The 57,407-nt window shown below is 63.1% G+C and carries 49 protein-coding genes and 3 tRNA genes (2 of these 52 only partly in view); 36 read left to right on the forward strand and 16 right to left on the reverse strand.

What is annotated here, in order from left to right; genetic code table 11:
• On the reverse strand, nt 1–746 hold the 5' portion of the coding sequence (gene hutG / locus ABRP28_RS18305; RefSeq protein WP_350000953.1) for a formimidoylglutamase. Its footprint begins 238 nt before the window's first position; the window shows 746 of its 984 coding nt (coding positions 1–746); its start codon is at nt 744–746; its stop codon lies beyond the left edge, outside the window.
• Between the two features lie 181 nt (nt 747–927).
• On the opposite strand from hutG, the gene ABRP28_RS18310 reads away from it, so the two are divergent.
• A complete protein-coding gene (locus ABRP28_RS18310) occupies nt 928–2,232 on the forward strand; it encodes a cation:proton antiporter (protein WP_350000951.1) in 1,305 nt (434 codons plus the stop codon).
• Between the two features lie 39 nt (nt 2,233–2,271).
• On the opposite strand, the gene ABRP28_RS18315 is transcribed toward ABRP28_RS18310, so the two are convergent.
• A complete protein-coding gene (locus ABRP28_RS18315; protein ID WP_066273499.1) occupies nt 2,272–3,711 on the reverse strand; it encodes an NCS2 family permease in 1,440 nt (479 codons plus the stop codon).
• A 111-nt stretch (nt 3,712–3,822) separates the two neighbouring features.
• Here ABRP28_RS18315 and ABRP28_RS18320 point away from each other — a divergent pair, with 111 nt between their 5' ends.
• On the forward strand, nt 3,823–4,491 hold the full coding sequence (locus tag ABRP28_RS18320) for a copper resistance CopC family protein (protein WP_350000948.1): 669 nt from the start codon (nt 3,823–3,825) through the stop codon (nt 4,489–4,491).
• Nucleotides 4,492–4,531: 40 nt separating this feature from the next.
• On the opposite strand, the gene ABRP28_RS18325 is transcribed toward ABRP28_RS18320, so the two are convergent.
• Nucleotides 4,532–5,158 (reverse strand): FAD-dependent monooxygenase, encoded by a 627-nt coding sequence (locus ABRP28_RS18325; RefSeq protein WP_350001576.1) that lies wholly within the window; start codon nt 5,156–5,158, stop codon nt 4,532–4,534.
• A gap of 423 nt (nt 5,159–5,581) precedes the next feature.
• Between ABRP28_RS18325 and ABRP28_RS18330 the strand changes: the two genes are divergently transcribed.
• The 5 genes from ABRP28_RS18330 to ABRP28_RS18350 all read left to right on the forward strand — a co-directional run bounded on the left by ABRP28_RS18330 (nt 5,582) and on the right by ABRP28_RS18350 (nt 12,641).
• Entirely contained in the window at nt 5,582–6,613 is a 1,032-nt protein-coding gene (locus tag ABRP28_RS18330) for a universal stress protein (RefSeq protein ID WP_350000947.1), read from the forward strand.
• Nucleotides 6,614–6,640: 27 nt separating this feature from the next.
• Nucleotides 6,641–9,421 (forward strand): PEP/pyruvate-binding domain-containing protein, encoded by a 2,781-nt coding sequence (locus ABRP28_RS18335; RefSeq protein WP_350000945.1) that lies wholly within the window; start codon nt 6,641–6,643, stop codon nt 9,419–9,421.
• Nucleotides 9,422–9,518: 97 nt separating this feature from the next.
• The gene (locus ABRP28_RS18340) at nt 9,519–10,772 is read left to right on the forward strand and encodes a hypothetical protein (RefSeq protein ID WP_350000944.1); all 1,254 of its coding nucleotides are present in this window, start codon (nt 9,519–9,521) and stop codon (nt 10,770–10,772) included.
• Entirely contained in the window at nt 10,769–11,779 is a 1,011-nt protein-coding gene (locus ABRP28_RS18345) for an ABC transporter ATP-binding protein (RefSeq protein WP_350000942.1), read from the forward strand. Before ABRP28_RS18340 ends, ABRP28_RS18345 begins: the two co-directional genes overlap by 4 nt.
• Nucleotides 11,780–11,801: 22 nt before the next feature.
• Nucleotides 11,802–12,641, forward strand: coding sequence for an ABC transporter permease (locus tag ABRP28_RS18350; protein WP_350000941.1), 840 nt, complete (start codon nt 11,802–11,804; stop codon nt 12,639–12,641).
• Nucleotides 12,642–12,673: 32 nt separating this feature from the next.
• Here ABRP28_RS18350 and ABRP28_RS18355 read toward each other — a convergent pair whose 3' ends face one another.
• The 4 genes from ABRP28_RS18355 to ABRP28_RS18370 form a co-directional block, all read right to left on the reverse strand.
• A complete protein-coding gene (locus ABRP28_RS18355) occupies nt 12,674–13,594 on the reverse strand; it encodes a cation diffusion facilitator family transporter (RefSeq protein WP_350000939.1) in 921 nt (306 codons plus the stop codon).
• Between the two features lie 10 nt (nt 13,595–13,604).
• Nucleotides 13,605–14,033 (reverse strand): metallopeptidase family protein, encoded by a 429-nt coding sequence (locus ABRP28_RS18360; RefSeq protein ID WP_350000937.1) that lies wholly within the window; start codon nt 14,031–14,033, stop codon nt 13,605–13,607.
• A gap of 9 nt (nt 14,034–14,042) precedes the next feature.
• Complete coding sequence (locus tag ABRP28_RS18365) at nt 14,043–15,026, reverse strand: DMT family transporter (RefSeq protein ID WP_350000936.1); 984 nt, start codon at nt 15,024–15,026, stop codon at nt 14,043–14,045.
• 149 nt (nt 15,027–15,175) lie between these two features.
• A complete protein-coding gene (locus ABRP28_RS18370) occupies nt 15,176–16,219 on the reverse strand; it encodes a PHP domain-containing protein (RefSeq protein ID WP_350000934.1) in 1,044 nt (347 codons plus the stop codon).
• A gap of 165 nt (nt 16,220–16,384) precedes the next feature.
• Between ABRP28_RS18370 and ABRP28_RS18375 the strand changes: the two genes are divergently transcribed.
• From ABRP28_RS18375 to ABRP28_RS18420, 10 genes are all read left to right on the forward strand, one after another.
• A tRNA-Glu gene (locus ABRP28_RS18375) sits at nt 16,385–16,457 on the forward strand.
• A gap of 91 nt (nt 16,458–16,548) precedes the next feature.
• Nucleotides 16,549–16,622 (forward strand) — tRNA-Asp (locus ABRP28_RS18380).
• 48 nt (nt 16,623–16,670) lie between these two features.
• Nucleotides 16,671–16,746 (forward strand) — tRNA-Phe (locus ABRP28_RS18385).
• A 327-nt stretch (nt 16,747–17,073) separates the two neighbouring features.
• Nucleotides 17,074–17,397 carry a hypothetical protein gene (locus ABRP28_RS18390; RefSeq protein WP_350000932.1) on the forward strand — a complete coding sequence of 108 codons (324 nt, stop codon included), beginning with the start codon at nt 17,074–17,076 and terminating at the stop codon, nt 17,395–17,397.
• A gap of 485 nt (nt 17,398–17,882) precedes the next feature.
• Entirely contained in the window at nt 17,883–18,734 is an 852-nt protein-coding gene (locus tag ABRP28_RS18395; RefSeq protein ID WP_374152886.1) for a site-specific DNA-methyltransferase, read from the forward strand.
• Nucleotides 18,735–19,245: 511 nt separating this feature from the next.
• A complete protein-coding gene (locus ABRP28_RS18400; RefSeq protein ID WP_374152887.1) occupies nt 19,246–20,643 on the forward strand; it encodes an AAA family ATPase in 1,398 nt (465 codons plus the stop codon).
• Between the two features lie 18 nt (nt 20,644–20,661).
• On the forward strand, nt 20,662–22,659 hold the full coding sequence (locus ABRP28_RS18405; RefSeq protein WP_350000927.1) for a hypothetical protein: 1,998 nt from the start codon (nt 20,662–20,664) through the stop codon (nt 22,657–22,659).
• A 203-nt stretch (nt 22,660–22,862) separates the two neighbouring features.
• Entirely contained in the window at nt 22,863–24,713 is a 1,851-nt protein-coding gene (locus tag ABRP28_RS18410; RefSeq protein ID WP_374152888.1) for an AAA family ATPase, read from the forward strand.
• Nucleotides 24,714–24,802: 89 nt separating this feature from the next.
• On the forward strand, nt 24,803–27,085 hold the full coding sequence (locus ABRP28_RS18415; protein ID WP_350000924.1) for a restriction endonuclease: 2,283 nt from the start codon (nt 24,803–24,805) through the stop codon (nt 27,083–27,085).
• A gap of 980 nt (nt 27,086–28,065) precedes the next feature.
• Nucleotides 28,066–28,656, forward strand: a complete 591-nt coding sequence (locus tag ABRP28_RS18420; protein WP_350000923.1) for a hypothetical protein — start codon at nt 28,066–28,068, stop codon at nt 28,654–28,656.
• Between the two features lie 316 nt (nt 28,657–28,972).
• Here ABRP28_RS18420 and ABRP28_RS18425 read toward each other — a convergent pair whose 3' ends face one another.
• The 3 genes from ABRP28_RS18425 to ABRP28_RS18435 all read right to left on the reverse strand — a co-directional run bounded on the left by ABRP28_RS18425 (nt 28,973) and on the right by ABRP28_RS18435 (nt 31,702).
• On the reverse strand, nt 28,973–29,887 hold the full coding sequence (locus ABRP28_RS18425; protein ID WP_374152889.1) for a hypothetical protein: 915 nt from the start codon (nt 29,885–29,887) through the stop codon (nt 28,973–28,975).
• Between the two features lie 479 nt (nt 29,888–30,366).
• A complete protein-coding gene (locus ABRP28_RS18430; RefSeq protein WP_350000921.1) occupies nt 30,367–31,242 on the reverse strand; it encodes a hypothetical protein in 876 nt (291 codons plus the stop codon).
• A 148-nt stretch (nt 31,243–31,390) separates the two neighbouring features.
• A complete protein-coding gene (locus tag ABRP28_RS18435) occupies nt 31,391–31,702 on the reverse strand; it encodes a helix-turn-helix transcriptional regulator (protein WP_350000920.1) in 312 nt (103 codons plus the stop codon).
• Nucleotides 31,703–31,890: 188 nt separating this feature from the next.
• On the opposite strand from ABRP28_RS18435, the gene ABRP28_RS18440 reads away from it, so the two are divergent.
• The gene (locus ABRP28_RS18440) at nt 31,891–32,751 is read left to right on the forward strand and encodes an LAGLIDADG family homing endonuclease (protein WP_350000919.1); all 861 of its coding nucleotides are present in this window, start codon (nt 31,891–31,893) and stop codon (nt 32,749–32,751) included.
• Between the two features lie 19 nt (nt 32,752–32,770).
• On the opposite strand, the gene ABRP28_RS18445 is transcribed toward ABRP28_RS18440, so the two are convergent.
• Complete coding sequence (locus ABRP28_RS18445) at nt 32,771–33,505, reverse strand: HNH endonuclease signature motif containing protein (protein WP_374152890.1); 735 nt, start codon at nt 33,503–33,505, stop codon at nt 32,771–32,773.
• Nucleotides 33,506–34,229: 724 nt separating this feature from the next.
• Complete coding sequence (locus tag ABRP28_RS18450; protein WP_350000918.1) at nt 34,230–34,454, reverse strand: helix-turn-helix domain-containing protein; 225 nt, start codon at nt 34,452–34,454, stop codon at nt 34,230–34,232.
• A 115-nt stretch (nt 34,455–34,569) separates the two neighbouring features.
• Here ABRP28_RS18450 and ABRP28_RS18455 point away from each other — a divergent pair, with 115 nt between their 5' ends.
• The 9 genes from ABRP28_RS18455 (at nt 34,570) to ABRP28_RS18495 (ending at nt 43,570) form a co-directional block, all read left to right on the forward strand.
• Nucleotides 34,570–35,370 (forward strand): hypothetical protein, encoded by an 801-nt coding sequence (locus ABRP28_RS18455; RefSeq protein WP_374152891.1) that lies wholly within the window; start codon nt 34,570–34,572, stop codon nt 35,368–35,370.
• 2 nt (nt 35,371–35,372) lie between these two features.
• Entirely contained in the window at nt 35,373–36,866 is a 1,494-nt protein-coding gene (locus ABRP28_RS18460; RefSeq protein ID WP_350000916.1) for a hypothetical protein, read from the forward strand.
• 407 nt (nt 36,867–37,273) lie between these two features.
• Nucleotides 37,274–39,136, forward strand: coding sequence for a BCCT family transporter (locus tag ABRP28_RS18465; protein ID WP_350000915.1), 1,863 nt, complete (start codon nt 37,274–37,276; stop codon nt 39,134–39,136).
• Nucleotides 39,137–39,600: 464 nt separating this feature from the next.
• Nucleotides 39,601–41,196: a glycoside hydrolase family 68 protein gene (locus ABRP28_RS18470; RefSeq protein WP_350000914.1), complete on the forward strand. Its 1,596-nt coding sequence runs from the start codon at nt 39,601–39,603 to the stop codon at nt 41,194–41,196.
• A 122-nt stretch (nt 41,197–41,318) separates the two neighbouring features.
• Nucleotides 41,319–41,792, forward strand: coding sequence for an Asp23/Gls24 family envelope stress response protein (locus ABRP28_RS18475; protein ID WP_350000913.1), 474 nt, complete (start codon nt 41,319–41,321; stop codon nt 41,790–41,792).
• On the forward strand, nt 41,789–41,980 hold the full coding sequence (locus ABRP28_RS18480; protein ID WP_231456966.1) for a DUF2273 domain-containing protein: 192 nt from the start codon (nt 41,789–41,791) through the stop codon (nt 41,978–41,980). Before ABRP28_RS18475 ends, ABRP28_RS18480 begins: the two co-directional genes overlap by 4 nt.
• A complete protein-coding gene (locus ABRP28_RS18485) occupies nt 41,977–42,357 on the forward strand; it encodes a hypothetical protein (protein ID WP_350000911.1) in 381 nt (126 codons plus the stop codon). Before ABRP28_RS18480 ends, ABRP28_RS18485 begins: the two co-directional genes overlap by 4 nt.
• The gene (locus ABRP28_RS18490) at nt 42,354–42,962 is read left to right on the forward strand and encodes a DUF6286 domain-containing protein (protein ID WP_350000910.1); all 609 of its coding nucleotides are present in this window, start codon (nt 42,354–42,356) and stop codon (nt 42,960–42,962) included. Before ABRP28_RS18485 ends, ABRP28_RS18490 begins: the two co-directional genes overlap by 4 nt.
• The gene (locus ABRP28_RS18495; protein WP_350000908.1) at nt 42,959–43,570 is read left to right on the forward strand and encodes a hypothetical protein; all 612 of its coding nucleotides are present in this window, start codon (nt 42,959–42,961) and stop codon (nt 43,568–43,570) included. Before ABRP28_RS18490 ends, ABRP28_RS18495 begins: the two co-directional genes overlap by 4 nt.
• A 7-nt stretch (nt 43,571–43,577) precedes the next feature.
• On the opposite strand, the gene ABRP28_RS18500 is transcribed toward ABRP28_RS18495, so the two are convergent.
• Nucleotides 43,578–45,380, reverse strand: coding sequence for a glycoside hydrolase family 13 protein (locus tag ABRP28_RS18500; protein WP_350000906.1), 1,803 nt, complete (start codon nt 45,378–45,380; stop codon nt 43,578–43,580).
• 141 nt (nt 45,381–45,521) lie between these two features.
• Here ABRP28_RS18500 and ABRP28_RS18505 point away from each other — a divergent pair, with 141 nt between their 5' ends.
• The 5 genes from ABRP28_RS18505 to ABRP28_RS18525 all read left to right on the forward strand — a co-directional run bounded on the left by ABRP28_RS18505 (nt 45,522) and on the right by ABRP28_RS18525 (nt 50,178).
• Complete coding sequence (locus ABRP28_RS18505; protein WP_350000905.1) at nt 45,522–46,808, forward strand: ABC transporter substrate-binding protein; 1,287 nt, start codon at nt 45,522–45,524, stop codon at nt 46,806–46,808.
• A 7-nt stretch (nt 46,809–46,815) separates the two neighbouring features.
• Nucleotides 46,816–47,853 (forward strand): sugar ABC transporter permease, encoded by a 1,038-nt coding sequence (locus ABRP28_RS18510; RefSeq protein WP_350000903.1) that lies wholly within the window; start codon nt 46,816–46,818, stop codon nt 47,851–47,853.
• Nucleotides 47,850–48,746, forward strand: a complete 897-nt coding sequence (locus ABRP28_RS18515; RefSeq protein WP_350000902.1) for a carbohydrate ABC transporter permease — start codon at nt 47,850–47,852, stop codon at nt 48,744–48,746. The genes ABRP28_RS18510 and ABRP28_RS18515 overlap by 4 nt, the downstream gene beginning before the upstream one ends.
• Nucleotides 48,743–48,991, forward strand: coding sequence for a hypothetical protein (locus ABRP28_RS18520; RefSeq protein WP_350000898.1), 249 nt, complete (start codon nt 48,743–48,745; stop codon nt 48,989–48,991). The genes ABRP28_RS18515 and ABRP28_RS18520 overlap by 4 nt, the downstream gene beginning before the upstream one ends.
• A 134-nt stretch (nt 48,992–49,125) precedes the next feature.
• Nucleotides 49,126–50,178 carry a LacI family DNA-binding transcriptional regulator gene (locus ABRP28_RS18525; RefSeq protein ID WP_350000896.1) on the forward strand — a complete coding sequence of 351 codons (1,053 nt, stop codon included), beginning with the start codon at nt 49,126–49,128 and terminating at the stop codon, nt 50,176–50,178.
• 24 nt (nt 50,179–50,202) lie between these two features.
• Here the strand turns inward: ABRP28_RS18525 and ABRP28_RS18530 are convergent, their stop codons facing one another.
• Nucleotides 50,203–51,099, reverse strand: coding sequence for a hypothetical protein (locus ABRP28_RS18530; protein WP_350000894.1), 897 nt, complete (start codon nt 51,097–51,099; stop codon nt 50,203–50,205).
• A 34-nt stretch (nt 51,100–51,133) separates the two neighbouring features.
• Nucleotides 51,134–51,940, reverse strand: a complete 807-nt coding sequence (locus ABRP28_RS18535) for an exodeoxyribonuclease III (protein WP_231456955.1) — start codon at nt 51,938–51,940, stop codon at nt 51,134–51,136.
• A gap of 255 nt (nt 51,941–52,195) precedes the next feature.
• Here ABRP28_RS18535 and ABRP28_RS18540 point away from each other — a divergent pair, with 255 nt between their 5' ends.
• The 4 genes from ABRP28_RS18540 to ABRP28_RS18555 are packed head-to-tail and all read left to right on the forward strand — an operon-like array spanning nt 52,196 to nt 56,575.
• Nucleotides 52,196–53,695 carry a CoA-acylating methylmalonate-semialdehyde dehydrogenase gene (locus tag ABRP28_RS18540; protein ID WP_350000891.1) on the forward strand — a complete coding sequence of 500 codons (1,500 nt, stop codon included), beginning with the start codon at nt 52,196–52,198 and terminating at the stop codon, nt 53,693–53,695.
• Nucleotides 53,695–54,810: an enoyl-CoA hydratase/isomerase family protein gene (locus tag ABRP28_RS18545; protein WP_350000889.1), complete on the forward strand. Its 1,116-nt coding sequence runs from the start codon at nt 53,695–53,697 to the stop codon at nt 54,808–54,810. The genes ABRP28_RS18540 and ABRP28_RS18545 overlap by 1 nt, the downstream gene beginning before the upstream one ends.
• A 2-nt stretch (nt 54,811–54,812) precedes the next feature.
• On the forward strand, nt 54,813–55,802 hold the full coding sequence (gene mmsB, locus ABRP28_RS18550; protein WP_350000888.1) for a 3-hydroxyisobutyrate dehydrogenase: 990 nt from the start codon (nt 54,813–54,815) through the stop codon (nt 55,800–55,802).
• Nucleotides 55,799–56,575 carry an enoyl-CoA hydratase gene (locus tag ABRP28_RS18555; RefSeq protein WP_350000886.1) on the forward strand — a complete coding sequence of 259 codons (777 nt, stop codon included), beginning with the start codon at nt 55,799–55,801 and terminating at the stop codon, nt 56,573–56,575. The genes mmsB and ABRP28_RS18555 overlap by 4 nt, the downstream gene beginning before the upstream one ends.
• Here ABRP28_RS18555 and ABRP28_RS18560 read toward each other — a convergent pair.
• Nucleotides 56,562–57,407 carry the 3' portion of an NAD(P)/FAD-dependent oxidoreductase gene (locus tag ABRP28_RS18560; protein WP_350000884.1) on the reverse strand. It continues 132 nt past the right edge of the window, so the window shows 846 of its 978 coding nt (coding positions 133–978); its start codon lies beyond the right edge, outside the window — the gene reads right to left on this strand; the stop codon is at nt 56,562–56,564. The two genes, ABRP28_RS18555 and ABRP28_RS18560, sit on opposite strands and share 14 nt — an antisense overlap.

Genomic DNA, 57,407 nt, shown 5'->3' on the forward strand with positions numbered 1-57,407 from the left:
CCGTCAAGGAACCCGGCCACGAAGGCGCGGACACGGTCGGCCTCGCAGTCCTCGTCCAGCAGGTAGCGCACGCCGAGCGCCCGCGCCGTGTCAAAAAGTGCCCGCGTGTTGTTGGGTTCGGAAATTCCGACGACGGCGTAGCGGAAGTCGCGCCCGGCGGCCGCTTCCGCAAGGGCAATCTGCAGGAACGGCGTGCCGGACGTGGCCAACGGTTCCTTCCGCAGGTCGAAGTGGGCGTCAAGGTTCAGGATGCCCAGCCGCTTCCCGCCCCGGACCGCCTCGGAGGCGGCCACCCCCAGGTAGCTCGCGAAGGCGGTTTCATGGCCGCCGCCCAGCACCGCGGTCAGGTGTCCGGCGTCGAGCAGTGCCGCCACGGCCCGGCCGGCGCGTTCCTGGCCGGACTCAAGGTCACCGTCTGACACCACCACATCCCCGGCGTCGTGCACGGCCCGGTCCAGATGGAACGCAAGGGGGCCCATCGCCTTGCGGATCGCCGCGGGTGCGGCCGCCGCACCGGTGCGGCCCTTGTTCCGGCGCACCCCCTCATCGCTGGCGAAGCCCAGCAGGGCCGCGGGCTTGGAATCCCCACCCGCACCCCCCATCAGGCCCTCCGCGCCGGTACCTGCTGTCCCGCCGTCGTACGCAGCAACTGCCTGCCACCAGCGGCGGTGTGCGGCGTCGTCGCCGTCGTACCTCCCCTTCCAGGGCTGGGGCGGGAGGTCAACGGCAGGGATCGGAAGGGCCATGCTCCAAGCTCACTGCATGCGGGCGGCGAAAACCAGCAGCACCGCCGCCGCCCTGTCTGGAATTCAAGATCGTCATCGACTGCGGGCGGCAGGGGCTATTGTGGAGCAATCCCTTCCCCCGGGGGACCCCATCACCTTTTGCGCCGGACGGCGCATCAGATTTAGGCCGGAGAACAGTCCCGTGTTTGAAGCCCCCAGCATCCTCTTTGCTGCCGCCGGCGCGGCCGTGTTTACCGCAGCTGTCCTCCCGAAGCTCCTGCGCAACATGCCGTTCTCCATGCCCATGGTTTTCCTTGGCGCCGGCATGGCGGCGTTCGCCCTGATTCCAACGCTTCCGGACCCGGACCCCATGGCGCACAGCGACTTTGTGGTGCACCTGACGGAGATCTGCGTCATCATCTCGCTGATGGGCGCCGGGCTTGCCCTGGACCGTCCCGTGGGCCGCAAGCGCTGGGCCACCACCTGGCGGCTCCTGGGAATCGCCATGCCGCTGTGCATCGTCGCCCTGACCCTGCTGGGCCTGTGGTTCCTGGGCCTGGGCCTCGGCGCTGCCCTGCTGGTGGCCTCCAGCCTGGCACCCACGGACCCGGTCCTGGCCTCCGAAGTGCAGGTGGGCGAGCCAGCGGACGAGGAAGAGGGCGCGGACAAGGAAGATGAGGTCCGCTTTGGCCTCACGTCCGAAGCCGGCCTCAACGACGGGCTGGCGTTCCCCTTTGTCTACCTGGCCATCGCCATCAGCATCGTGGGTTCATCCCCGGGGGCCTGGTTCCCGGAATGGTTTGGGGTGGACGTCCTGTGGCGGCTGGCCATCGGGCTGCTGCTGGGGTTCCTCACCGGCAAGCTCCTGGCGCGGCTGTTCTTCTCTGCCCGCGTGGACAGCCTCCGGCTGTCCAACCACTCGGAAGGCTTCGTGGCCCTCGCCGCAACGTTCCTCGCGTACGGCGCCACCGAGATGATCGAGGGCTACGGTTTCATCGCCGTGTTTGTCTGCGCCGTGACCATCCGTGCCGCTGAGCACACCCACGGCTACCACCGGGTGCTGCACTCCTATGTGGAGCAGCTGGAACGGCTCATGACAGTGGTGATCCTGGTCCTGCTGGGCGGCGCGATTGCCCGGGGGCTGCTCGCCGGGATCGGCTGGGCCGAGGTGCTGGTGGCGCTGGCCTTCCTGGTGCTGGTGAGGCCGTTGGCAGGCTGGGTGGGGCTGCTGGGCGGCAAGACCGGTCCCCGCGAACGGATCGCCCTCTCGTTCTTCGGGATCCGGGGGATCGGCTCGCTGTACTACCTCTCCTATGCGCTGGGCAAAGGCGAGTTCGGCGGCCAGGCGGAGGAGCTGTGGGCTTTTGTGGGGCTGGTGGTGGCGCTGTCCATCGTGATCCATGGCGCCACCACCTCGCCGCTCATGAACCGCCTGGACAAGCTCCGGGAAAAGAAAGCCCGCGCGTTGACCGGTGATGAAGGCCTGGCGCCGAACACTCCCGTGTAAGGCGCCAGGCCTGGGTTTTTCTGCAGCCGGGGCCGCGGGCTACATTCCGAGTGCCGCCTCAATGGGACCTACGGCGAAGAACAGCAGGAACGCACCGGCAACGGCCCACATGAGCGGGTGGATCTCCTTGACCCTGCCCTGGACGGTGCGGATCAGGACAAAGGCGATGAAGCCGGCGCCCAGGCCGTTGGCGATGGAATACGTGAACGGCATTAGGGTGAAGGTCAGGAAGGCCGGGATGGCAATGCCCCAGTCCTGCCAGTCGATCCTGCCCACCTGGGACACCATCATGAAGCCCACCACCACCAGGGCCGGGGCCACCGCTTCGAAGGGCACCAGGTTGATGAGCGGGGTGAAGAACATGGCCACCAGGAACAGCAGCCCGGTGACGATCGAGGCCACGCCCGTGCGGGCACCTTCGCCGATTCCGGCGCCGGCTTCCACGTAGATCTGGTTGGAGGAAACCGAAGCGCCGCCGCCCACGATCGCGCCGAGGGCATCCACCTGCAGCACGCGGTCGACGTCCGGGATGTTGCCGTGTTCATCGACTGTTCCGGCCTCGTTGGCCAGGCCCACCATGGTCCCCATGGCATCGAAGAAGATGCTCAGGAGGATGACGAAGGCCAGCAGGGTGGCGGCAACGAAGCCCAGGTGCTCGAAGGCGCCGAACGGGTTTGCCTTGCCAATCAGGGAAAGGTCCGGGGCGGCCCAGCCGGTGAAGGTCGGCGCCACCAGGGACCAGCCCTGGGGGTTGGAGGTCTTGCCGTCGAAGCTCGGTCCGATGTGCAGGGTCATCTCCAGGAGCACCGAGATGATGGTGGAGGTGATGATGCCGATCAGGATGGCGCCCTTGACCTTGCGCACCACCAGGGCGATGGTCAGGATCAGGCCGAAGATGAACACGGCGGTGGGCCAGCCCAGGAGCTTACCGTCGTAGCCGAGTCCAACGGGCACGGTGGTGCCGGCGACATCCGGGATGCGGCGGACGAAGCCGGCGTTGACCAGGCCGATCAGCGCGATGAACAGGCCGATGCCCACCACGATGGCGGTCTTGAGCCCGTCCGGAACGGCCTTGAACACCGCGGTGCGGAAACCGGTGAGGACCAGGATCAGCATGGTGACGCCGGAGAGCACCACCAGGCCCATCATGTCCGGCCAGGTCAGTCCCGGGTTGGTGGCCACGGTGACGGCCACGAACGCGTTGACGCCCAGGCCGGTGGCAAGCGCGAAGGGGTGCTTTGCCCAGGCTCCCATCAGGATGGTCAGGATGCCTGCCACGAAGGCGGTCACGGCGGCAACGGCGGTGAACCCCAGGGTGGTGCCGCTGGAGTCCGGACCGGAGAGGATCAGGGGGTTCAGCACCACGATGTAGCTCATGGCGAAGAACGTGGCGAAGCCGCCGCGGATCTCGCGGGAAAGGTTGGAACCGCGCTCGGTGATCTTGAAGTACCGGTCCAGGGCAGAGCCTTGCTTAAGCATTAGTCCTCCGGGGAAGTCTGTGGGGATACCTGCATCCTATGGGGGCGGCGGCTGGGCGGCAGGCATTTTCGCCTAGTCTGTAAGGAAGCCAACACAAGGAGCAGCCACAGCATGCGTCCCATCCGCCAGATCCTGACCCTGGGGCCCGGGCTCCTCGTTTTCGCCGCCGCGGTGCTGGGCCTCGCCGGTCCCGCCGCCGCGCATGATGCCGCGGAATCCAGCAGCCCCGCCGCCGGCGCGTCGGTGCCCGCCCCGCCCGAACAGGTTTCTGTGACCTTCAACAACAACCCGCTGGGCATCGGCGCCGCGTTCTCCGTAAAGGACACCGCCGGCACCGAGTGGGCGGAGGGACCCGTGGACATCGTGGACAACGTGGCATCCCAGAAGCTGAAGGCCGGAGGCCCGGCGGGGGAGTACACGGTGGCCTGGCGCGTGGTCAGCGCCGACTCGCACCCCATTGAGGGGACGTTCGCCTTTACGGCCGCCTCGGCCGGGCAGGGTGCCGTGCAGGCTACAAGTCCAGCGCCGGCTACAAGTCCAGCGGCCGCAGGGAGTCCGACGGCGGCGGGTACAACCGCCGCCCCCGGCGCCGGCACAGGCACCGCTCCCACCATGGGGACGGCCCAGCCTGGCACCACGGGCGAGCCTGAACAGGTGGGATCCGGGGAGCCGTTCCAGTGGAGCATTGTTATTTTTGCCGTCGTGGCGGTGGGGCTGCTGGCCACCCTTGCCATCCTGGCCCGGCGCCGGCTCGCGGCGGGCTCGGACGACGAACGGTGACGGGTGCCGGCGGGACCGCCGGCAGGGACGCTGGGCGGCGCTAGCAGGACAGGGCCGCAAAGCTCCCGGTGGCGGGATAAGCCACGCTCTCCGGGTGCACCCTGGCGGAGATCGCCTGGCCGACTGTCTTGGCCTGCCGCAGGACTTCCTTGGGTGAGGGCGTGATGAGCTCGCCCACGCCCACCAGGTAGATTCCGATGGCCCGCATGGCTGCGGTGAGGTTCCGGCCCACAGCCATGCCGAAGTCATTGACCATGCGCCGGAGCTGGCTGTGGGCGCAACGGGTCAGGACAATGTGGTCCGCCACCAGGATTCCGGTGGGCGTGTGCACTTCCCACTGCGGGGCCGAAGCAAGCGGGGAGCCGCCGTTCACCATGGTCAGCTGGATGGCGCGGGTGGTGTTGCGGACGTCGACGTCGTGGCTGGCGGCATAGTTCCGCAGGTGCCGCAGGATTTCGTTGCGTTCGCGAAGGTTGACGGAGTCCGCCGCATCGCACCGCTGAAGGGAAGCTGTGTTGGCCGGTTGTGCAGCGCCCAGGAGGTCCAGTCCGTCCACCACTATCGAATCCACGCCACGGCGGCACAGCTCGGCAGCCACGGCGAGGCCGGACAGGCCCGTGCCAATAATGACTGTGGTGGTCTGTTCGGTCCCGGCATTCCCAGGCATGCTTGACACTACAGTTTCCCTCCTTCGAAGTTTTGGCAGGTGCGGGCGTCCTCGCCCGCGCGCGTCCCGTTACCCCCAAAGTCCGGCCGCAGTGCGTGGCCGGGCAGCTCTGACGGAAAGAGGCAGTAGGCGTCCCGGACCAACAATGTCCTGAAGACTACAGAAGATTCGCGGCCAGGGATAGCCCAATCCCGAAACAATTTCAGCCGGGTGAAGGCGCTTTCCCGGAGACTGCCCACCGCCTGTGGACAAGCGCCGTTTCCCCGGACCGAAGAGGCTTGCTAAGGCAGTGCCTACGGAGAATAGTGAGAACCGGAAGCAAGCCTTTCTTCCCAGCTCAGGCAGGGGTTCGGGTGCACGGGGAACGGCCCGCTTCTGGCAGAATAGCCGCAACATCAGGCAGTATCGCGAGGAGGCGGCCCCATGGGCGCACAAGAGTTGCATCCGGACCCGCAGGACGGCGGCAGTCCTGCCGCTCCCGAGGGAATCGTTGTCGGCGTGGACGGTTCAGACCACGGCCAGTGCGCACTGGTGTGGGCGGCGCGCGAGGCCCAGCGCCGGCGTCGTCCGCTGCATATCGTCACCGCCTATTCCGTCCCCATCTTTGCGGCTTCGGGCCTGGACGGCGGCTACGCCACTGTGGACGACTCCGTCATTCGCGAAGGCGCGGAGGCGATCGCCAAGCAGGCCCTGGAGAAGGTGGCCACCTACGACATCGACGCCACCGCGTCCGTGGAGAACGGCGACGCCTCCGGCGTGCTGCTGGAGATGTCCCAGACTGCCGAGCTCCTGGTGTTCGGTACCCGCGGCCGCGGCGGCTTTGTGGGCCGGCTACTCGGTTCGGTGAGCAGTGCACTGCCGGCCCACGCCAAATGCCCCACCGTGACGGTGCCGCTGGTCTGCTCCGACCGGCTTGGCGAGACAACCGAGGACCGGCACATCAAGGCGGAGCAGGCCAAGGCGGGCCACCAGCGTGTGGATAACGTTGTGGTGGTGGGCGTGGACGGTTCGGAGCAGGCAAGGGTGGCCGTGCTGGAGGCCGCAGCCCAGGCCGAGCGGCTGGGTGCCACCCTGCGCGTGGTCTGCGCCGTGCCGCAGTACAGCGGTTCCCTGGCGTGGGTTCCTGCCCCCATGGACCGCAAGGCGCTGTTCGCCGACATCCAGGTGACCCTTGACGCGGGAATGGCATGGCTTCGCAGCCACTACCCGAACCTCCCCACCGAATCCGAGTTGAGAGACGGCTCGCCTGTGGACGTCCTGGTGGACGCCAGCCGCCACGTGGAGCTTGTGGTGGTGGGTACCCGCGGCCGCGGCGGCTTCACCGGGATGCTCCTGGGATCAACGTCGGACGGGGTCCTCCACCACGCCAAGGGCCCCGTCATGGTGGTACCTGACCGGGAGGACCCGCGGCTGGCGGACCGGGCCCGGTTTGGGCCCGTACTCGGGGCAGCCTGACCGCACCCAGCCGCAGGGAGCGTCACCATGGCCGCTGACCGTCCGGAAAGCACAGGAAACGGCAGGCAGGACTCCCGCCCACCGGACGGGAACTCCGCCCCCGCCCTGATTCTGCGCCTCAACCAGATCGACGGCAGCATGCTGCCCCTCGTGGGAGGCAAGGCGGCCAACCTCGGTGAACTGATGGCTGCGGGACTGCCGGTGCCCGATGGGTTCTGCCTGATCACGGCGGCCTATTGGGAGGCTGCCGGGACGGTCCGGGATGGTGTGCTTGCGGACCTCGGCCGTCTCCAGGCGGGACTGCAGCCCTCCGATCCGGGCAGGGCCGCCCAGCTCGCCATCATGGCCGGAAGGGCACGCGAGGCCATCAGCGCCCTTCCGGTTCCGCCGCGGACCGCAGCCGCCGTGGAGCAGGCGTACGCGGCCCTGGGCGGGGGCGCCGTGGCGGTGAGGTCCTCCGCCACCGCCGAAGACCTTCCGTTCGCGAGTTTCGCGGGCCAGCAGGACACCTACCTGAACGTCGTGGGCAGCGGCGCCGTCCTGGACGCCGTCCGCAACTGTTGGGCCTCCCTGTGGACGGACCGCGCAGTCGCTTACCGCGCGGCGCTGGGGATCGCGCCCCACGAAGTAGCCCTCGCCGTCGTGGTCCAGCGGATGGTTGACGCCGAAGCGGCGGGGGTGATGTTTACGGCCAATCCACTGACCGGCAGGCGTCGGGAAGCAGTCATCGATGCGGCGCCGGGGCTCGGTGAGGCCGTGGTGTCCGGAGCCGTCAATCCGGACCACTTTGTGGTGGACACGGAAAAAGGACGGGTCTTGGAGCGAAAGCTGGGAGACAAACGCATCGTGGTCCGCCCGCGGCCGGGCGGCGGAACGGAAAGGCTGGATGTGCCCGGCCAGGTTGACGGTTCCAGCCTTACGGATGAGCAGGCCGTTGGGCTTGGAGCCTTGGGGATGCAGGCCGAACGGCACTTCGGCTCGCCACAGGATACCGAGTGGGCCATCGACGCCGGGGGTGCCCCCTGGCTGACGCAGTCCAGGCCTATCACCACGCTGTATCCGGTTCCGCAGCGCCGGTCTGCAGGTCCAGGGCCCCGGTTGTACATGTGCTTCAGCCTGGCCCAGGGCCTCACCCGCCCGCTGACCCCCATGGGGCTGGCGGCGCTGCGGCTCGTTGCTTCCTCGGTGGCGAAAGCCGCCGGGTTCGGTGTTCCGGAGCCCCGGCAGGGCCCGCCGCCGTACGCGGAGGCCGGCCAGCGCATCTACGTTGACCTCACCACGCCGGTCCGGAGCAGTGTGGGGCGCCGCATCCTTCCCCGGGTGTTCGACATTATGGAGGCCCGGTCCGCCGCGGTGGTCCGCCAGGTTTTTGAGGATCCGGAGTTTTCGGTGACGCGCAGGACGCCGTTCGGGTTCCTGCGGCATGTCCTGCCGGCAGCGGTGCGGGCCCGGGTGCCGGAGACAGCGCTCCGGGCACTGTTCCGGCCCCGGGCGGCGCTCCGCCGCTTGGACTCCTTCACCCGGCGCTATGCCGAAGACCTGGAGCCTGGGGGAGGAGCGGGTCCCCTTGAACGGCTCGACCACGCCGAGCGGCTGCTGGGAGGCAGGCTCTTCGCGATTGTGCCCGCCGTACTGCCCCTCCCCGCAGTGGCATTCGCGATGCTTTGGCTGGCGGGACGGCTGCTCGGAGGGCAGGACCGCCGGAAGGACGTGGAGAAAGTGCTCCGCGGCCTGTCCGGCAACGTGACCACCGAGATGGACCTTGAGTTGTGGCGCCTCGCCTCGGCAGCAAAGGATGACAGGGACTCGCGAACGGCACTCGAGACCCGGGAACCGTCCGCGCTCGCAGCGGAGTTCAGGAACGGCACCCTGCCCCCTGCCCTGCACTCAGGGCTGGTGCGGTTCCTCGAACGCTACGGTCAGCGGGCTGTGGCCGAAATCGACGTGGGCATGCCCCGGTGGTCCGATGATCCCACGTACATCCTGGGCGTCCTGGCCAACTACCTGCGCCTCACGGATCCCGCCATGGCGCCGGACGTCCAGTTCAGCCGGGCCCAGGCTGAGGCGGAGGCGGCGGTGCAGGACCTGGTGGCGGAAGCACGCCGCCGGGGCCCGGTCCGTGCGTTCCTGGTGCGTGCAGCCCTCCGCCGGACCAGGCTGTACGCCGGCCTGCGGGAACTGCCCAAATACCAGCTGGTCCTGGGACTGGCGGAAGTCCGGAAGCAGGTGGCCCTGGTGGGAGCCGGGCTTGCGGCCGACGGCAGGCTGGACAGCCCGGAGGACATCTTCTTCCTCGACTTCGCAGAGGCAAGGCAGGCGCTCCAGTTCCCGGACCCACAAGGGCCCGGGCTCCGGGAACTGCGCGAACTCGTCGTGGAGCGGCGCAGCGCTTACGCCCGAGAGCTCGGCCGGCGCCACATTCCCAGGGCCCTGCTCTCGGACGGCACCGAACCCGAGGTGCTGTATGCCACCGCAAGTGGTGCGGCCGGCAGTGCCGCGCTGTCCGGCAGCCCGGCATCAGCGGGATCAGCCACCGCCCTGGCCCGCGTCATCCTTGACCCTGTCGGTGCCCACCTCGAACCGGGGGAGATCCTGGTGGCCCCGTCCACCGATCCGGGCTGGACTCCCTTGTTCCTGACAGCCGGCGGCCTGGTGATGGAGATGGGCGGGCCCAACTCGCACGGCGCCGTGGTTGCCCGGGAGTACGGCATCCCGGCCGTGGTGGGGGTCCCGGAGGCAACGGTCCGGATTGCCACGGGACAAAGAATAACGGTCGACGGCGGCGCTGGAACCATAGTGCCCGGGTAGGCCTCCGCTGCCCCGGACGGTTCCGCAGGCAGGTGTGGGGAGCCGCACCGAGGCGTACCCTTGAGCTATGGACTCCCATCAAGGAGACGGCCGGACAATGAACGATCCGAATAAGGGCGGGCCCCACAGAACGGGGGCTGCGACTCAGCGCCGGAACCGCGCGTGGCTGCGGTGGGTTCCTGCCGTTGCCGCCCCGGCAGTGATCGCCGCCGGCGTGCTGGTGGGATCCATCCCTGCACGCGCCGGAGACGCCCTGGCGGACAAGACCCCGGCCGATGTTCTTGCCCTGCTGGCCGGCCACAAGACCCACACGTTCTCGGGCACTGTTGAGCAGGCCTCCGAACTGGGGTTGCCGGAACTGCCGGCAACGGGTCCTGGTTCCGGTCCCGCATCGGATGACCCCGCCGCATCCGCCATCGAGATGCTCACCGGTGAGCACACGGCGAGGATTTTCATGGACGGCAAGTCCAAGGTCCGCATTCAGGTGGTGGACAGGTTCGCCGAGCGGGACGTCATCCGGCGGGACAACGATGTCTGGTTCTACTCGTCCAAGGACAACTCAACAGCGCACCTGACGCTCCCGGCCCACGCCCGCGACCTCCCGCTGGAGGGCCCGGCACTGCATGGCACCAGCCCTGAAAGCACCAGCCCCGACGGCACCGGTCCTGATAGCAGCATGGTTCCGCCCACGCCCCAGGACCTCGCCGCGAAGTTCCTCGCCGCGGCAGACAGCTCAACTGCTGTGTCTGTTGGCCCGGACGTCCAGGTTGCCGGGCGCGCCGCCTATAACCTGGTGCTCGAGCCGCGTACCGGCAACACGCTGGTGGGCATGATCTCCATCGCCGTCGATGGGGAAACGGGCATGCCCCTCTCCGTGGAGGTGACGGCACGCGGGGCAGGAGAGCCTGCCTTCAGGACGCGCTTCACCAGCCTGTCGCTTGATGCGCCGGATGCCGCACTCTTCAATTTCGTGCCGCCGCCTGGCAGCGCGGTTGAAGAGCTGCAGTTCCAGCATCCATCACATCAGGCCACGGGCCAAGGGTCTTCCGGCTACCCGGAGGCGGACACCGACCCGGACCAGCGTGCGGCCGGCATCAAGGACAAGGCCGGCTCCTACCTGGCCGGAAGCGGCTGGGAAACCGTCGTGGAACTGCCGGCGGAAACCGGAGCCGGGGCAAAGCTCAGCACCGCGCTGGCGCAGAATCCGCTGCTGGGCCAGGCCGCCGTCGTCGTTCCTGGCGGACGGCTGCTCTCCAGCGCACTCTTCAACGTCCTGCTGACCGACGACGGCCGTGTCTTTGCGGGGATGGTCCCCGCGGACAGGCTGCAAGCCGCATCCTCCGCCCCGTGACGGAACCCGCGGGGGTTCCGGGACAACGGACGTACGGCCTGACCATCGAAACGCAGGGCCTGACCAAGCGCTTCGGGCAGCAGGTGGCCGTGGACAGCCTGGACCTCGCGGTGCCGTCCGGGGCAGTTTTCGGGTTCCTGGGCCCCAACGGCTCGGGGAAGACCACCACCATCCGGATGCTGCTGGGCCTCGCGGCCGCCTCAGCCGGGACCGTCAGGCTGCTGGGCCGGGACATGCCCGGCAGCTTCCAGGATGTCCTGCCACGGGTGGGGGCGCTCGTGGAGGGGCCTGCCTTTTATCCATTCCTTTCGGGGACTGCGAACCTCCAGCGGCTCGACTCCGCCGGCCGGCACGCGGATCCCGCCACGCGCCGGGAACGGGTGGGCCTGGCACTGGAACGGGTAGGGCTTGGCCACGCCGCCGGCAAGCGCGTCCACGCGTACTCGCTCGGCATGAAGCAACGGCTGGGCATCGCCAACGCCCTCCTGTCCCCCCGCGAACTGCTGGTGCTGGACGAACCCACAAACGGCCTGGACCCGCAGGGCACCCGTGAAGTGCGGAACCTGGTCCGGTCCCTGGCGGCAGACGGGACCACCATCTTTGTTTCCAGCCACTTGCTCGCCGAGGTTGAACAGATCTGCACGCACGCGGCCGTCATGAGCGCCGGCCGGCTGGTGGCGCAAGGCCCGCTCGCCGAACTGCGGCGGTCCGGGAGCTCGCGCCTGCGCCTGCTCACCCCGGACCCCGGCCCGGCGTCGGCGGTCCTGGCAACGCTGGGGCTGTCGCCGGAAGCAGGAGCCCACCAACCGGACGGGGAAGTGGTGGTGGCGGCACTGGCGAAGCCGGGATTGCCACCGGAGGCCGCTGCCCCGCATCCCGCCCCGGAAGACATCGTGGCGGAGCTCGTCAAGGCAGGGGTCCGCGTCCGCGGTTTCGCGGTGGAACGGGAGAGCCTCGAAGACCGGTTTGTTGAACTGACGGGGGAGGGGTTCGACGTTGCCCAGTAGCGTGAAGCCGAAGGCGGAGGGCATGGCGGCCGTGGCAGGGCCGCGGGGAGCCGGGATGTCCCTCCTGCTGTCCGAGATCGCGGTCCTGTTCCGGCGGCGCCGGACCTGGGCGCTGCTGCTCGCGCTGGCCGCCATTCCGGTGCTGATTGCGGTGGCTGTGAGGGTCTCCTCGGCGGTTCCGCCTGGGCGCGGCCCGGCCTTCCTGGACCGGATCACGCAGAACGGCCTGTTCGTCGCGTTCACCGCAATGCTGGTCTCCGTCCCGCTGTTCCTGCCGCTGACGGTGGGCGTGGTGGCGGGTGACACCATCGCGGGCGAGGCCAACCTGGGAACGCTCCGGTACCTGCTGGTGGCGCCGGCGGGCCGGGTCCGGCTGCTCCTGGTGAAATACGCAGGCGCCCTGGCGTTCTGCCTGGCCGCACCGCTCACTGTTGCCATCGCCGGGGCCGCCATCGGTGCAGCCCTTTTCCCCGTGGGCCCGGTGACCCTGCTGTCAGGGGATGTTATCCAGCCGCCGGAGGCCGTGCTCCGGCTCCTCCTGATCTCGGCGTACCTGGCCGTCTCCCTGGCCGGGCTGTCCGCCATAGGGCTATTCCTCTCCACCTTGACCGTGGTGCCGGTGGGCGCCATGGCTGCCACGGTGGTGCTCTCGGTGGTTTCCCAGGTCCTCGACCAGCTGCCGCAGCTTGAGTGGCTTCACCCGTGGCTGTTCAGCCACTACTGGCTGGGCTTCGGCGACCTGCTCCGCCAGCCCGTGCTGTGGGACTCGTTCGCCAGCAATGCGCTGCTGCAGGCGGGATACGTTGCCATGTTCGGTGCCTTGGCTTACGGGCGTTTCGTCACCAAGGACGTTTTGAGCTAAGCAGGGCCAGGAACCCCGGCCCGAACGCGTCCTCAGGCGTGCTGGTGGGCCTCATGTTCAGAGTGGCTCGCGGGCTCCAGCTGGAATGTGCAGTGGTCCGTATCGAAGTGCGAACCCAGGCACGTGATCAGCTTGTCCAGCAACTGGTCGGCGCCGCGGGCGTTGAGCACGCCGTCCTTCACCACCACGTGCGCGGAGAAGACGGGGACACCGGAGGTGATGGTCCAGATGTGGATGTCATGCACGTCCGTGACGCCCTCCACGGAGAGGATGTGCTCCCGGATCATCTGCACTTCCACGCCCTTGGGGGTGGCCTCCAGCAGCACATCCACCACGTCGCGGAGCAGGCTCCACGCCCGGGGCAGGATCATCAGGGCGATCAGGACGGAGGCGATGGTGTCCGCCGCCTGGAAGCCGGTCACCATGATCACCACGGCCGCGGCAATGACGGCGAAGGAACCGAGGAGGTCGCCCAGGACCTCCAGGTAGGCGCCCCGCACGTTCAGGCTCTCCTGGTGTGCTCCGCGCAGGATCACCAGGGAGGCCACGTTTGCGGCGGCGCCGAGGACGGCGGCGAACAGCATGATGTCCGTCTGGACTTCAGGCGCCGCACCGATCCGGCGGATTGCCTCGCTGAAGATGACCACGGAGATCACAATCAGGATCAGGGCATTTGCCAGCGCTGCCAGTACCTCGGCGCGCTGGTACCCGTAGGTTCTTTGGTCGCTGGCGGGCCGGCCCGCAATCCACGCAGCCAGCAGGGCGATCGTTACGCCCGCTGCGTCGGAGAGCATGTGGCCAGCGTCGGCGAGCAGGGACAGCGAGCCGGAGAGGACCGCGCCGGCAACCTGGACCAGGACCACGGCCAGAGTGATGGCAAGGACGGCAACAAGCCGCTTCCGGTGCCGGCCTGTTGCTGTGATGCCGTGGGTGTGGCTGTGGTCGTGTCCCATGCCTACAAGGCTAGCCCCAGCCGAGCTCGTGCAGCCGGTCGTCATCAATGCCGAAGTGGTGGGCTATCTCATGCACCACCGTCACGGCCACTTCGTGGATGACGTCCTCCCGGGATGCGCAGATGTCCAGGATGGGCTCCCGGAAGATCGTGATCCTGTCCGGCAGGGACCCGGCGTCCCACCAGGAGTCCCGCTCGGTCAGGGGCACGCCCTCGTAGAGTCCCAGCAGGACGGTGTCCGCATCCTCCCCGGGCTTCGGCACATAGTCGTCCTCGATGAACACCGCCACGTTGTCCATGGCGCGGGCCAGCTTGTCCGGGATGCTGTCCAGGGCGTCCTGGACGGCAGCCTCGAATTCGTCCTCGGACATGGTGAAGCGAAGGGGCTCGCTGGGGCCGGCAGGAACAATTGGCAGGCCCGGCGGCAGGCTGGCTGGCATACTCCGACTCTAGCGGGAACCGGCCGCCCCGGCTCCCCGCGGATTCCGGCTCCTGCGCCGGGTCAGTGCCACTCCCACCAGGCAAACCAGGCCGCCAGCCAGGCCGAGGAATGCGGGGACCTCACCCAGCAGCAGCAAGGAGATCAGGATGGTGGTCCCGGGAACCAGGTACGTGGTGGCGGCCAGCTTCCCGGCGTCCACCAGCGAAAGCGCGTACGCCCAGGTGGTGAATGCGATCGCCGTGGGGAAGATCCCCAGGTAGACGAGTCCCCACGTTGCCTGCGGCGGGGCGGCCTGCACTTCGCTGGCCAGCTGACCCGCAAAGGGCAGGCAGCAGAGCGCACCCACCAGGATCCCGAACCAGGTGGCCTGCGCGGCCGGAAATTTGCGCAGCACAGGCTTCTGGACGATGACGCTCACGGCGGCGAGCACGGCGGCAAGGAGGCACAGCAGCACGCCCGCCACGTCCGTCGTCGGCCGTTCCCCCGGCCCGGAAGACTGGGCTGATCCGAAGGCGATCAGCGCCACGCCGGCAAAGGCAACCAGGCTGCCGATGATGAGCCACCGCGGGAAGCCCTCCTTGAGGAAGATGCCGGCCATGATGGCCACCAGGATGGGGTTGACGTTGATCAGCAGGGCGCTGGTGCCCGCGTCAAGCACGTGTTCGGCGGCGTTCAGCGCCACGTTGTACCCGCCGAACCACATCACCCCGTAGGCCAGGATCGGCCACCATTCCCGGCCCCTTGGCAGGAGCCGGGTCTTCAGCAGCTGCGGCAGGACCAGCAGGGAGAGCACGACGGCGGCGATCGCCAGCCTGCCCAGCGTCAGGGAGCCGGGGGAGAAGTGGGGGCCGATCGCCCGGATCCCCACGAAGGCCGACGCCCAGAGGACCACGGTGACCACCATCGCTGCCACGCCAAGGGCCCTGACCGGGGTTGCAGCGGTCTGGGCTGGTGCGGGGGCTGTCGGCTTGGCCGGGCTGGTTGGAGGCATGCAGCAAATCTATCCGGGGGCAAGGGCAGCTGACTGGCGGATATCGGCCACGTCTGCGCAAGTTCCTGCCAAAAAGTTCCAGGGGACGTTCCCGGGTGCCGTCCCGGGCCGCGACGCGGGACGTAGTGGCAGCCCGTGCCCCGGCAGGTTCAGCGCGGCGCCGCCCATTCCAGCAGGCGTTCCAGGGGCCAGGTGGTGATGATCCGGTCGGCGGGAACGGCGTTCTTCTCCGCGCGCTCGGCGCCGTACTGCAGGAAGTCGAGCTGGCCGGGTGCATGCGCGTCGCTGTCGATCGAGAACAGGCAGCCGGCGTCGAGGGCGAGCTGGATCAGCGCATCGGGCGGGTCCTGGCGTTCGGGCCGGGAATTGATCTCCACCGCCACGTTGTGTTCGGCGCAGGCGGCGAACACCTCCTTGGCATCGAAGTCCGACGGCGGCCGCGTACCGCGGGACCCCTCCACCAGGCGCCCGGTGCAGTGGCCCAGGACGTTGGTGTGCGGGTCCTGGATACCGCCGAGCATGCGGCGGGTCATGGTCCTGCTGTCAGCGCGAAGCTTCGAATGGACGCTGGCCACCACAATGTCCAGGCGGTCCAGCAGTTCCGGCTCCTGGTCCAGTTCCCCCGATTCCAGGATGTCCACCTCGATGCCTGCCAGCAGCCGGACCGGCGTGCCCGGCGTGCCGTCGCCGCCCGGAGGGGGCCCGGCGTTGACCGCATCCACCACATCCAGCTGCTGGAGCAGGCGTTCGGCGGAAAGCCCGTTCGCAATGGTGAGGTTGGGGGAGTGGTCGGTCAGTGCGAGGTATTCCCTTCCCAGCACGCCGGCGGCTGCCACCATCAGCTCAATGGGGGAGCCGCCGTCGGACCATTCACTGTGGCTGTGCAGGTCACCCCGCAACATCTTCCGCAGCCCTGCGCCCCCGGAGGCCAGCGGCCGGGCACCCTTCTCCCGGAGATCCGCCAGGTAATCCGGAACCTGGCCCTCCACGGCCTGGCGGATCACCTGGTAGGTCCGGTCGCCGATGCCCTTCATGGACTTCAGCCGGCCGTTCACGGCGCGCGCGGCCACTTCCTCCGGCGGCAGCGGGCTGATGGCCGCCGCCGCCTTGCGGAATGCCTGGACCTTGAAGGTGGCAGCGCGTCCGCGCTCCAGCCAGAAGGCGATCTCGTTGAGTGCTGCTACGGCATCCATCCGTCCATCTTCACCCGTTCCGCCCGCTCCGTGGCGGTGTTTTTCGCCGATTTTGGATAATTCCTGACTAGGCCCTATAGTTTTAGAGTCCAGTTCGGAGAAACGCAAAGGACAAAGACGGAAAGCCTTGCTTGACGCCTTTTATTTTGTTCCGAACGGGTTCTGGCCCCCATCGTCTAGCGGCCTAGGACACCGCCCTTTCACGGCGGCGGCACGGGTTCGAATCCCGTTGGGGGTACGCAAGGAACTGGTCAAGCAGACTGAAAATGTCTGGTAGGCTGGAAGCCTTGAAAAAAGCGGTAGAGATACTGCTGAAGCAAGAAACGCAAGGCCCTGTAGCGCAGTTGGTTAGCGCGCCGCCCTGTCACGGCGGAGGTCGCGGGTTCAAGTCCCGTCAGGGTCGCTCTGATTGTTGGAAGAGATTCCGGCTGTCATGGTGACTAGTCACCTAGGCTCTGTAGCTCAGTTGGTAGAGCGTTCGACTGAAAATCGAAAGGTCACCGGATCGACGCCGGTCGGAGCCACCAGCTAGAACCCCGCTGTTCCCTGTAGTTGCAAGGGAGCGGCGGGGTTTTTTCGTCGGACTCAGGCCTGGGGGATTCGTCCTGAATCAGACGAGTTCCGGCTGATTCTGAAGCGCACCTCTGGTACCGCCTTGGTAGACGAGGCACATGTGCTGGGCACGCTTGGGGTGCCGCTGAGTAGCGCAAGTGTGGCTCTGCAGGCTGGCTGTTGTAAGGCATGGGATGCATGATCAAGGCCGTGCCGGCGCCGAGGCGAGAGCCGTGTGTACCTTCCGCCATGAGGACGTGAGTTAGGATTTTGGAGCTCGAGATGAGGAGTTGGCTGGCAGGATGAGTGAACAGTTGTTTGAGTTCGGGCACGAGACGAGTGCTGATCTTCACGTGCCGGAACGAAAAGACTTCCCCATTCGCGATCATCAGGTGGCGCAAATCCGCGACGCATTCGCCCGGGCGGGAGTGATGGACCAAGCCGAACGGAAGTCCATCATCGAGTCGTGCGTCTTCCGCGAAGTTGCATCAGTGCGGGACGTGCGTGCAGACGAGGTACGACGGATACTTCACCGCATTGACCAGCGTTTGCGGGCAGCAGGTCGTCCTGCGGGCGGCAGCGCTTGGGACGACCGGGAAGAAGACACCTGGATAGACAAGTTGTAGTTGGCGGATGCTCCATGAACCGGTTCCGCCGGGTTGTCGGTCGGCGTTCGAATGATTGTCAGGGCCCCCTGTTAAGTTTCTGTTCATGAAGCTGAAAAGGAGGGAGCGTGCCAATAGTCGGGACCGAAGGCGGCCGAAGGATCATGCTGGCCGACGCGCCCTGTAGTCGCGATTGAGGACTGGGCGGCCTGAGGAGTCCGCCCATGCCACCACATCTCGAATGTCCCAAAGGGCGCCGCCTCGCAGGAGAACGACGGGCTTGGGGAATCCCACGGACCTGACCTTCCACGTGTTGACAGTATTTGAATTTACGCCGAGTACCTCCCCGACCTCGGCTGCGCCAGCAAGAAATTGAACATCTTCCATTCGACAAAGGTATCTCGGGAGTTGGAGCGTCGTGATCAGACAAACCGTCGGAGATGTCTTACACTGAGACAAGACCCAGCGGCGTATTCGCCGTCGATAGAACTTTCATGAGGACTTATATGGCACAGGCTGTACCCGAACAATCGGAGCTGGCACCGTTTGCTACCGGCCACCGCGGTCTGCAGAAGTGGACCCTATATAACGGCGACTGCCATACGGTGTTGCCGGAGTTGGAACCGGAGTCCGTCGATTGCGTTGTAACCTCACCCCCATACTTTTGGCAGCGTGACTATGACGTTGATGGCCAATTCGGTATGGAGCCGTCTATCGATGGGTTCGTGGCCAACATAGTCCAAACTTTCGAGGCTTTGAAACCCGCACTTAAGGCCAGCGGCACGGTGTTTCTCAACTTGGGTGACACGTACTACAGCGCCAAGGGTCGGCCGCACGGCGAAGACAAGAAGCATAAGAGTCGGCGCATGTCCCAATTGCGGGCTGTCGACGGCCCAGGACTAGGATTACCGCGAAAGTCATTGATCGGCATGCCTTGGCGTACCGTACTCGCACTGCAGAACGCTGGATGGACTCTGCGAAGCGACATCATTTGGGTTCGTAACTCTGCCATACCTGAACCTACGGCGAAGGATCGGCCCTGGAGAAAGTTCGAGCACATATTTCTCCTCAGCAAGAGTCCGCGATACTTCTTCAACAGGGAAGGGCTTGCTGGTGAGGAAGACGTTTGGTTCATTGAGCCGGAACGTAAATCTCTGGCAAGAGGCACGCACTACGCACCTTACCCGCGCGACCTTGTGCGAAGGGCTATCTCTGCCGGTTGCCCGGAGGGAGGCCTAGTCTTGGACCCCTTTGTAGGCGGTGGGACGACGATGGACGTAGCCTTGGACGAAGGTCGAGATGCTTTAGGGATTGAGCTTAATCCTGCTTTCGCAGCGGGGATTGCCGCCGCTTTGTAGGCACGTTTGAATACGTTGATACCCTGTCCACGTGCCTTACGTGAGCCTCGAACTTCTCAACGCTTCTGCAAATGAACTGCGGGGGTGCCACCCCCTGACGATAATCAGCGTCCCCGCGTTGCTGCGTGAAGCGTCAACGGCCGGCGCCAGCCCTACGGACTTACTTCCATTTGGAAGCGGCCAGGAGAACGCCCTGTTGGAGTGTTTCCGCGTTACGAACGGTGCCAGGCCCTACGTTGGTGTTTGGAATGAGAAGGTGCCCCCGCAGTTGGTTAGGTCTGACTACGCTGGATCTACTCTGCAGCGCCAGAGGACCCGCGACTCTGAAGCTCGGGCCGCATTTGTAGACGACAGCAGCCCAGAGAAAAGAAAGCGCGAGAAGTTCGCGCTGAGGGAGAATGCGGGGAGCGCCCTGCTCAGCACTGGCACCCGGAAGGTGCCGAAGGTTGCGCTTGCTGCATGGCTCAGCAGACACCACGAGTACCAGCAAGCCGCTACCCTGCAGGATGTCGTGATCTGGTTCGATGAGCAATTCCCGACCCAGGGAACGGATCTTAGTGTCCTCTACTCAGATGACATTCCCGCCAGTTTTTCCGAGCTGAACGCATTTTCTGAGCATAAAGTTCAGGCGGACGAGATCATCCAGGCACTCGCGCTTGATTTGGACGAGGCGCGGCGCCACGTCCGCGGAGGACTTAGCGTTGACGTCGCTGAGGAGCTTGAAGACGAGGGCTCACTCGACGACCTCCTGTGGACAAGGGACTCGGTGGAACGACCGCTCCGTGAGGCTGACGTGGAAGCCATAGCCAAGAGGGCCTTGGAAACGCTTGAGCAACGTCACGTATTACTGCCCGATGCAGAAAACCTGGTTCGGCGATGCGTCATTGCCCTTCTTGGTGGGCACCTAGTGCTCCAAGGCCCGCCTGGCACGGGCAAGACAACCCTGGCCAGGGCCCTTGGAGACGCCTTTCACATCGAACTGCGGGAGTCCACTGCGACTAGTGATTGGTCGCCCTTCCATGTCATTGGTGGTTTTCGACCCAATGCCGCTGGTGGGCTCATGCCCGTCTACGGCAAGGTTACAGAAGCCATCCTCCGTTGCGCGAACGTGGTTCGCAACGATGTTCAGGGCAAAATTAGCTCCGACGACAACGCTGAGGACATCTCGGCTACGCAAGCCCAAAAACAGGCGACGTGGCTATTCATCGATGAGTTTAATCGGGCCGACATCGACAAGGCCATCGGCTCGCTCTACACGGTTCTTTCATCCACTGACGCCGGACACCTAGATCGCTCGCCCATTGACCTTTGGTTTGAGCAAGATCCGCGGAGCCAGCAGTTGTGGGTACCCGGGCGCTTCCGAATAATCGCTGCGATGAATGATTTGGATACGTCGTACGTCAACTCGCTTTCTCAAGGCCTCAAGAGGCGGTTCCGCTTCGTAACAGTGGGCGTTGTAAGCCTGAGAGGAACGGATGCTGCGCCGGTCACCGATGAGTTGATGGCTGCTTTTAGCAACGCTTACGACTGGCTCGCCCGGACCTATGGCCACGCCCTTTCCTTGCAGCCTGCGGAGCAAATGCTGTCAGTCGTGACTCTGGGCATGCAGCGTTTCCAGCAACTTGTGGATGAGCTTCGTTCTAGCAGGGCAGGCGAGCCTGGACTCCCCTTGGGAACTGCCCAAATCGTAGATGTGATGAGGATGATGCTTCTAGCAGTAGCCGGAGGCACGACAACCGTCCCCTCCGCACTCGACTTAGCGATAGCGGATGGCATCGTTCCTCAGATGTCGAATGTTTATGCGCAGCAGGGTCAGCGACTGAATGATTTGATGCGAGAGCTAGAACTTCCCCTTTCTGCTTCTGCCTTGTCCGATCTGTTATTGCTTGATGCTGGCCTGGCTGTCTAGCGCCGCGGCCGGTTTGACGTGATCGGAGAAGAGCTGCAACAGGGTGCCGAAACCTCTGCTGGCTATTTCTCGCCGGAGGCGAGAGATGCAGCGGCACGAGGGGCTTTGCCGTTGGTGGCTTCCTACTTCGTGTCCGGGCAGACTCAATTGCGACGTGCCGCAATTTTCACCTCGGCTCCCGAGACAGATCGCGGACTCGACAAAGGCATCGCAGGTGTTCGGCTTCGCGTCGCTCTGGCAATGGGGCGGGAACTGGAAGACATTCTGCAAGGTGTGGTTGCTCGACCAAATTTCCGGTATCAACTCAGCAAGGGGGAAAGTGTTGGGGCTGTCGTTGGACAGCTTGATGTCAACGAGTACGCACTTTCCAGAGGCCTTCTAACTGAAGCAGCTGTATTCCCTGTATTGAACGTGGAGCGTGGGCAGGTCACGCCCGAGAATCGCCTCGCGACCTTCGCCGTATCCTGGCTAGTACGGGAGGTTAGAGAGGCTGCGCGGATTGCTCGTGTTCCTGCTGGGAGTCCCGAAAAGAGAGAGGCCATTAGGCTAAGTCTCGCGATGAATCGACTCATGGTTCTACCGCTCTTCAGTGCATGCAGGGCTTCCGTTAGCAGCATCAGGAGATCCGGCGACTTGCAGGCTCTTACCCGCACAGTTGGTTCTCGCCTGCGGCGCGGCGAAGTAGCTTCTCCCGACGCCTACCGCCGTCTCGTCGATTGGACCAAGTGCTTTGCCGAAGGCACACTTCCTGAAGAAGGCAACCGCGACTGGCTCCACTATGGGTCTTCTTTTGACACCCGCCTATTTGAGCTTTGGTGCGCTAATCTCACAGCGGAATGCATAGCCGATGCCTTGTTCTTAGCGAAACCTGAAGTTCGGGCCGGGTGGAGCCAAGACGGCATTATGTTCACTTGGGACAGGCCTGGAGGAAGACTGGAACTGGTCTTCCAGCGTTCAGTGCAGACCATAACAAATGGCGAGCGCAGGCCGCGCTGGAAGCGCAGGACTGGGGGCACGAGGGACTTGGGAGGGGTTCCAGATTTAGTGGCTAAGGCTACGAGCCCAAGTGGAGAGGTTCGTCTTGCAATCATTGACCCGAAGTTGCGGCAGCGAGAAACGGTTCCCACGGAAGAGCTCTACAAGATACTGGGATATTTCGAGAACTATGAACTTTCTGCGCAGGCGTTAGGTGCAGTCACCTATTACGCGCCGTCCACACAAGACCCGGTCGTGGACACTTATGACACCCATGACAATGGAAAGCTCTTCGCCATTCCGCTGGATCCTTTGCGCCCGGAAGCGGGCAAGCAAACTATGCAGCCGCTCGTTGACTGCATCCTTGAACAAATTGGCTATGTCTCCCCACAACCGAAGAACCGCGAGCAGCGGTTGACCAAGGAAGATTCGCCTTTTGAAGCCGTTATCTTATCCAGGCTTCAGGAACTTAGATGCGTCGAAGTTACACTCGGTCCTGGACTGGATGCGTCGAAAGCGCGTGTGGAGATGGCACTGGGAGAACGCCGGTGGGCGGCGTTAAATTCGTCCACTCAAAATATGCTTGCCACATCCGAACATGTTGGCTTCACCCTTGGTCAGACGGCGGACTACTCATCAGCCGTCGTGGGGCTTTGCGCCGCCTTGGAAGTCGTTATGTATGACGCTTTAGCAACTCCAGTACTTGAGCGATTCCCAGACGTAAACAATGGCCGCCACATCATGCTGGGGACCCTGATTGATGGCGTCGAACAGGGCCTTGAAGGGAAGGGTACCCAGCTCGCAAAAGCCATCGGGATGCACATCCACGAAACTGGGCCTAGCCGGGCCGAGCTTGGAAGACTTGTGCCGTATTGGTGGGATGTGAACCGCGACTTCCGGATTCCTGCGGCACACCGCGAAACGATGAGTATTCATCAGTGGAGAAAAGCCTGGCGCACTCTAGTTGGTCATGGGCAGGTTCTTGGCGCGACCATAGACGTCCTGTTGCTCGCGACCAACAGTTCCGAAGACTCCGAGTAGCCAGACCGAGCACTACTACGGTAACCAGAGTTGCTATCCTCCCTTAGTCCTAGGAGGCCACAGTTAGCTGCATAGAATGTGAGTCGGCAATCGAGGCTTGTTGGCAACTGGAAAGGCGAAGTTCGGCTATGGGGCACACGGAGTCTGATCTGAGGAGTGAAGAGCGAGGGTTTCCGATCGAGTCCCACGACGGAGATGCGGATGTGTCCATAAGTTACACGGCCACCGAACCTGACTTCGATCTTGATGCCCTTTTCGCCCAGGTCGAAGAGGAGAATCTAGATCGGGAAACGCTCCTGCTCCCTATCGAGAGCGTGACGCTCCGAAAGTTCAAGCAGTTCAAAGATGTGCAAGTTAGTATGAGCCCGGAAATTACTCTCATGGCCGGAGGGAATAATTCAGGAAAGTCATCGGTCTTGCAGGCCTTGGCAGTATGGGAGTTTTGTCGTCTTGCCACCCTTATGGAGAGGGGGCCCGAGGGACTGACCAGTGATCGCGTTGGATTCCAAGGATTTGGGCTCGGTGATGACGAATTTTCGCCCATCAATATACCTACCCTTAAGCACATGTGGACGAACCTCAAGCCGCAGCAGAAGGACGTTGGGCAGGACGGGTACACACTTAAAATCGGTTGTGAGTGGATCACCGGGCTCGGCAAGAAGCACCTTACTTTTGGGTTGTCCTTGGCTAATGACCGCCTGTTCGTACGCATTGAAACTTCGAACCTAACTGCTATGGATCGGACGCCGCGAATGGCCTACCTTCCGCCCTTCGCTGGTATCACGTCACGAGAAGGGCGAATAAATGGAGCCGTGAGAAGGCGCCGGATCGGGGAGGGCCTCGCCGGAGCCGTTCTACGAAACTTGCTGCTCGACATGTACCAAGCGAACGTTCGAAAGCGAGCGGAACTTTTGGCGGCAGCAGCACTTACAGGCAGTGTGCGAAAACCCCGTATCAAGCCTAAAGATTTGGAGGAGCTAAGACGCAATGACCCTTGGGAGGTGCTTCAGCACTCGCTGAGAGAGGTTTTCGGCGCGGAACTAACGGTAGGCGAATTCCGGGAGGAGTATCACTCTTATATCCAAGTCTTCGTGACCAAGGGTACGGTCAACGGCCACATCCTCACCGCGTATCCGAACTTCACCAAGCGCGACCTCATGGTGGAAGGCAGCGGTTTCCTTCAGTGGCTAAGTGTCTTTGCCCTTGCCACTAATGAAGACGTTGATGTCCTCCTCTTAGATGAGCCGGATGCTCACCTGCACCCTAAGCTACAGAAGGAGCTTGTCAGGCGGTTGGGTCTCATCGTTGCTGGATCCCATAAGCAGGTCTTCATAGCAACGCATTCAAGCGAGATTTTGCGTAATGCCTCCGCTGAACGAATCATGGAGTTTCGTCCGGGCAGGACACCTCGCTACCTGACCGGGGACTTCCAAAAGGTGGGCATGCTTGAGGGCATCGGATCTGATTATGCGCCCCACATCGACCGGATCAGGCAAACGAAAAAGGTCTTCTTCCACGAGGGAACCAGTGACCTGGCCGTTCTGAGAATCCTCGCAGAAGTCCTAGGAACCCCGCTCTCTTCTGAATGGGTTCCGTGGAGGACTACTCATGGACAACGCGAAAGAAAGATGCTTTGGCGCGCGCTGATTGAGGATGTTCCAGGTATTGAAGCCATAAGTCTGCGCGATCGTGACGAAGGGGAAGTTGGAACTGTCGGCCCCAACCTTGAGGATAAGGACTCAAAGTCCGTTCCGGGATTCACAGCCCTTAAGTGGCGGAGGCGCCATATCGAATCTTATCTCTTGCTTCCTTCTGCCATTGCCGGTACCACTGGGTTGTCTGAAGACCAGGTGAGCAAGGAGCTTCAAGTGAGGCAAGGGATCTTCATCAATGAAGAATTTACAAAGTCAAATGCCGCGAGCACGTATCTTGAGGCACGAGGGAAAAATATTCTGGCCTCCCTCAAAACGGATGCGGTTTCTGTTGCGAAGCACATAGAAGCACGGCTCGTTTGCGATGATCTTAGGACTGTCATTGCGGCTCTACGCGATTAGCGGTGCCCTTATGCGTCATTATCATCTTAGTTTCAGTTTGCTGTCGGCCGGAGGGTCGTCGTCGCAGGCACGTGACTGCGAAGGCAGGTATGTCCCACAACCTTGAAGCGCTTACGGCGTTTGACTTCGAGTCCCTAGCGAAAACTGTGCTTGATGAAACTCTGGGAGTCGATCTTGAGATCTATAAGGCCGGCCGTGACGGAGGCATAGACCTTCGGCACGCATGGAGCGGCGATGCCGGTCAACTCATCGTCCAGTGCAAGCACACGCCCGCTGCGAAGATCGGTTCGCTTCGAAGCCAGTTTAAGAACGTGGAACTCCCCAAGGTGCGTGAACTGAAGCCGCAGCGGTATGTCATCTTCACTTCTGCAGGATTAACGCGGGCCAACAAGTCCTTACTCAAGTCGGACCTAGCCCCTTTTGTCACTCGTGAGAGCGACATCTACGGGCGACAGCAGATTGAGTATTTTCTCGATACGCATCCGGACGCTGTGAGGGCCCATCTCCGACTCTGGCTGTCGAACAGCAGCGTGCTCCAATCCGTGCTAAATCAAGACGTTGCCCTGAGGTCTGCAGATTTGATGCGGAGGATTAAGAGCCAGCTCAGTACATTTGTCGACACACCAGCACTAGCGCGAGCCCAGGACATTCTTCGCCAGCAGCGTGTTTGTCTGATCACTGGTCCGCCTGGAATCGGAAAGACCACGCTCGCGCATATCCTTTGTGCTGAACTTGTGGCTCTCGGCTACGAGGCGATCCAAGTCACGGGCCGGATCTCAGAGGCTCTGAAGCTCTGGCAAGAGGGCAAGAAACAGGTATTCGTCTTTGACGACTTCCTCGGACGGTCGGCTCGAGGTGACCTAATCGAACGAAATGAGGACGAGGATATTCCCGGCTTCGCGGAGAGAGTTCACGCTGCCGGCGACAAGTGCTTCATAATGACCACACGAGGTTACATCCTCGGTCAAGCTCGAGTCATCTACGATCGGCTCTCTAAGCCGGCTCTGAAGCTTGCTGAGTGTCTCCTGGAGCTGGAGGATCTGGATCTACGGTCTCGGTCCTTGATCTTGTATAACCACGTTTGGGCGAGCCAGCTAGAGCCCGCCGAGAAGGCGCTCTTTTCCGAGCGTGACGTCTACTGGCCCATCTTGGACCACAAGAATTACAGTCCTCGTCTCGTGAGCCTGAGTCTTGAGCGCTACTCCCGTGAGCGCAACGAGCATGCACTTACGGCACCGCAGATCATGTTACGTAATTTGGATAACCCAGCGGAGTTGTGGGATCACGCCATTGCCCGCCAGCTGCCTGATGAACCCCGTGGGGTTCTTGATGTTTTCGCCACCATCGGCGCTCAAGTGGGTCTATCGCAACTAAGGGATATTTGGACGGACGCCCTAGACACTGGGCATGAACCGACCTCTGAAGACAGGTTTGAAAGATACTTGGCCGTCTTGGAGGGTGACTTCCTTACGGTGGGAGGACCTTCTGACACTCCAATCATTTCGAGTGCCAACCCATCTATTGACGACTATATGGCTGGCCGACTACGGGAGAGGCCCCGGATGCTCGGCGGGTTACTGAATAGGACGCCTTCGTTCAGCCATGTCGAAGGTATCCACCGCTTATTTAGTTACCGTGCCAACTTTGGCGCAGCGGAGGCGGCTAAATCTTCATGGAAAGTGGTCCTTCAACCTAAAGTGTTCGACGCGTACCGCCGCCTAATTGGGCACAGTGATCCTCTTAGCGAGCTTAAAGAGATTGACCGGGGCGAAAGATTCCGAAGGTTGGCCAAGCTTTGGAGTGTTGTTGACACCGATGCGCAGACCCTTATCGCCTTGGATCTCACGGCTGCGTTGCTTCGCGACTCCGGGAGCAAGGTCGGCCTCCTCACCCTGGACTGCTTTGGTGAGGCAGTGGCTTTACTAGGACAGCTAGAGCAGTTCCCGGACGCTTACAATTTGCATGAAATGCTGGTTCAGCAGCTGATTGACCTTGTAACAGAAAGTGCGTTCTCTTGGGACGAGGCCAGGTCAGCTCTTTCTCACGTTGAGACATTGTCAAGTCCCGACAGTCGCAGCCTAGAGGCTCTAATCATTGAAGCTATGGACTACATGGTCAGAGGCGAATTGGAGTTGTGGGAGGGCATTGAAGGTCCTTATGAAGGAAATTTCTCAAATGACCTAGAGAGCATGATCGAATACGCGTCGATGCAGAGCGACCCAGACGACGTTTATCCTGGCTACGACCGTGCGGCGAGGTTCCTGGACATGGTGTCTGAACAAAGAGAGCTGGATGCGGAAGACCTGTGGCGAGGATCTTCCGAGTCGGGCAAAGGCTTTAATGTCGACCATCTTATGCGTGGCCTTCAATAGAGCAACCGGCTCGACCCCAGCCCGATAAGTCAATGCGTCCGCACCAAGGCCTGGGTCTGGATTATTTGGTTGCTGCCGTTTCTGTCCCTCATTCGACCAGTCGACATTCAGCCGCCGCTTAAAGGCCGTAGAGAATGCACTTTGCACCAGCTTCAGCTCGCCTGACACGATCGGCATCAACCTCCAGCCCGCCAATACTTTCTTCAGGAAGCAGCAACCGCCGTGAGGCTTCAACCAGCAGCTGAGCCCGCTCATGTCGCTGGTGGACGTTGAGAAGGCAGCCATGAATTGAATCCACTGGCACAACACCGCAAGCTCCATAGCTCTCTGGCCATGGTCCCACCCGACGAGTTAGGGAAAACCTAATACTTTAATTAGAAGCCTCAGCGTACGATAAGGCCACCAGCAAGAAGTCGCCCAAAACCCGTGCTCTTCATAAACCGGAGGTAACGTGTCCAGGCAAGTAGGACAAGAATTGTCGTCCCACAGCTTGCCTAAGCGTGTGGGTTGCTTGCACAACGCCATGGAGGGCGGGGGCGGTGGAGAGGTCTAACCGGCGAAGGTCCACCAAGCCCAAGAAAAGGGCGCCACAGCCGCAGGGGCGCACCATGCCGTCAAGGAGCTCAAACGGGGCTTCTGACACTGAATCGGCTCCGAAATTGGGAACCGTAACCCCTAACGGTCGCGATTCAAGCATCGCGGACTCATCACCCGTCCATGGAGTCGGGGGTCAGAGTGAAACGCCGGTCAGTACGACCCATAAGCACTGGTGGGCATTCATCAAAACCGGTTGGGGGAAGGCGGCAGCCGGGCTCAGTGGGTTACTGGCGATACTGACGTTTCTCGACCTAGTCGTCGGCTGGCGGTTTGACAAGGCTTGGGATCAACGGCAACCCCAATTCGACCAGCGGATCATAGGCACTCTGACTGCTGGTGAAGTATATGAGACCTTCAAAGAAAAGATTCCTCATGGTCCCGCAATGCGTGAAGAAATCGGTAGCCACACTCGGTTCGTCTTCATCCTGGACAATGCATACGTCCAAGCGTTTGTGGATCGATCCGGCATAGTAGCTGCGTACGGTGTTGTAATGAAAGACGGAGTCGATTCTCCTCCAATCGAGGTTCCTGGGGGCACCATAACCCTTGGAAAAGATACATTCGTTACGGCGTGGGCTGTCGCGGGCGGCGGCCCGAGCAAGGTCGGCGGCGCCGTGGGCGCGCATCATCAGTACTACTACGAAATGACCGCTGACACCCCTGGTGCGTGGAACTACCAGAACATCGCTGTTGGAGTTACGTCTATATCGGCGCAACCACCCAAATGGGACAAGGGTTCACCTTGTGTTGTTTGTGATGACGCGGTCAATGGTGCACTACAGGAGCAGTACGCGGGAACACCCCCAGAAACTGAGTTCACGCCGCTAAGAAGCCGCGATTACATAACTGCTACTTCGCATGTCCGGGAAACTACGGAGATCGATAGTGTATTCATCACGGCACCCACCGTTGAGATCTCAGACGAGATGCTCCTTCTGCACCCGTCTGAAATCCCAGAAAAGGAAGTGCAGTAGTCACTAAGATCTTTACTCTGCTGGCCCGAAGCAATCTCTGAGCTTGTAGGCGGCGTGACGCGGAAGCCCACGTCTACGTTCCATAGTGCGAGATCGATTCCGATTGATGAGGTGCTATTTGCGGAGACAAACGCTTCCATATCGACTTGAGTACCCGGCAGCAGGCCGTGCAGCAGGATAGTCGGGCACTGAGGATGTCAAATAGGGACATCACAGGCGTCTCAAAAAGTATCCTCCACTGTGATCCGGTCGACGACTTGTCGTGGGTCACCACGAGGCTATGATGACGGGTTTGCGGCTAAGGGCAAGGTTGCTCTTACCAGATGTCGTTATGAGATCTAGCGCGGGAGATCATGTACTCCCACTCTTTAGGGTCCGCCCAGGATGGCTTATCTAAATCGGGAAAGCTAGGACTCCCGCTTTCCCGGCCAGTGTCAGCGGTAACAAAGGACGCACTCTTCAAAGACCAATCCCTCGCGGGGTAGTACAAGCCAGCATCTGTGAGATACCAAGGTGCCGAATCTGGTCCAGCTACTTCTACCAATGCACCGTCTATATTCAAGGCGCCGGCAGTCCCGTGACTTGCATCCAAGGCTACCTTGATGCCGTTCTCGAAGCGGTTGATTACAGATTCCCAGTCGATCTTCTGAGCAAGGCGCCGTGCCCGCTTTGCATTCAACTCCGTTGCTAACTCGATCGCAACGGTGGAGAAGTCAGCACCGGGTTCCCACGTTACTTCCGATGAGTGCTTTCCGCCTTGTGTATGTGCGACAACCATGAGGTCTTCATCCGGTTCTTCAACGGCTCCATGACGTTGCTGCCTGAACCATGCGTCAGGACGGTAGTACGTTCTAAGCTCTAGACTTACGTGAAGTTTCCCTGGCTCGTTCTCGGCTTGAACCCTCAGTGACCTACCAAAGAGGGCAGCTGCCTTGTCTGCTTCTCGAAGCGTGTGGCTGACTCGATCGTGAGTAAAATCGTTCGCCAAATCTGTAGCCAACGCATGTTGTTCCGACAGTTTGGCGTCATATAGGGCGTCAATTCGCTCGGAAAGCGGCCCTAAGCGTTCGTCTAAGTCGGCGCGATAGGCCTCCTGGACTTCTGCTTTCACTCCGGCTGTAGCCGTATTGAAGGTATCGGTAACGACTCTCCGAAACCTTGGTTCAAACAGGAGCAGTACTGCCGCGGAGATCAGCCCGACGCCGAAGTTCGTCAGGATTGATTGCCACACAGCCACAGCGTTCTCACCGAGCCCGGGGATAAAGGGTCCTCCGAACGCCAACACGGTGATGACCAGGCCCAGGCTTATAAGGCCGAAGACCCATCGTAGGCGTAGCTTCTGTGCTGGCTGGGCAGCTGACTTTTCCACAGGGAAACAGTACAGGCGCCGGTTGCAGCGTCATAAACTCCGACCGCGACACTCCCGCCGTTGCCAACGTGGTTCCGCTCTATGCTTTGCTGGTGGTCATGGCGCTGTGCCCGCGCCGATGCCTGATGGCACAAGCTTGTGGATGCCGCGCGTCTGGCAGCCTGGAGGACTACGGGCAATGTTACCTACTACAGGGGTGGGGGTACCCCCTCGGCGAGCATGCTCCATCCCCGGTGGTGGTTAGCGCCTTTGATTGCGTACGGGTTCCAAGGTTTCTGTAGCAAGACCGACGCAACATGTAAGCGAACATGAGATTGAGCAATCTATTTAGTGAGGGGCGCTTAGGAATCGATGCCAAGGAACTGAGCTATCACTTTATCCCAGTGAGCGGCGGATCCAATAAGGCCTAGTAGGAATCCAATAAGAGTCATAACAACCGTCACGAGAATGTTGATTCCGTTGGACTTTCGTCCCACAGCCTGCAACTCCTTAACCTTCTCAGGGTCAGTTTCCAGGGCGCGGGCCAACTTGGCATTCTGGCTCATTTTTTCCTTGAGGGACCGCGACTTGCGCTCTATATCCCTGCGCACGGTTTCAAGTTGACGGTGAGCCGCAGCTAGGCCACGAAAAGCGTTGTCGATTGCGGACTTGCCTAAGTCCAGTGACTCCTGTAGTTCTGTCATCCGTCCCATAACTGTCGCTTCTTTTCTGCGGCTAGTTATGAGAACGAGCGCGAATCCGCCAAGGAATCCATACCAAGCGACCTTCGACAATAAATCATCCGGATCGGTGTCAGGCTGTCCGGTGACAATGGTCCCAACTTTAAGGAATGCAAGGATTGTAGCTATCGTAATTGCGGCTTTTCCCAGAGAATGCAGCCAAGACATTATGCGCGTATAGGTACTGTGGACAAGACTAACTGCTCGAAGCTTTTTTATGTTTTCAAAGCCGCCGGACCGCCAAGCTAGCCAAGACAAAAAAAGTCCGCCGAAGCCCACAACGACCAGGACAATAGTGGCCCACGTGATTGGCTGGTCACCGGACAGTATGACGGAAACACTTGAGGCGGCGACCAAAGCTGAGAAGGCGCCAAAGATGCCAATTTTTAACGATGTTGCTGAGTCCGGTAAAACCACGGGAGGGTCCGGAACCACTTCACTTGGCAATTCTGTGAGCTCAGAACTGTCCGCTTGGGGAAGGGCATCTTCGCTGGGCATCGACGGAACCACCTCACCGATCGTCTTCGAGCAGTAGTGCATACCTACCACCCAAACATCTCGATAACAAGTAGGCGGATGACGCCGATGAAGTAGAAGCGCAACGCCGTCGAGCGCACAAGGACGGCATCATCGCCCGGCAAGTATCTTATCCGCCCATTGGCCTGCGGCCGCCGCGGTATGGTTCCGGCCGAGTCTCGGACTGCGCGGAAACCAGGAGCTGGTCCACAGGGACGTCAAGCACAGCTGCAATGTCCCAAAGCCGTTCGTACGCGACGCTTTTTCGTCCCCACTCGATTCCAATGATCATGTTCCTACTTAGGCCCGACTCCAGCGCTAAGGCCTCCTGAGATAGGTTTTGTCCCAGCCTTAGCTCGCGAATCCTGGCGCCAACTTCCCTTCGCCGCTCTTCCCACCGAAGCGACTGCTCCGGGCTGGATTGGTGGGGGCGGGTAGGCATTTGTCCATGTCAACGGAGAATGTCAGCCTTGTCTGCTCTACTAGTGATACATACAACTAGTAGGCCGTGAGGCAAAGGTGACAACAAGAGTATCCGGAGCGGTGCATTCACATTCCGCTACCACAGGCGCACTAATAGTTGTCTTTGACGACAATAGTGAAGTCATCGCTGATCCGGCGGCTGTGTGGATGATTAGCGTTCGCAATGGCCACGGCGACGCTTTTGAGACCAAGGCGGTAAGAACCGAGGCCTTGGCGCTGCACTTACCACGCAGGGCCTGCGTTCGGCTGCTCGCCCAACCCTCGGTGCCCGTTGATCTTCCGGTCGATCCTTATGTCTTCGGATATTGGCTGGGAGATGGCCAGTCCGCGAACGGCAACATTTGCGTTGGAATGCAGGACTACGAACATCTCCGAGCAGAGCTGATCAAGACCCTACGAGCTTACGAGGACCTGGGGGAAGCGCACTATTGGCAGAACATGATGATGCTGAACATCCGGAGGCGGCCTGAGCTTTGCCCAAAGGGCCATGACAGAACGGACAATCCCCGCTTTAGCAAGGCGGGGCATCCGATTTGCCGACGATGCACGAACGGCAAGGCCAAGCACCTACCCACGCTCATGTCCCTACATGAACGCCTGAAAAGTGTGGGTGTCATTAAGAACAAGCACATCCCAGATCTGTATTTACACGCGGGCACCCACCAGCGACGGGCCCTCTTGCAAGGGCTCATGGACTCGGACGGACACATCGACAAAGCCGGCCGTGCCGGATTTACGAATACTAACCGGCGAATCGTGGATGGTTTCGTCTTTGTAGCTCGCTCCTTGGGCTACAAACCGCAAGTGCGTCAACATAACACCTCGGGGTGGATAGTCAGCTTTGCTGTGAACAGCACAGCCCCGATTGTGCGACTGGAGCGCAAAGCGGCCCGCGTCGTGGTGGCAACATCTCGCCAAGCTCGGATGAAATACATTCGCTCGGTTACCGAGCTGACGCCTGATGGCCACGACCAGAGTCCGATCTTCCGTTCGGTACTGGAACTTTGACTCCGGCCGTGGCTTGCCTTTACCCGGCGTCTCTTTGTATCAGCCGGGACATCGGCAGGGTATCAAAGGGCGCAGGACTGGTCGACCTCGCAGCCCGTGCCCCTGCGCGGGCAGGCAGAACGAGGACGCCGCCAATGGGTAAGCCCAGAGCAAAGGCCAATGTGATTTCCTGAACAGCAGTGGCGCCCGTCTTTATCCGCACCGGTCGACCTGCCGCGGCTTCAGCCTTGCGGAAGAGTTTCCTTCGTTGGTTCTCCGCCTTAGTAACAGGTTCCAAATGATTTGGAGCAACGCACTTCGCATTCACGCAAACGTGGTCCAGTTCAAGTCCTTTCGGAATCGGTCCCATGAGCGACTCGTAAATCCACCTATGCGCCTTCATGTTCGTACCATGTCTCCAGAAACGAGGGTAGTTGTCCCTGTCTTTGGCCGCGGTCCAGTTCCAGCACCCTGTATCCCAGTCACCTTGCGTCTTGGCGAAGAACCTTTGTAGGGATGGGCTCAGCCAGTCATCGATTGGAGCATTTGTGGTGGTTAGCAGTTCCGGCTCGGTTGTTGTAGCCGTTGTCGTAGTTGGTGCCATGGTCACTTTCGGTATGAGCCTGAGGCTCGTTGTGAGGTGCTCCTTTTGAAGCACCCATGTTGGGTTTGATTGGATCCCAGGCCCTGCTTGGGCCTGCTGTCGTGCACTTAAACCGGAGCCCTCCGGCGGAGGTCTTGGCTTGTAACCTAGAAACTCTTTTCGCCTAGGCATCGCTTTGCTCGCCTTATTTAGATTGCGGTTTTTTAGAACGGGGGTTCACCTGAACCCCATGGGGGAGGTATCGGACGGCAAGTATGCAGCGAGTTCCACCATGCCACCTCCGCGTCGCTCCACTGCCGCTGAGTTAAGGGGGATACGCCAGGTTGAGGGGGATGTATTCCGCTCCCTGGCCAAGCTAGTTGCTGAACCGGGGAGTTATTGAAGCGATATTTGGTTATTAGAAAGCCAGCCGCGCGCGCCTTGCTTAAGTGGCTGCTGACAGTTGCTTCCCTGATTCCGAGGCTGGCAGCGAGCCTTCGCCCACTGACCGTCGTCCGCCCAAATTCGTCGGCTGCGTGCGCCACCTCACTGAGAGTTGCCCGGACCCTCTCCTTCAATGGCGACATCTCCAGAAACTCGAAAAAGGTTCCACTGGAATACGCTGCCTCCGGGTGAAGTGCCTCGAGGACGGGTCGGGTCTGCTGCCGCCGGAGAAACCACCGAGGGCTTAGGAGGTGTGAGAACTGTTCTCCAGGGCGCCCTGTACAGCCGAGAGGTTTGCGCTGCAAATCAGGCTGTAGGCGCCCGGCATCGAAGGTGCCTGTCTGTCTCCACTCATGACCCTTACATCGGCATCGCGTTCCCGACCTCGCAATGCCGGACCACCCCTTGTGCTTCCTGTGATGCATGTCGTTAATGCCGGAGATCACACGTTTTTCGTCTGCAAAGCGAGAAGTCACGGGTGATAGCCCTCATGTGCCGTCATGTATGAGTCCAAGGCGTCGGAAGAGTATCTAACTAGACCCCCGACCTTTATGTAGCGAGGACCGCGTTTGGCGTTGTTGGCCAGCCAACGAGGAGGAACGTTGAGGTACTGAGCTGCTTCTGCCCGCGTGAGGTAGATGCAGCGAGCGCCCCCACGTCCGTGCTCTTGAGGTAGCTGGTCGCTGTCGATGGTCATGCAATGCCTTTCATAGTAAGAAGATTGGGTTCAAAGTTTGCAACTATGAACCGGATGCATCTAAAGTTAGAGGTGTTGATTCAAAGTTGTCAACTCTGATTGAAAGGCATGATGTATGAATGACTACAGTGGGTGTATGAAGTCACAAGACGCCGCCGCGTTGCTCAGGAAGCTCGTTGAAATGGTCGCGCAAGACCACCGTTCAGGCGCCATGCCCCAGGAGCGCTTCTATCCGGAGTACGCGCTACTGGGCTTCCCGACTGAATCTGGTTGGGCTATCGGCATACGTATGGAAGTCTCTGAGAATGAATGGTCAGTAACAGAAATATTGGCATTGCCAGGTGAAGCGACCCAAGGATTACCCGACCTCAGTACTCCAGCTTTCCGGTCTTACCTTGACGAAGCAGCGACGAGGGCAAAGGGGAGGCGCTCGGCGATGAACTCGTATCTCGAGAGCACGCGCGCGAACGCCGAATTTATACAGTCGCGCTTTGAAACCTGGAGAAGTAAGGCGGCGCCAAGGCGCAACGTTGAGTATGCAGCCCTTGCTGCTAAATACGCAGAGCAGATCCGCGAGGGGAACACGAAGGCTACGGCCACGCTCGCTGAACAGGTGGGCATGTCTCCCTCTGTCATGGCGCAGCGTATCAAGGAGGCGCGCCGTCGCTTACTTCTCACCCGTGGGGAGCAAGGGCGGGCCTCGGGCACATTGACGCCGCTAGGTGCCTTATATACGGATCCCGACTTCCCGGGTATGCGGGAGGTTTGGAAGTCCGGGCTGGGGATTCGAGCTATCGCCGATAAGTACGGTGTCGACGAGCGCTCTGTGTGGGTTGCAATGGAAGAGGAACGAACCGACAGCGGAGTGCCCGTACCCCTTGATGAGTTCATTGCCTCTAGCGGCGAAAGGCGGTAAAGGTGGGCATTAGAAAGTTGGATTGGGCAGTCTCCTACACCGCCGCCTCCGGCAAAAGGCTTAGGAATGAATATGACACGGAAGCAAGAGCCAGAGAGTTTGCCACGAGGCAAGCTAAGCTCGCCACCGAACTGGGTCTTGAGAGTCCTTTAATTGCAAAGCTCAAGCCCCGCCGCTGGGAGGCCGGCTACCAAGACCACCAAGGACGCTGGAAAACAAAACGGTTCGCGACGAAAGACGAAGCGACCGAGTTCCTCGGCAATCAAGTCAAAGCAGTCAAAACGGGCACTTACATAGATCCTAAGTCCGCAGCAGGAATGACAGTGGAGGAGCTCTATGTTGCTTGGATTGATCGAATCCAAACGGTAGGAGCGTCGGGAAGGCGCCCTGCCACCCCTAAGACCGTGCAAGGTTACGAGTGGCTTTATCTGCGCATGATTAAGCCCTACTGGCAGGACTACCCTCTCAGTAACGTCAGCTATGAGGGTGTAGCTGAATGGGCGAGGAGCATGGTAGGTGTCAATGGAACCCTGGCGAGCGCAGATACGCGAGCGAGGGCGTCAAAGCAGTTCTCAAGAATGCTTGACCATGCTGTTGCTATCAAAGTTCTTCGGGTAAACCCGGCGAAGGATTCTGTTGGCGGGCGTGACTATGTGCCTTATGCCGCTGATCACAGGGAGTCTGTATACCTTACTCGTCCTCAGCTTGAACGGCTTGCTGCATTTGCAGGCGCTCATGAGCTTCTTGTTCGCTTCACCGGACTTACGGGTCTGAGGTGGGGGGAAGTTACAGCTTTAACTGTCCGGGACTTGGATTTAGGTTCTCGTCCCTATGTGTCTGTAAACAAGGCGTACTCCGAGGTGAAGGGCAAGCTGATTCTTGGCCACACAAAAGGGCATGCGAGCCGCGACGTCCCACTTCCTGCATCACTCGTAGTCGATCTGTCACGCCTAGTTACCATGAAGTCCCCGAATGCGCTCCTCTTCCCCTCAGCAGAAGGGCATGCAATGCGGAACTCAAACTTCAATAGGCGGTACTATCAGCCCGCCCGTCTTTTGGCCGCAGGCTGCGTGGCGCGCGTGCAGATTGCCCTGGGAATATCCGAAACACGGCGGGGGCTCGCCGTGTTTGGCGATTCGATGCTAGCGGCCGTTAACGGGTTCCAGCAGTCTTTCGGTCTGGAAGTCCGGCCAGCGGTTGGGAAGGAAATGTGGCTCGCCTTGGCTGAGTCTGTACCGGATTCGCGAAGGAAAGGGATGTCAGATTCAGCTCGCATCTGCCTCGTCGTGGGCGATTCCGACTTTCGGCCCCCCGTCTTCCACGACCTGAGACACACGGCTGTCAGTCTGTACTTGTCGGTCACTAAGAACGTGAAGCATGTTCAGCGGATTGCAGGGCACAAGGACGCAACGACAACGCTTAACACTTACGCGGAGCTGTTTGAGGACGACTTCTTCAACTCCGCCGCAGGGCTGGACAAATTGATTGCAAATTGACGTTTCCCAGTGGCCCCCTTGGTAAAGCTCTGGTAGGTGACCGGATACCCCGCTTGGATCCGGGGGAATCAGAACGATTAACGGTCGACTGAAAATCGAAAGGTCACCGGATCGACGCCGGTCGGAGCCACCACTGGGAAGCATCAGTTCTTCGGAACTGGTGCTTTTCTTATTTTCCGGGCCTACAGTTATTGGGCCGCACAGAGCACGTCTCGATCCGGCATCAATACCCCCGGGGCCGGCCACTTTCCCGCCCCGCGGCTTTACGGATTCCGTAAACTTGCTGGCTGCACGGCCGTAGACACGCGGCAGCGGCACATAAGAACACACAGGAACAGACGAACGTACACGAGACGAACCTGCACAACGCAGTCTGAGCGCACACAGCGCATAAGGAGAAACTGGGAATGTCCGCCACACCTGGCACCAGGACCATCAGCCAACCACCGGGGGAAAAACCTCCCGCCCATAAGAAAGCGGCGGACCGGCCGCCCGGAACCGGCGGTCAGCAACTCGCCAGATGGGTCTTCTGGCCCGCAGCCGGAACCATCATTGTTTTTGTCCTCTTCGCCACGATTTTCCCTGCGGCTGCCACAGAGATCTTCACCACCATCCAAGGCAACGTTATCAACTGGTTCGGCTGGTACTACGTGGCAGCCGTTGCACTCTTCGTGGCGTTTTCCCTCTGGATCGGCCTCAGCCGCTATGGCGATATCAAGCTGGGCCAGGACGACGACGAGCCCGAATTTTCCGTGGTGTCCTGGTTCGCCCTGCTCTTCGCGGCGGGCATGGGCATCGGCCTGGTCTTCTTCGGTGTGGCCGAGCCGCTGAACCACTTTGCCGCGCCCCGGCCCGGTGTGGAGGGATCCCCGCTGGAGCTCGCCCAGCAGGCGATGACGCAGACCTACCTTCACTGGGGCCTCCATGCCTGGGCCATCTACGTTGTGGTGGGCGTATCCATTGCCTACGCAGTGCACCGCAGGAACCGCCCCATCTCTATCCGCTGGACACTTGAGCCGCTCCTGGGCCGCAAGCGTGTTTCCGGCGGATGGGGCAACCTGATCGACGTCGTGGCCCTGGTAGGCACGCTGTTCGGTGTTGCCACCTCCCTGGGTCTTGGCGTCCTGCAGATCTCCGCCGGACTTGAACAGGCCAACATTGTCCAGGCCACCACCATGACGCAGATCGGGTTGATCCTCTGCATCATCACGCTGACCATCATTTCGGTGGTGTCCGGTGTGGGCAAGGGCATGAAGTGGCTCTCCAACACCAACCTGGTCCTGGCCGCGCTGCTGATGCTGGTGGTGCTGTTTACCGGACCCACGCTGTTCCTGCTGCGTGAGTTCGTTCAGTCGATCGGGCACTACCTCCAGAACGTTGTAGGCCTTACTTTCAACACGCTGGCATTTTCCGGTGCAGAGGGCGAGGCATGGCAGGCCGCCTGGACCACCTTCTACTGGGGCTGGTGGATCTCCTGGGCGCCGTTCGTCGGTATCTTCATCGCCCGTATTTCCAAGGGCCGCACCGTCCGGCAGTTCGTCGCCGGCGTGCTCCTGGTACCCACCGCCATGGGCTTCCTATGGTTCTCCGTCCTGGGCGGTGCCGCCATCCACCGCGAGCTGTTCGGCAGCGGCGGGCTCATCGGCGACGACGGCACCGTGGATACCGAAGGTGCCCTGTTCAACCTGCTGGGCAGCCTGCCCGGCGGGGTTGTCCTCACCGCCGGCGCGATTCTCCTGATCGCCATCTTCTTCATCACCTCGGCTGACTCCGGTGCCCTGGTCATGGGCATGATCTCCACCGGTGGGGACGTGGAACCCCGGAACTGGCTGCGCATCTTCTGGGCGCTGGCTGCCGCCGCTGTTGCCATCGCCCTGCTCCTGGCCAATGGACTGCAGGCCATCCAGACCGCGGCCATCCTCACCGCCGTGCCCTTCAGCGTGGTCATCATCCTGATGTGTATCTCCACGGCCAAGGCCTTCCATCGGGAACATGAGACCCTGATGCGCGCACAGCGCAAGCTGGCCCGCGACCAGATGGCCGCCCATGTCACGGAGCAGGTCCAGGACTCCATGCATGACTCGGTCCAGGAGCACTACCAGGAGCACGTCGCGGAACAGATCCACGACTCCGTCCAGGAGCACTACCAGGAGCACCTGGCGGATCAGGTCCAGGACCAGGTCAGCGAAGCCGTGGAGGCCCATCTGACCGAACGACTGGCCGCAGGTGAGGCTGCAGACGCTACGGTTGCGCGAACGCCCAAGGCGTAGCCCCCGGCCTTCACACACGGCCCGGTTCCGGGCAAAAGGGAGGCACCTGTCCAGCCCGGGCAGGTGCTTCCCTTTTCCGTGCCCGGACCACAAAACGGTCCCGGCCAAGGGGTGGCATTTCTCACCTTTGCGCGGCCAAAAGGCAACATTTGATCTTGGCAGAATGTTGTGGCACGCGCGCGTTAGGGGTTAGGTGTAAGCGCTTGCGCAAAAGTGGCCAATGCCCGGAATCGGGCGATGAAACCTGGTTTGATCTCTGCCTTGGAGCCTGTCTACGGTGGAATCACGGCCAGGAAAGCACCACAGTCCGGGCCTCTTCTACGGGGACTACCCAACCCCGTTCCCCCTTGATACAACGGCGTCCCCGATGACGCCTGCCGTGTTCACGGGGCCGCCGGAGTTCGAAGGGCATGGGCATCCGCCCGTCTTCCACGAACAGTTATAACTCCGCGAGAAGAGCAACAATGCACAAGCACCCCCAATCACCCCGGATGCTGCGGTGGCGCCCCGCCGCCGCAGCACTGGCCACAGCCGTGGCTGCCTCGGCCTTCCTGGCCGTTCCCTCGGCACAGGCCAACGAGCCGGCAGATCCGCCGGCCGCCGAGCAGATGCCAGCCCCCACCCCCGGATTCCCCCTCCCCACGGAACACACGCAGGAAGCCTTCGACCCGGCGTCGGACTTCACCTCCAAGTGGACCCGCGCCGACGCCAAGCAGATCATGGCGCAGAGCGACCCCGCCGTGGCCCCCGGCGAGAACTCCATGAGCCCCGATGTCACCATGCCGGAAATCCCCGAGGATTTCCCCGCCATGAACGACGACGTATGGGTCTGGGACACCTGGTCCCTCACGGACGAAAACGCGAACCAGATCAGCTACAAGGGCTGGGATGTCGTCTTCTCCCTGGTGGCCGACCGCCACGCCGGCTACGGCTTCGACCAGCGCCACTGGAACGCACGCATCGGCTACTTCTTCCGCAAGACCAACGCGGATCCTGCCAAGGACAAGTGGAACTACGGCGGCCACGTCTTCGCTGACGGCGCCTCCATCGGCAACACCGAATGGTCCGGCTCCACCCGCCTGATGCAGGGCAACCAGGTCAACGTGTTCTACACCGCCACCACCTTCTACGACGTCGCCGAGCGCAACGCGGGCGGCGGCGGAATCGCCCCGGACGCGGCCATTGCCAAGGCACTGGGCAAGATCCATGCCGACGAGAACGGCGTGACGTTCGACGGGTTCCAGCACACCAAGCTGCTGGAACCGGACGGCGAGATGTACCAGACCAAGGAACAGAACCCGGGTTTCGCCTTCCGCGACCCCTACACCTTTGCCGACCCGGCCCACCCGGGCAAGACCTTCATGGTCTTCGAAGGCAACACCGGCGGCACCCGCGGCGAGTACGAATGCAGGCCCGAAGACCTCGGATACCGCCCCGGTGACGCCAATGCCGAGTCCGTTGACGAGGTCAACAGCAGCGGAGCCTACTACCAGACAGCGAACGTGGGCCTGGCAGTGGCGGACAACAAGGACCTGACCAAGTGGTCCTTCCTGCCGCCGATCCTCTCCGCCAACTGCGTGAACGACCAGACCGAGCGTCCGCAGATCTTCATCCAGAATGAGGGCGGCAAGAACAAGTACTACCTGTTCACCATCAGCCACCAGTTCACCTACGCAGCCGGCATGCGCGGCCCGGACGGCGTCTACGGCTTCGTCGGCGACGGCGTCCGCTCGGACTACCAGCCCATGAACAACAGCGGCCTGGCCCTGGGCTCGCCCACGGACCTGAACCTGCCGTCCGAGTCCCCGGAGGCACCCACCCCGAACCAGAACGGCCGCCAGTTCCAGGCGTACTCGCACTACGTGCAGCCGGGCGGACTGGTCCAGTCGTTCATCGACAACGTGAACGGCGTACGCGGCGGCTCGCTGTCGCCCACCGTGAAGATCAACTTCCGGGACGGCATCTCGCAGGTGGACCGGAGCTTCGGCCAGGACGGCCTTGGCCCGTTCGGCTACCTGCCCACCAACGTCCGCGTTGGCGGCGAAGGCCACTACAAGTAGAACCCACTGCCCAACAGGTGCAGGGTACAGGCAGGGACGTCCGGATCACGGGCGCCCCTGCCTGCTGCCGTTAAGTCACCGCCGGGGATAGGGTGGGGATCAAACAGAAGGGGGAGTGCCTGATGGAATACCAGAACCCACAACCCAACCAGGGCATGCAGCACCACACCGTGCCGGCTCCTGTACCCGGCCCCGGCCGCACGGTAATTTCCGAGACAGCCGTCGCCAAGGTGGCGGGCATAGCTGCCCGCTCCGTCCCCGGTGTCTACTCCCTGGGCTCGGTTCCGTCACGCGCGCTCGGTGCCATCCGTGACGCCGTCGGCAGTTCCGACCACGCCGCCGGGGTGCGCGCCGAAGTCGGGGAAACACAGGTGGCCGTGGATATCAGCCTGGTGGCGAGTTACGGGACACCGCTCCACTCGCTGGCCAACGCCGTGCGTGCCGCCGTCTACCGGGCGGTCGAGGAGCTCGTTGGACTGCAGGTGATCGAGGTCAATGTGGAGGTCACCGACGTCTACATTCCGCCACCGGTCAAACCCGCAGCTTCCGGTCCTGCTGACATGCCCGGCACAACTGAAAGGGAGGCGCTGCTGTGAACCTCACCGTGGCCGGCGCAGCGATGGGCGCCTTCGTCGCCTTCATGTCCCTGCAGTTCGGGTTGTGGGGCTTCCTTGTTGCCCTCCTCTTCATGGCCATCGGGGCACTCCTGGGCCGGGCCGCGGAAGGGAAACTGGACCTTCGCGGCGTCCTGGACGCCATCATCGGCCGGCGCTCGTCCTCATGAGCTCCACAGCCCCGGCGGTCCGGGGCCAACAGCTGAGCGGCCACAACCGCATCAGTACCCAAGCCCTGACAAGCCTCGCCAAAGCCGCAGCAGCCCACTTCCTCGGAGTGGAACCGGAAGACGTCCGCGCTGACTGGACGGACGACGACGGCCTGCTGGCGCTGTCCCTCGTCGCACCTATCAGCATGCTGCCGTTGAGTGCGGTGGTCCAGGATCCCTCGCGCGTTGAGGGGACCGGTGGTTCCATTTGGGGCCGGACCGTGAGGGCAAAGGCCGGCATCCTGGCGGCGGTGGCGGAGCTCAGCGGCTCCGGGCTGAGCCGGGTGGACATCAGGATCACCGGAGCAAAGATCAGTGAAGGGGGGCGGGTGCGATGAACCGCAACGGTGAAGGCCAAAGCCCGGATATGGACCGGATCCTGCGCCGTGAAACCCGGTCAACCCGTGCTGCGGTGGCCACCGCAGCAGCCGTCCTGGTCATTGCGCTGGCAGCCTATGGGCTCCTCGAAGCAGGCGTCCACGCAGTAGGGCAACCGGCCTGGCTGATTGAACCGCAGGTGGCAGCGGAACGCCTGGTTGCCCTGCCGGCAGGAATTCCCCCACTGTTGCTGGGCGCCATCGGTGCTGTACTGGCAATGGTCGGACTGGTCTTCCTCCTCAATGGGGTTTTGCCCGGGCGCCGCGCCCGCCACCGCATGGGCGGCGGCCCCGGCGCCGGCGCCCCGGCCGTTGTGGTGGACGATGAAGTTATTGCCTCCTCGCTGGCGCGGCGGGCCCGGCTTGCCGCGAACGTCACGCCGGAACAGGTCATGGTTGTGGTCGCCCGGCGGCAGGTAATGGTGAATGTCCGTCCCACCTCGGGTGTGCCTGTAAACCAGGATTCGGTCCTCGCGGCAGTCCGGAGCGAAGTGGACGCCATGGCACTGGAGCCCCCTCCCGAGGTTCGCGTGAATGTGGCGACATCCGGAGTGATCGGCGCATGAACAGTACCCCCACCCTCCTCAACCGCATCCTGGTCGCGGCCCTGGGCCTGCTGCTGCTTGGAGTTGGCTGCCTGCTGATGTTGCTGGCCGCCGTACCGGCCGTAGCCTCCTGGTGGCGGGCCTGGTCAGCGGACGCATGGCGCGGAATCAACGAGGCGTTCAACGCCACCCGCTTTCCAGGCCGGCCCGAAAGCTGGCTCTGGATCCTGGTGGCGCTGGCCCTGCTGGTGCTGATTGGCCTCATGGTGGCCTGGGTGGCCCAGCAGGGCAAAGGGCGGGCCGATGTCCTTGCCGTCGAGTACGATCCCGGTGAGGTCCCGGGCGATGTGAGGATCGGTGGGGGAGTGGCGGAGCAGGCGCTGAAGCACGCGCTCGCGCACCGTCCCGACCTCGCCGGCGCCACAGTGACCACCTACAACGTCAAAGGCACGCCCGCGCTAAAGGTCCGGCTCCTTCCACGGCAGGGTGTGGCCCCGCACCTGCTCGCAGATGAAGTGTCGGTGCTGGTGTCAGCCCTGGAACGGGCGGTGGGAAAGGATATCCCCGTATTGATCCATATCGGGGCCGGAGCGCGGACGCGCTTCCGCAGGGCAGAGCGCGTCCGCTGACCGTCTCCTAGCTCCGCGTCAGGTACACGGCGCAGTCCACGGGAACCTCATGCATCAGCTCCCACTCCGCGGCAGGCTCCGGTCCGCTGGAGAGCGTCACGGACCAGCCTTCGGGGATGGGCGCAGACGCGAAGCCCATGTTGGCGATCACCAGGACATCCCGGTTGTGGAACGCCAGCAGGCCGCTTTCCGGTGCGTGGACCTCGGCCCAGGCCAGGGATCCAGTGCCGAGGCGCCGCCCAGACCGGAAGGCGAGTGCTGCGCGGTACAGCTCCAGGGTGGACCCTTCCTCGCCATCCTGCTGGTCGGCGGCAAGCGCCCCAAATTCCGCAGGCTGGGGAAGCCAGGGGGACGCCGGTTCGCCCTGGAATGAATCCGCGAAACCGTAACCGGGCTTGTCCGCGGCCCAGGGAAGCGGCACCCGGCAGCCGTCCCGTCCGGTTTCAGCGCCTTGGGTGCGGAAGAAGGTGGGGTCCTGCCGTGCCTCGGCCGGAAGCGTGGTGTGCTCGGGCAGTCCGAGTTCTTCGCCCTGGTACAGGTAGGCCGAGCCCGGCAGCGCCAGCTCAACCACTGTTGCGGCCCGGGCGCGGGCCAGCCCCAGGGCAGTGTCCGGCTGTTCGTCACCTGCGGCGATGCCCTTGGGGAACGTAGTGGGATCCGCCAGGCCGAAGCGGGTGCAATGGCGGACGGTGTCGTGGTTGCTCAGCACCCAGGTGCACGGGGCACCCACCGCTGCGGCCGCCTTCAGCGACGCATCGATTGCCTCGGCCATGCGCTCGGCGTCCCAACCGGCCATCAGGAAATCGAAGTTGAAGGCCTGCTGCATCTCATCCTGCCGGACGTAGAGCGCCAGCCGTTCCGCCGGTTCCACCCAGGCCTCGGCCACCATCATCCGGTCGCTGCCGTACTCGGACAGGACGCGGTGCCAGTCCCGGTAGATGTCGTGCACGCCGTCCTGGTCAAAGAAAGGCGAGGGCGGATACACCGGGGATACCGCGCGGTGCGGCTCCTCCGCGTTGGTGTGGGCGCCGGGTGCATCACCGGGAGGGGACGGTTCCCGTGGAACCTCAGAGGTGCCCTCCACCATGGCGGCCACCCCGTCCCAGTCGGGAAGGCCCTGCTCCTTGACCATCCCGTGGGCTACGTCCACACGGAAACCATCAACGCCGCGGTCCAGCCAGAAGCGGAGGACAGAGCGCATTTCCTCCCGTACCTCCTGGTTTTCCCAGTTCAGGTCAGGCTGCTTGGTGTCGAAGAGATGCAGGTACCACTCTCCTGCGGAACCGTCCGCCTCGGTGACCCGGGTCCAGGCGGCTCCGCCGAAAATCGACTTCCAGTTGTTGGGGGCACGGTTGCCGTCACCGGAGCCAGGCACCTCATCCTTGCCCGGGCGGAAGATGTAACGGTCCCGTTCCGGGGACCCGGGCGGGGCGCTGAGCGCAGCCCGGAACCACTCGTGCTCGTCCGAGGTGTGGTTGGGGACAAGGTCCGCGATGACCTTCAGCCCGCGCCGGTGAGCTTCCTGCAACATGGCGTCGAAGTCCTTGAGGGAACCAAAAAGTGGATCCACCTGACGGTAGTCTGCCACGTCGTAGCCGCCGTCGGCTTGGGGGGACTTGTAGAAGGGGGAAAGCCAGATGGCATCCACGCCCAGCCGCTCCAGGTAGGGCAAGCGGTCCAAAACCCCGCGCAGGTCACCCATGCCGTCGCCATTGCCGTCGGCGAAGGAACGGGGGTAGATCTGGTAGACGACGGCGTCGGCCCACCATTCCCCAGTTTGGTCAGAGGCAGGAACGCTCGGCTTGGACATTAGGTTCCTCTCAGATAACTTTTTGATGTAAACGCTTGCATTGCCGACAGCAACCTTACTAGTGTGATGGTCACCACAACAACCTCACCACAACAACCGCACTGTCGACTTACTTGTCACTCAGCGAGGAGCTTCAAGCTAATGAAAACCCCTAGATTCCTACTCCCGGCTGCCACCGCCGGCGTCCTGGCCCTGACCCTCACCGCTTGCGGCGGGGGAGGTGGCGGCGGAACCACGGGAGGCGGCAGCGACGCCGAAGCCAACCTCGAGGGCCGCGGGCCCATTACGTATGTACAGGGCAAGGACAACAGCAACGTGGTCCGTCCCCTCCTGGACAAGTGGAATGCGGCGCACCCGGATGAGCAGGTGACGTTCAAGGAGCAGACCGACCAGGCAGACCAGCAGCACGATGACCTGGTCCAGAACTTCCAGGCCAAGAACGAAAACTACGATGTCGTCAGTGTCGACGTTGTCTGGACTGCAGAATTTGCAGCCCGCGGATGGCTGCAGCCGCTCGAAGGCGCCATGGCCGTCAAGACGGACGGCATGCTTGAGCCCACCATCGAGGCCGGGTCCTACCAGGACAAGCTGTACACCGCGCCCGTTTCATCCGACGGCGGCATCCTCTACTACCGCAAGGACCTCGTTCCGGAAGCTCCCAAGACCTGGGACGAGATGATGGACATGTGCTCCATCGCCAAGGAAAACAACATCGGTTGCTACGCCGGCCAGTTCAAGCAGTACGAGGGCCTGACCGTTAACGCTTCCGAGGCCATCAACTCCGCCGGTGGCTCCGTTCTCGGCGACGACGGCAAGCCCAACCTGACCACGCCCGAGGCTGAGGAAGGCCTCAACAACCTCATTGACGCCTTCAAGAACGGCAACATCCCGGCCGAGGCCATCACGTACCAGGAAGAGGAAAGCCGCCGCGCGTTCCAGGAAGGCAAGCTGCTGTTCCTGCGCAACTGGCCTTACGTCTACAACCTGGCCACCACCGAAGGATCCTCGCAGGTGAAGGACGTGCTGGGCATGGCTGCACTTCCCGGCAAGGACGGCCCCGGTGCGTCCTCGCTCGGCGGGCACAACGCTGCCATCAGTGTCTACTCCAAGAACAAGGCCACGGCCCTGGACTTCGTAAACTTCCTGATCGAGGAAGAGCAGCAGAAGTTCTTCGCCACCCAGGGTTCGCTCGCTCCGGTCCTTGGTGATCTCTACGAAGACCAGGAACTCGTCGCCAAGCTGCCGTACCTGCCGGTCCTGAAGACGTCCATCGAGAATGCGGTGCCGCGTCCGGTTACCCCGTTCTACCCGGCAGTAACCCAGGCCATCCAGGAGAACTCCTACGCTGCACTGAAGGGCGAGAAGTCTGCTGAACAGGCCCTGGCCGATATGCAGAAGTCCATCGAGTCCGCCGGCGCAGGATCGTAGCTCCATCATGGCAACCGAATTGGGCCCGACGCCGGTAAAAGGGCCGGCGTCGGGCGGGACCCCGGTCCACCACGGACCCAAGGGCGTAGGGGAAGACAACAAGATCCTCAGCCAAGGTAAGTGGGCCACATGGCTTCTTGCCCCGACCATCATTGCGCTGGGCATCGTGATCGTCTACCCGATCATCAGCGCCATCATCATGTCCTTCCAGAAGGACGCCGGGCTCGATCCGGCAACCGGGCTCTTTACCGCCGGTGGCCCGGCCGGCATTCAGAACTACGTAAACTGGCTTGGCCAGCAGTGTGCCGCCCCCGGCGGCGGCACCGTCGCCTGCCCGCCCGGCACGCTGGGCGGCCAGTTCTGGTCAGCCACCGGAACAACGTTCCTTTTCACCGTCATCACGGTCACTTTCGAAACAATCCTTGGTTTCTGGATGGCCATGATCATGGCGCGGACCTTTAAGGGCCGCGGACTGGTCCGTGCGGCAGTGCTGGTTCCGTGGGCCATCCCCACCGCCGTCACCGCCCAGCTGTGGCTCTTCATCTTCGCTTTCGAGGGCATCGCCAACAAGCTGTTTAACGCTTCCATCCTGTGGACCGGAAGCGAGTGGCCGGCAAAGTGGGCCGTGATAATTGCGGACACGTGGAAGACAACGCCGTTCATGGCGCTGCTGATCCTTGCGGGCCTGCAAATGATTCCGGCGGATGTCTACGAGGCAGCGAAGGTGGACGGGGCTACTGCCTGGCAGCGGTTCCGGCTCATCACGCTTCCGCTGGTGAAGCCGGCGCTGATGGTGGCTATCCTGTTCCGTACCCTGGACGCCCTGCGCATGTTTGACCTTCCGTACATCCTCACCGGCGGTGCCAACAACACCACCACGCTGTCCATCCTGGTGATCAACCAGATCAGGCAAGGGTTCAACTCAGCGGCCGCCCTGTCCACCATTACGTTCTTCATCATCTTCCTGGTCGCGTTCATCTTCGTGCGGTTCCTTGGTGCGAACGTCGTGGAGCAAAGCGGAGCCACCGGTAAGGGGAAGAAATGACAACCACAGCTGCCTCCACGGAACTGCGGGCACGGCAGGACAAAGGCCGCAAGGCTGCCCAGAACCGGGAGAAATGGGCGCAGGCACGCACGTACATCAGCGCCGTCGTCATCCTGATCTGGTGCCTTGCGCCGGCCTACTGGATGGTGGTGACGGCGTTCCGCGAGGTGGGCTTCACCTACGACACCTCGCTGCTGCCCACCCACGTAACCCTGGACAACTTCGCTACTGCCTTCGACACCTCGTTTGGCAACCGTTTTGGCCAGGCACTCCTGAACAGTGTGTTTATCGGCGTCACCGTCACGGTGATCTCCCTGGTGATCGGCGTTTTTGCGGCTTATGCCCTGGCCCGCCTGAACTTCAGGTTCAAGTACTTGGTATTGGGCTTCATTCTGGGCGCCTCCATGTTCCCCGGTGTTGCCCTCATCACCCCGCTGTTCCAGCTGTTCACCAACATCGGCTGGATGGGTACGTACCAGGCCCTGATCATCCCGAACATCTCCTTCGTCCTGCCGCTGACTGTCTACACGCTGACGTCCTTCTTCCGCGAAATGCCGTGGGAGCTGGAGGAGTCAGCCCGTGTGGACGGCTGCACGCAGGGACAGGCGTTCCGGAAAGTGATCATGCCCCTGGCGGCGCCGGCGATCTTCACCACCGCGATCCTGGCGTTCATCTCCTCCTGGAACGAGTTCCTGATCGCCAGCCAGCTGTCCAATGACGCCACGCAGCCGGTGACGGTCGCCATCGCCAGCTTTGCCGGTGCGCAGCCGAACCAGATCCCCTACACGGCCATCATGGCCGCGGGTACCATCGTCACCATTCCGCTGGTGATCCTGGTGCTCGTCTTCCAGCGCAAGATCGTGGCCGGCCTTACGGCAGGTGCGGTCAAGTGACGGGCAACGCTTCCCGCTCCCGCCCCGCGGGGGCGGGAAGCAACCGCCGCAGGGCCAGGTCCGGCGAGGATTTTGACATCATCATCGGGTTCCTTGGCTTTTGGGCCCTGGTCCTGTTCGTAGTCACGCTGTGGATGGAGCTGACGGCCCAGCCTGCCCTTGGCTGGGCGCTGGGCCTGCTGGCCACGCTCCTGGCGCTGTACGGAATGGTGCGCCTGCGGCGGCGGTTGCCGGACCGGAGGTAACACTTCCGGTCCGGCCCGCCGCCGGGCACCCGGGCAGGTAACACTGCGATGCAAGCCGGCGCCCGCAATACCATGGCAGAGGGCATCGCACAGAAGCAGGGCGCATGCCTGCAGGAAGTACATGAGGGGACACCGTGGGACGCACAAGTGAAAGGTCTCAACGGGGCGGCCACAGCGGGGTCAGCATTGAAGACGTGGCGGCAGCCGCGGGAGTGTCCACCGCCACCGTGTCCCGGGCGGTGCGGGGACTGCCCCGGGTGTCACCGGCAACGCGGCAAAAAATCCTCGAAGTCGCCGGAGATTTGGGCTATGTGGCCTCAAGTTCGGCGTCGGGCCTTGCGACCGGCCGGACCAAGACCATCGGGGTGCTGGCGCCTTTTGTGAGCCGGTGGTTCTTTTCCAAGGCCATCGAGGGTGCGGACCGGGAACTGCACGCCCGCAACTACAACCTTTCCCTGTTCAACCTGGGCGGGCACGGCAGCAACCGGGAACGGCTCTTCAGCAAGACCATGGTCTACAAGCAGATCGATGCGCTGCTGGTCCTGTGTATGGCGCTGACCCATGAAGAACTCGAGCACCTGCAGAAAATTGACATACCCCTGGTGGTGGTGGGCGGCCATGTCGAGGAATGCGCCTACATCGGGATAGACGACTACGCAGCTGCCTCCACGGCCGTCCGGCACCTGATCGACCTGGGCCACCGGGACATCGCGCTGCTGCACGGCGACGACGAGACAGACCTGAACTTCGACGTTCCCCGCGTGCGCATCCTGGCGTTCCAGGACGTGATGACGGCGGCCGGGCTTCCCACCAGGCCCGAATGGGACGAATGGGGCGACTTCACGGTCCGCAGCGGCCAGGCCGCCTTCCGCCGCCTCTGGTCCAAGCCCGGGACGAAGCCAACCGCCATCTTCTGTGCCTCGGACGAGATGGCCATGGGCGTGATCTTCGAAGCTTCCCGCCTCGGCGTCCGGGTGCCGGAGGACCTGTCCGTGGTGGGCATCGACAACCACGATTTCGCCGAGGCCGTGGGCCTGACCACGGTGGGCCAGCGGCCCGACGAGCAGGCCGAGCTGGCCACCAAGATGCTCCTTGATGAACTGGACGGGCAGGCTGGATCGGTCCAGTCCGCCGTCGCGCCCCATGAACTGATCATCAGGAGGACCACGGCGCCGCCCCAGCCCTAGGAGCATCCAGCCGCAGGTGCAGCTTCAGGAGGCGCGCGCCAACTGCCGGATCGGGATCCAGCGGGACGCCAGCCGGCGGTAGGCGGCAGCAGCACCGGTCATGTCGCCCTCCGCGAGGCACTCGATGCCCAGCCTGATGTCCATGGGGGATTCGTCCGGGTACACCTTGTCCGCAACAGCACCGTAATCAAGCTCCACCATGGAGTCCACGTGGAACAGTTCAAGCCACTCGGTGAGCTGGGCAAGATCGTCCAGCATGTCCAGGTCCGGCGCCGCCAGGGCCAGGTTGGCCACCGCGTAGCGGGCACGCTCCAGGGCCTCGGTGATGGGCGCCCACACCCGCACCGTGACGATCCGCCCCCCAGACTCCACAACGTCCTTATGGTCCGATTCCATAAACAGCGAGAACCAGCTGAACGGGATTCCCCACGTGGAGGCCCGGGTGTGCACGCGGGTGGAGCCGTCGCGGGCCTTCACCTGGTCGATCCGTTCCTGGTGCTTGTCCCGCTGTTCCTCTGGAATCAGCAGTTCCGCCAGCGGGCCGTGGATGCCCTCCATCAGGGCATTGGCCGCAAGGCCGGCACGCAGCACCAGCTGGCTGGGGCAGTAGAGCAGCACAGGCTCCGCGGCATCGCCGTCGGCGGGAGGTTCACCGGCACTGCCGCCGGAGGGTGCCGGGACGCTCGTGACGCGCACCAGGTCTGTGCGTCCGGTGGGGAAGGGGTCACCTCCGGAGCGCGTGATGCGCCCCAGCGAAGCAAGCAGTTCGGCGTTCTCGACGGCGGCGCGGGAGGCAGTGCGCGCCCCTGCCTCCTGGATCGCCTGGCGCTGCTCTTCGGGGAAGGCGTCCAGCGGTTCGTAAACGCGCAGGGTTGACGAGAACGGCAGGCCGGCCTGGCCCCGGTAAAGGCTTCCGGTCATGACGGCCTCCTTGCGTGGGTCCAGGACACGGTCATCAGTCCGCCAGTTCCACCAGAACGGGGGCGTGGTCCGACGCGCCCTTGCCTTTGCGCTCCTCGCGGTCAATGGAAGCGCCGGTGACCCGTGCTGCCAACGCCGGGGAGGCCAGCACGAAGTCGATCCGCATGCCTTCCTTCTTGGGGAAGCGCAGCTGGGTGTAGTCCCAGTAGGTGTACACGCCCGGTCCCGGTGTGAAGGGGCGCACCACATCGGTAAAGCCTGCCGACTCGAAGGCATGGAACGCGGCGCGTTCGGGCGGGCTGACGTGGGTGTAGCGGTTGTTGACGAACAGGTCGATGTCCCACACGTCCTCGTCGAAGGGCGCGATGTTCCAGTCGCCCATCAGGGCCACCTGCGCGCCTGGATCCTGCGTTACGAGCTCCTGGGCGTGGGTCTTCAGGCTCTCCAGCCACTTGAGCTTGTACGGCATGTGTTCGTCATCCAGGGAGCGGCCGTTGGGGACATAGAGGCTCCAAATGCGGACGCCGGCGCAGGTTGCCGCCATGGCGCGGGCCTCCTGGACCGGGTCCTTCCCCGCCTTGCCGAAAGAGGGCTGGTCAAGGAACGTGCGCTCAACGTCCTCCAGGCCCACGCGGGAGGCGATGGCAACACCGTTCCACTGGTTCACACCGAAGTGTGCCACCTCGTAGCCCATGCGTTCAAAGAGTTCCCACGGGAAGTTATCGTCCTTGCATTTGGTCTCCTGGATGGCCAGGACGTCGCAGTCGCTGCGCTGAAGCCAGGCTTCAACGCGGTCGGCGCGGGCACGGAGCGAGTTCACATTCCAGGTAGCTATTTTCACAGTTCCCAACCTACCTTGAGCGCCGGAAATGCGGACGAGGCAGGGCCCCAAAACGGGGCACAACGGCGCGGACACGCCCGCGCATACAGCTCCATCCGGCAGGAGCCGGCGCCAATGTGCCCCGGGACGGCGGCGCCTGGCGCATGCCCGGGCTGGAGGGGCAGGGACGGGATGAGGCCGGTGGAAGTTAGTAGGAAGTCCGAGTATATTCGCAACCAGAAATGACCTGCATCACATGCGAAGGAGCGTGCAGTCATGGTCCGCGAGCTGTCCCACTACGTCGGCGGGCGCCACGCAGCAGGCCTCTCGGGCCGCTTTGGCGACGTCTTCGACCCCTGCGCCGGCCAGGTCCAGGCCCGGGTGCCGCTTGCCGGCCGGGAAGAGGTTCACAGCGCTGTTGGCGTTGCGGAGAAGGCGCAGGCCGAGTGGGCGGCCATGAATCCGCAGCGGCGGGGGAGGATCCTGCTGCGGTTCGTGGACCTGGTCAACCGGGACCTGGACGCGCTCGCCCGGCTCCTGTCCTCCGAGCACGGGAAGACCCTCGCCGACTCGAAAGGCGATATCCAGCGCGGCCTGGAGGTGGTGGAGTTCGCCGCCGGGGCGCCCCACCTGCTCAAGGGTGAGTTCTCCAGCGACGCCGGTCCGGGGATAGACATCCACTCGCTCCGCCAGCCCCTGGGCGTGGTAGCCGGCGTCACGCCGTTCAACTTTCCCGCCATGATCCCGCTCTGGAAGTCCGGCCCTGCCCTGGCTGCCGGTAACGCGTTCATCCTGAAGCCCTCCGAGCGGGACCCCTCGGTGCCGCTCCGGCTGGCCGAGCTGTATACGGAAGCCGGCGTCCCGGACGGGGTGTTCAACGTGGTCAATGGCGCCAAGGAAGCAGTGGACGCGCTGCTGGAGGATCCGCGGGTCAAAGCGGTGGGCTTTGTGGGTTCCACCCCGATTGCCCAGTACATCTACGCCACGGCCGCCGCCCACGGAAAGCGGGCCCAGTGCTTCGGCGGGGCCAAGAACCATATGGTGGTCATGCCCGACGCCGACCTGGACCAGGCAGCCGATGCCCTGATCGGCTCCGGGTACGGCTCCGCCGGGGAACGCTGCATGGCCGTTTCCGTGGCCGTGCCGGTAGGGGAGGAAACAGCGGAGCGGCTGGTGGCCAAGCTCAGGGACCGCGTGGCAGCCCTCAAGGTGGGCCACAGCTTTGAGCAGGAATCCGACTTCGGCCCGGTGGTGTCTGCCGACGCCAGGGAACGCATCGAAGGCTACATCCAGGCGGGGGTGGACGCCGGCGCCACGCTCCTGGCGGACGGCCGGGGGCTCAGCGTGCCGGGCCACGAGGGCGGCTTCTGGGTGGGTCCCACCCTTTTCGACCACGTCACACAGGACATGCCGATCTACCGCAACGAGATCTTCGGCCCTGTCCTGTGCGTGGTCCGGGCGGCGGACTACGACGAAGCGCTTGAGCTGTGCACCAGGAATGAGTTCGGCAACGGCGTGGCCATCTTCACCCGCGACGGTGATGCCGCCCGCGACTTCGCCACCCGGGTGGATGTGGGCATGGTGGGCATCAACGTCCCCATCCCCGTGCCGATCGCCTACTACACGTTCGGCGGCTGGAAAGCCTCGGGCTTCGGCGATCTGAACCAGCACGGCGCGGACGCCTTCCGCTTCTATACCAAGACCAAAACGGTCACCACGCGGTGGCCCTCGGGAATACGGCACGGAGCCAGCTTCGTGATGCCGGAAGGAAGTTGATGACCGACAACGCGGCACAGGGCACGGCTGATGCAGGGGCTTCAAGGGAAAGCGGGGAGGTGCTGTTCGAGCACCGCGGCCGGCTGGGCGTCATTACCCTGAACAGGCCTAAGGCGGTCAATGCACTCACGGCCGGCATGGTGGGGCAGCTCCTGGAGCAGCTCACCGCGTGGGCGGACGACGACGGCGTTGCCACGGTTTTGGTGCAGGGCGCCGGAGACCGGGGCCTCTGCGCCGGCGGCGACATCGTGGCGATCTACCGGGACATGCTGGCGGGCGGGGAGCAGACCGCCCAATTCTGGGCCACCGAGTACCGGGTCAATTCACTGATTGCCCGCTATCCCAAGCCGTATGTGGCCCTGATGGATGGGCTGGTGCTGGGCGGAGGGGTAGGAATCTCCGCGCATGGGTCACTCCGGGTGGTCACGGAACGCACCCGGACAGGGATGCCGGAAACCACCATCGGCTTCGCTCCTGACGTGGGCGGGACGTACCTGCTGTCCCGCGCCCCTGGCGAAACGGGCACCCACGCAGCACTGACCGGGGCCCACCTGAGCGGAGCGGACGCACTGTTCCTTGGCCTGGCCAGCCACTTCGTCCCGTCCGACAAACTGCCCGGCCTCGTGGCGGCGCTGGAACACGAAACGGCGGAAGCCGCCGTCGTGCGTTACAGCACGGAAGCCCCGCCCTCGGCACTGCAGGGACAGCAGGACTGGATCGACGCCTGCTACTCCGCAGATGACGCAGAGGAAATCGTCCGGCGCCTGCGGGGACGCGAAGGAGAGGGAAGCGCCGACGCCTTCCAGGCGGCGGACGCCATCGAGGCGAAGTCGCCAACGTCCGTCAAGGTGACGCTGGACGCCCTGCGCCGCGTGAAAGGCCGCACCGTGGACGAGGCCCTGGCGCAGGAATACCGGGTGGGCCTGCGGTTCCTGGAGGCACCGGATTTCCGGGAGGGCATCCGTGCGCAGGTGGTGGACAAGGACCGGAACCCGCGCTGGAAGCCGCCCACCCTGGCTGAGGTGGCGCCGGAGCAGGTGGAGCACTTTTTTGCGCCGCTGGGCAGCCGGGAACTGGACCTCCAGGGCGTGGAACCGCAGCAAAAAGGAGCCTGACCATGACCGAAAAATACACTGTCGCCTTCCTGGGCCTCGGCCACATGGGCGGTCCAATGGCCGTAAACCTGGTCAAGGCCGGTTATGCAGTGGCCGGCTTCGATGTGGTCCCGGCAGCCCTTGAAGCCGCCAGGGCCAGCGGCGTGCCGGTTGCCGGGAATGCCGCTGAAGCCGTTTCCGGGGCGGACGTGGTCCTCACCATGTTCCCCAGCGGCCGGCATGTCCTGGACGCCTACCGTGGCGAGGAGGGGCAGCCCGGACTGCTCGCGGCGGCGAAGCCCGGGACCATGTTCCTGGACTGCTCCACCATCAACGTGGACGAGGCCAGGGAAGCGGCATCCCTCGCCGTTGACGCCGGCCACCGTTCCGTGGATGCCCCGGTCTCAGGCGGGGTGGTGGGGGCGGAAGCAGGCACCCTCACGTTTATGGTGGGCGCGGATGCCGCGGACTTTGAAGCGGTGCAGCCGCTGCTGGACGTCATGGGCAAACGCGTTGTGCACTGCGGCGCCCACGGCGCAGGCCAGGCCGCCAAAATTTGCAACAACCTGATCCTGGGCGTCTCCATGATCGCCGTCAGCGAGGCATTCGTCCTGGGGGAGAAGCTGGGCCTGAGCCACCAGGCGCTGTTCGATGTGGCCTCCGCGGCGTCCGGACAGTGCTGGGCCCTCACCACCAACTGCCCGGTGCCCGGCCCCGTTCCCACCAGCCCCGCCAACCGCGGCTACCAGCCAGGTTTCGCCGGCGCCCTGATGGCCAAGGACCTCTCACTGGCCGTCAACGCCCTCAACAGCACCGGGGTGGCTGCCCGAATGGGCCCGCTGGCCGCGGAGATCTACGGTACGTTTGCGGCAGGGGAGGGCGCGGGAAGGGACTTTTCCGGCATCATCACCGACATCCGCGATATGTCCGGCCACAGGGCGGACGGCGGACCACATAACCCAGCTGGCAGTGCACCGCACGGCGCAGCGCAGGACGACGGGAGCCCGGAGTGACCGAATACGCCAACATCCTCGTGGAGCAGCGGGGGCGGGTGGGCCTGGTGACGTTGAACCGCCCGCAGGCCCTGAATGCCCTGAACAAAGCCACCATGGAGGAACTGGTGGCCGCGGTGAAGGCCATGGACGCCGATCCGGGAGTGGGGGCGGTTGTCATTACCGGCTCCGGCAAGGCCTTTGCAGCGGGAGCCGACATCAAGGAGATGGCGGCGCAGGGCTACATGGACATGTACGCCGCCGACTGGTTCCGCGGCTGGGAAGACTTCACCCGGCTGCGCATACCCACCATCGCTGCCGTCTCGGGCTTCGCCCTGGGCGGGGGCTGCGAACTGGCCATGATGTGCGACCTGATCATCGCCGGAGACAACGCCAAGTTCGGCCAGCCGGAAATCAACCTTGGTGTCCTGCCCGGCATGGGCGGCTCACAGCGGCTGACCCGTGCCGTGGGCAAGGCCAAGGCCATGGACCTGATCCTTACGGGCCGGTTCATCGGGGCGGAGGAGGCCGACCGCTGCGGCCTGGTGTCCCGGGTGGTCCCCGCAGAGGACGTGGTGGACGAGGCCTTGAAGGCCGCGGAGGTGGTTGCCTCCAAGTCCCGGCCCGTGGCCATGGTGGCCAAGGAGGCCGTGAACGCTGCCTTCGAGACCGGGCTGGCCCAGGGCGTCCTGTTCGAGCGCCGGCTGTTCCACTCCCTCTTCGCCACCGAGGACCAGAAGGAAGGCATGGCGGCGTTCACGGAGAAGCGCCAGCCGGAATTCAGGCACCGGTAGGCGCCAGAGCCCTCCTGTAGGCGTCAACATCTGCTGCCAGCTCCTCAGCCATCAGGTGGTTATTGATAACGACGGCGGTCCAGGCGGCAGTTGCCGCGGAGGCCAGCACCTGGGCCTTCAGGTCCGTGACATTGCCCGCGGCCCATACGCCCGGGACCTGCGTGCCGCCGTCGGCATCCGTTTCAAGGTAGGTTCCCGCTCCTGACGGGTGTTCTGACGGAGCCAGGCCGAGACCGGCGAAGGCGTCCAGCCGGGCATGGACCCGGGGCCCCACCACCAGCGCTTCCACGGCAACCTCGGGGCCTCCAGCCAAGGCGACGCCCCGCAGCCGGTCCTGTTCAACCCGGACGGCCTCCACCGCTCCGGCCATCAGCCGGATTCCCCGCGCCGCCAGCTGTTCGTATTCGGCCTCGGACGGGGCAACCCTGTTGTTCAGGAAGAGCGTGATGGTGCTGCTCCATTGCCGGAAGAGCAGGGCCTGGTGCACTGACCACGGGCCGTTCCCCAAGATGCCGATGGCCTGGTCCCGCACTTCCCAGCCGTGGCAGAACGGGCAATGCAGCACGTCCCTGCCCCAGCGCTCACGCAGCCCGGCGACGGCGGGCAGCTCATCGGTGAGCCCGGTGGCAACCAGCAGGCGCCGGCCGCGAAGCTGCATGCCGTCGTCGAGCGTTACTTCGAAGCCCTCCGCCAGGCTGCCGCCGGCAGCCACTACCCTGCCCTGGAGCACTGTTGCCCCGTAGCTCTCAGCCTCCGTCCGGGCGACGGCAAGGAGCTCGCCGGGGCTGATCCCGTCCCGTGACAGGAAGCCGTGGACCCCGGCGGCAGGGGC

This window comes from Pseudarthrobacter sp. WHRI 8279 (assembly GCF_040224115.2).
Lineage (GTDB): Bacteria > Actinomycetota > Actinomycetes > Actinomycetales > Micrococcaceae > Arthrobacter.

Excerpts from the sequence above, each read along its gene's own strand:
- ABRP28_RS18315 (WP_066273499.1), bottom strand. The coding sequence starts at position 3,711 with ATGCTTAAGCAAGGCTCTGCCCTGGACCGGTACTTCAAGATCACCGAG.
- ABRP28_RS18320 (WP_350000948.1), top strand. The coding sequence starts at position 3,823 with ATGCGTCCCATCCGCCAGATCCTGACCCTGGGGCCCGGGCTCCTCGTT.
- ABRP28_RS18325 (WP_350001576.1), bottom strand. The coding sequence starts at position 5,158 with ATGCCTGGGAATGCCGGGACCGAACAGACCACCACAGTCATTATTGGC.
- ABRP28_RS18330 (WP_350000947.1), top strand. The coding sequence starts at position 5,582 with ATGGGCGCACAAGAGTTGCATCCGGACCCGCAGGACGGCGGCAGTCCT.
- ABRP28_RS18335 (WP_350000945.1), top strand. The coding sequence starts at position 6,641 with ATGGCCGCTGACCGTCCGGAAAGCACAGGAAACGGCAGGCAGGACTCC.
- ABRP28_RS18340 (WP_350000944.1), top strand. The coding sequence starts at position 9,519 with ATGAACGATCCGAATAAGGGCGGGCCCCACAGAACGGGGGCTGCGACT.
- ABRP28_RS18350 (WP_350000941.1), top strand. The coding sequence starts at position 11,802 with ATGGCGGCCGTGGCAGGGCCGCGGGGAGCCGGGATGTCCCTCCTGCTG.
- ABRP28_RS18355 (WP_350000939.1), bottom strand. The coding sequence starts at position 13,594 with ATGGGACACGACCACAGCCACACCCACGGCATCACAGCAACAGGCCGG.
- ABRP28_RS18360 (WP_350000937.1), bottom strand. The coding sequence starts at position 14,033 with ATGCCAGCCAGCCTGCCGCCGGGCCTGCCAATTGTTCCTGCCGGCCCC.
- ABRP28_RS18365 (WP_350000936.1), bottom strand. The coding sequence starts at position 15,026 with ATGCCTCCAACCAGCCCGGCCAAGCCGACAGCCCCCGCACCAGCCCAG.
- ABRP28_RS18370 (WP_350000934.1), bottom strand. The coding sequence starts at position 16,219 with ATGGATGCCGTAGCAGCACTCAACGAGATCGCCTTCTGGCTGGAGCGC.
- ABRP28_RS18390 (WP_350000932.1), top strand. The coding sequence starts at position 17,074 with ATGAGTGAACAGTTGTTTGAGTTCGGGCACGAGACGAGTGCTGATCTT.
- ABRP28_RS18395 (WP_374152886.1), top strand. The coding sequence starts at position 17,883 with ATGGCACAGGCTGTACCCGAACAATCGGAGCTGGCACCGTTTGCTACC.
- ABRP28_RS18415 (WP_350000924.1), top strand. The coding sequence starts at position 24,803 with ATGTCCCACAACCTTGAAGCGCTTACGGCGTTTGACTTCGAGTCCCTA.
- ABRP28_RS18420 (WP_350000923.1), top strand. The coding sequence starts at position 28,066 with ATGCGTGAAGAAATCGGTAGCCACACTCGGTTCGTCTTCATCCTGGAC.
- ABRP28_RS18430 (WP_350000921.1), bottom strand. The coding sequence starts at position 31,242 with ATGCCCAGCGAAGATGCCCTTCCCCAAGCGGACAGTTCTGAGCTCACA.
- ABRP28_RS18435 (WP_350000920.1), bottom strand. The coding sequence starts at position 31,702 with ATGCCTACCCGCCCCCACCAATCCAGCCCGGAGCAGTCGCTTCGGTGG.
- ABRP28_RS18440 (WP_350000919.1), top strand. The coding sequence starts at position 31,891 with ATGATTAGCGTTCGCAATGGCCACGGCGACGCTTTTGAGACCAAGGCG.
- ABRP28_RS18445 (WP_374152890.1), bottom strand. The coding sequence starts at position 33,505 with ATGCCTAGGCGAAAAGAGTTTCTAGGTTACAAGCCAAGACCTCCGCCG.
- ABRP28_RS18450 (WP_350000918.1), bottom strand. The coding sequence starts at position 34,454 with ATGACCATCGACAGCGACCAGCTACCTCAAGAGCACGGACGTGGGGGC.
- ABRP28_RS18455 (WP_374152891.1), top strand. The coding sequence starts at position 34,570 with ATGAATGACTACAGTGGGTGTATGAAGTCACAAGACGCCGCCGCGTTG.
- ABRP28_RS18465 (WP_350000915.1), top strand. The coding sequence starts at position 37,274 with ATGTCCGCCACACCTGGCACCAGGACCATCAGCCAACCACCGGGGGAA.
- ABRP28_RS18470 (WP_350000914.1), top strand. The coding sequence starts at position 39,601 with ATGCACAAGCACCCCCAATCACCCCGGATGCTGCGGTGGCGCCCCGCC.
- ABRP28_RS18475 (WP_350000913.1), top strand. The coding sequence starts at position 41,319 with ATGGAATACCAGAACCCACAACCCAACCAGGGCATGCAGCACCACACC.
- ABRP28_RS18485 (WP_350000911.1), top strand. The coding sequence starts at position 41,977 with ATGAGCTCCACAGCCCCGGCGGTCCGGGGCCAACAGCTGAGCGGCCAC.
- ABRP28_RS18490 (WP_350000910.1), top strand. The coding sequence starts at position 42,354 with ATGAACCGCAACGGTGAAGGCCAAAGCCCGGATATGGACCGGATCCTG.
- ABRP28_RS18495 (WP_350000908.1), top strand. The coding sequence starts at position 42,959 with ATGAACAGTACCCCCACCCTCCTCAACCGCATCCTGGTCGCGGCCCTG.
- ABRP28_RS18500 (WP_350000906.1), bottom strand. The coding sequence starts at position 45,380 with ATGTCCAAGCCGAGCGTTCCTGCCTCTGACCAAACTGGGGAATGGTGG.
- ABRP28_RS18505 (WP_350000905.1), top strand. The coding sequence starts at position 45,522 with ATGAAAACCCCTAGATTCCTACTCCCGGCTGCCACCGCCGGCGTCCTG.
- ABRP28_RS18510 (WP_350000903.1), top strand. The coding sequence starts at position 46,816 with ATGGCAACCGAATTGGGCCCGACGCCGGTAAAAGGGCCGGCGTCGGGC.
- ABRP28_RS18515 (WP_350000902.1), top strand. The coding sequence starts at position 47,850 with ATGACAACCACAGCTGCCTCCACGGAACTGCGGGCACGGCAGGACAAA.
- ABRP28_RS18530 (WP_350000894.1), bottom strand. The coding sequence starts at position 51,099 with ATGACCGGAAGCCTTTACCGGGGCCAGGCCGGCCTGCCGTTCTCGTCA.
- ABRP28_RS18540 (WP_350000891.1), top strand. The coding sequence starts at position 52,196 with ATGGTCCGCGAGCTGTCCCACTACGTCGGCGGGCGCCACGCAGCAGGC.
- ABRP28_RS18545 (WP_350000889.1), top strand. The coding sequence starts at position 53,695 with ATGACCGACAACGCGGCACAGGGCACGGCTGATGCAGGGGCTTCAAGG.
- mmsB (WP_350000888.1), top strand. The coding sequence starts at position 54,813 with ATGACCGAAAAATACACTGTCGCCTTCCTGGGCCTCGGCCACATGGGC.